Origin of the sequence: Ancylobacter sp. WKF20 (assembly GCF_029760895.1) — a bacterium.
GTDB lineage: Bacteria > Pseudomonadota > Alphaproteobacteria > Rhizobiales > Xanthobacteraceae > Ancylobacter.
The window spans coordinates 2,514,250-2,568,783 of sequence record NZ_CP121679.1; the positions used below are offsets into that span (position 1 = coordinate 2,514,250).

The 54,534-nt window shown below is 69.3% G+C and carries 54 protein-coding genes (1 of these 54 only partly in view); 23 read left to right on the forward strand and 31 right to left on the reverse strand.

Annotation, left to right across the window (positions count from 1 at the left end):
• The 5 genes from AncyloWKF20_RS11650 to AncyloWKF20_RS11670 form a co-directional block, all read right to left on the reverse strand.
• Window positions 1–202, reverse strand: partial view of a cytochrome b gene (locus AncyloWKF20_RS11650; protein WP_279314232.1) — the 5' portion only. Its footprint begins 359 nt before the window's first position; 202 of the gene's 561 nt are visible here — the first part of the coding sequence; its start codon is at window positions 200–202; the stop codon falls past the left edge of the window.
• 62 nt (window positions 203–264) lie between these two features.
• On the reverse strand, window positions 265–708 hold the full coding sequence (locus AncyloWKF20_RS11655; RefSeq protein ID WP_279314233.1) for a metallopeptidase family protein: 444 nt from the start codon (window positions 706–708) through the stop codon (window positions 265–267).
• Between the two features lie 4 nt (window positions 709–712).
• The gene (locus tag AncyloWKF20_RS11660; RefSeq protein WP_267585266.1) at window positions 713–847 is read right to left on the reverse strand and encodes a hypothetical protein; all 135 of its coding nucleotides are present in this window, start codon (window positions 845–847) and stop codon (window positions 713–715) included.
• 12 nt (window positions 848–859) lie between these two features.
• On the reverse strand, window positions 860–2,281 hold the full coding sequence (leuC, locus tag AncyloWKF20_RS11665; protein ID WP_279314234.1) for a 3-isopropylmalate dehydratase large subunit: 1,422 nt from the start codon (window positions 2,279–2,281) through the stop codon (window positions 860–862).
• Window positions 2,282–2,358: 77 nt separating this feature from the next.
• On the reverse strand, window positions 2,359–2,568 hold the full coding sequence (locus AncyloWKF20_RS11670) for a hypothetical protein (RefSeq protein WP_279314235.1): 210 nt from the start codon (window positions 2,566–2,568) through the stop codon (window positions 2,359–2,361).
• A 252-nt stretch (window positions 2,569–2,820) separates the two neighbouring features.
• Here AncyloWKF20_RS11670 and AncyloWKF20_RS11675 point away from each other — a divergent pair, with 252 nt between their 5' ends.
• Entirely contained in the window at window positions 2,821–3,072 is a 252-nt protein-coding gene (locus tag AncyloWKF20_RS11675) for a hypothetical protein (RefSeq protein ID WP_279314236.1), read from the forward strand.
• Between the two features lie 12 nt (window positions 3,073–3,084).
• On the opposite strand, the gene AncyloWKF20_RS11680 is transcribed toward AncyloWKF20_RS11675, so the two are convergent.
• Window positions 3,085–3,987, reverse strand: a complete 903-nt coding sequence (locus AncyloWKF20_RS11680) for an AraC family transcriptional regulator (RefSeq protein WP_279314237.1) — start codon at window positions 3,985–3,987, stop codon at window positions 3,085–3,087.
• A gap of 132 nt (window positions 3,988–4,119) precedes the next feature.
• Here AncyloWKF20_RS11680 and AncyloWKF20_RS11685 point away from each other — a divergent pair, with 132 nt between their 5' ends.
• Window positions 4,120–4,875: an SDR family oxidoreductase gene (locus tag AncyloWKF20_RS11685; RefSeq protein ID WP_279314238.1), complete on the forward strand. Its 756-nt coding sequence runs from the start codon at window positions 4,120–4,122 to the stop codon at window positions 4,873–4,875.
• An 87-nt stretch (window positions 4,876–4,962) separates the two neighbouring features.
• Here AncyloWKF20_RS11685 and rplS read toward each other — a convergent pair whose 3' ends face one another.
• The gene (rplS, locus tag AncyloWKF20_RS11690) at window positions 4,963–5,361 is read right to left on the reverse strand and encodes a 50S ribosomal protein L19 (RefSeq protein WP_279314239.1); all 399 of its coding nucleotides are present in this window, start codon (window positions 5,359–5,361) and stop codon (window positions 4,963–4,965) included.
• A gap of 181 nt (window positions 5,362–5,542) precedes the next feature.
• Between rplS and AncyloWKF20_RS11695 the strand changes: the two genes are divergently transcribed.
• Window positions 5,543–5,986 carry a DUF1036 domain-containing protein gene (locus AncyloWKF20_RS11695; RefSeq protein WP_279314240.1) on the forward strand — a complete coding sequence of 148 codons (444 nt, stop codon included), beginning with the start codon at window positions 5,543–5,545 and terminating at the stop codon, window positions 5,984–5,986.
• A 19-nt stretch (window positions 5,987–6,005) separates the two neighbouring features.
• On the opposite strand, the gene trmD is transcribed toward AncyloWKF20_RS11695, so the two are convergent.
• From trmD to ffh, 4 genes are all read right to left on the reverse strand, one after another.
• Window positions 6,006–6,707, reverse strand: a complete 702-nt coding sequence (gene trmD, locus AncyloWKF20_RS11700; RefSeq protein WP_279314241.1) for a tRNA (guanosine(37)-N1)-methyltransferase TrmD — start codon at window positions 6,705–6,707, stop codon at window positions 6,006–6,008.
• Between the two features lie 142 nt (window positions 6,708–6,849).
• Entirely contained in the window at window positions 6,850–7,392 is a 543-nt protein-coding gene (rimM, locus tag AncyloWKF20_RS11705; protein WP_279314242.1) for a ribosome maturation factor RimM, read from the reverse strand.
• 161 nt (window positions 7,393–7,553) lie between these two features.
• Window positions 7,554–7,922 carry a 30S ribosomal protein S16 gene (rpsP, locus tag AncyloWKF20_RS11710; RefSeq protein WP_279314243.1) on the reverse strand — a complete coding sequence of 123 codons (369 nt, stop codon included), beginning with the start codon at window positions 7,920–7,922 and terminating at the stop codon, window positions 7,554–7,556.
• Between the two features lie 176 nt (window positions 7,923–8,098).
• Window positions 8,099–9,658, reverse strand: a complete 1,560-nt coding sequence (gene ffh / locus AncyloWKF20_RS11715; RefSeq protein ID WP_279314244.1) for a signal recognition particle protein — start codon at window positions 9,656–9,658, stop codon at window positions 8,099–8,101.
• Window positions 9,659–9,938: 280 nt separating this feature from the next.
• Between ffh and AncyloWKF20_RS11720 the strand changes: the two genes are divergently transcribed.
• Window positions 9,939–11,450: a pyruvate kinase gene (locus AncyloWKF20_RS11720; RefSeq protein WP_279314245.1), complete on the forward strand. Its 1,512-nt coding sequence runs from the start codon at window positions 9,939–9,941 to the stop codon at window positions 11,448–11,450.
• A gap of 12 nt (window positions 11,451–11,462) precedes the next feature.
• Here the strand turns inward: AncyloWKF20_RS11720 and AncyloWKF20_RS11725 are convergent, their stop codons facing one another.
• Complete coding sequence (locus AncyloWKF20_RS11725; protein WP_267585254.1) at window positions 11,463–11,792, reverse strand: DUF930 domain-containing protein; 330 nt, start codon at window positions 11,790–11,792, stop codon at window positions 11,463–11,465.
• Between the two features lie 219 nt (window positions 11,793–12,011).
• On the opposite strand from AncyloWKF20_RS11725, the gene AncyloWKF20_RS11730 reads away from it, so the two are divergent.
• Genes AncyloWKF20_RS11730 through AncyloWKF20_RS11740 form a run of 3 tightly spaced genes read left to right on the forward strand, consistent with a single transcriptional unit; the run spans window position 12,012 to window position 13,552 of the window.
• A complete protein-coding gene (locus tag AncyloWKF20_RS11730; protein WP_279314246.1) occupies window positions 12,012–12,746 on the forward strand; it encodes a heme ABC transporter permease in 735 nt (244 codons plus the stop codon).
• A gap of 9 nt (window positions 12,747–12,755) precedes the next feature.
• A complete protein-coding gene (gene ccmD / locus AncyloWKF20_RS11735; RefSeq protein ID WP_279314247.1) occupies window positions 12,756–12,923 on the forward strand; it encodes a heme exporter protein CcmD in 168 nt (55 codons plus the stop codon).
• Window positions 12,920–13,552, forward strand: coding sequence for a DsbE family thiol:disulfide interchange protein (locus AncyloWKF20_RS11740; RefSeq protein WP_279314248.1), 633 nt, complete (start codon window positions 12,920–12,922; stop codon window positions 13,550–13,552). The genes ccmD and AncyloWKF20_RS11740 overlap by 4 nt, the downstream gene beginning before the upstream one ends.
• Window positions 13,553–13,657: 105 nt before the next feature.
• Here AncyloWKF20_RS11740 and AncyloWKF20_RS11745 read toward each other — a convergent pair whose 3' ends face one another.
• The 4 genes from AncyloWKF20_RS11745 to AncyloWKF20_RS11760 are packed head-to-tail and all read right to left on the reverse strand — an operon-like array spanning window position 13,658 to window position 16,257.
• Entirely contained in the window at window positions 13,658–14,152 is a 495-nt protein-coding gene (locus AncyloWKF20_RS11745) for a DUF1178 family protein (protein ID WP_279314249.1), read from the reverse strand.
• Window positions 14,149–15,090, reverse strand: a complete 942-nt coding sequence (locus tag AncyloWKF20_RS11750) for a carbon-nitrogen hydrolase family protein (protein ID WP_279314250.1) — start codon at window positions 15,088–15,090, stop codon at window positions 14,149–14,151. Before AncyloWKF20_RS11750 ends, AncyloWKF20_RS11745 begins: the two co-directional genes overlap by 4 nt.
• Before the next feature lie 21 nt (window positions 15,091–15,111).
• Window positions 15,112–15,372 carry a glutaredoxin 3 gene (gene grxC, locus AncyloWKF20_RS11755; protein ID WP_279314251.1) on the reverse strand — a complete coding sequence of 87 codons (261 nt, stop codon included), beginning with the start codon at window positions 15,370–15,372 and terminating at the stop codon, window positions 15,112–15,114.
• Window positions 15,373–15,411: 39 nt separating this feature from the next.
• Complete coding sequence (locus AncyloWKF20_RS11760) at window positions 15,412–16,257, reverse strand: ComF family protein (RefSeq protein WP_279314252.1); 846 nt, start codon at window positions 16,255–16,257, stop codon at window positions 15,412–15,414.
• 116 nt (window positions 16,258–16,373) lie between these two features.
• On the opposite strand from AncyloWKF20_RS11760, the gene AncyloWKF20_RS11765 reads away from it, so the two are divergent.
• Window positions 16,374–17,255 carry a methyltransferase domain-containing protein gene (locus tag AncyloWKF20_RS11765; protein WP_279314254.1) on the forward strand — a complete coding sequence of 294 codons (882 nt, stop codon included), beginning with the start codon at window positions 16,374–16,376 and terminating at the stop codon, window positions 17,253–17,255.
• Between the two features lie 11 nt (window positions 17,256–17,266).
• Here AncyloWKF20_RS11765 and AncyloWKF20_RS11770 read toward each other — a convergent pair whose 3' ends face one another.
• The 5 genes from AncyloWKF20_RS11770 to AncyloWKF20_RS11790 form a co-directional block, all read right to left on the reverse strand.
• Complete coding sequence (locus AncyloWKF20_RS11770; RefSeq protein ID WP_267585245.1) at window positions 17,267–17,506, reverse strand: hypothetical protein; 240 nt, start codon at window positions 17,504–17,506, stop codon at window positions 17,267–17,269.
• A 72-nt stretch (window positions 17,507–17,578) separates the two neighbouring features.
• Entirely contained in the window at window positions 17,579–18,166 is a 588-nt protein-coding gene (locus tag AncyloWKF20_RS11775; RefSeq protein WP_279314255.1) for a sugar O-acetyltransferase, read from the reverse strand.
• A gap of 135 nt (window positions 18,167–18,301) precedes the next feature.
• Window positions 18,302–18,712 carry an 8-oxo-dGTP diphosphatase MutT gene (mutT, locus tag AncyloWKF20_RS11780; protein ID WP_279314256.1) on the reverse strand — a complete coding sequence of 137 codons (411 nt, stop codon included), beginning with the start codon at window positions 18,710–18,712 and terminating at the stop codon, window positions 18,302–18,304.
• Between the two features lie 18 nt (window positions 18,713–18,730).
• On the reverse strand, window positions 18,731–19,978 hold the full coding sequence (gene argJ / locus AncyloWKF20_RS11785) for a bifunctional glutamate N-acetyltransferase/amino-acid acetyltransferase ArgJ (protein ID WP_279314257.1): 1,248 nt from the start codon (window positions 19,976–19,978) through the stop codon (window positions 18,731–18,733).
• A gap of 160 nt (window positions 19,979–20,138) precedes the next feature.
• The gene (locus tag AncyloWKF20_RS11790) at window positions 20,139–21,152 is read right to left on the reverse strand and encodes a peptidylprolyl isomerase (RefSeq protein ID WP_279314258.1); all 1,014 of its coding nucleotides are present in this window, start codon (window positions 21,150–21,152) and stop codon (window positions 20,139–20,141) included.
• 438 nt (window positions 21,153–21,590) lie between these two features.
• On the opposite strand from AncyloWKF20_RS11790, the gene secA reads away from it, so the two are divergent.
• Together secA and AncyloWKF20_RS11800 are read left to right on the forward strand one after the other, a co-directional pair.
• Window positions 21,591–24,386 carry a preprotein translocase subunit SecA gene (secA, locus tag AncyloWKF20_RS11795; RefSeq protein WP_279314259.1) on the forward strand — a complete coding sequence of 932 codons (2,796 nt, stop codon included), beginning with the start codon at window positions 21,591–21,593 and terminating at the stop codon, window positions 24,384–24,386.
• Window positions 24,386–24,784 (forward strand): nuclear transport factor 2 family protein, encoded by a 399-nt coding sequence (locus AncyloWKF20_RS11800; protein ID WP_279314260.1) that lies wholly within the window; start codon window positions 24,386–24,388, stop codon window positions 24,782–24,784. Before secA ends, AncyloWKF20_RS11800 begins: the two co-directional genes overlap by 1 nt.
• A gap of 168 nt (window positions 24,785–24,952) precedes the next feature.
• On the opposite strand, the gene AncyloWKF20_RS11805 is transcribed toward AncyloWKF20_RS11800, so the two are convergent.
• From AncyloWKF20_RS11805 to AncyloWKF20_RS11820, 4 genes are all read right to left on the reverse strand, one after another.
• Window positions 24,953–26,722 (reverse strand): murein L,D-transpeptidase, encoded by a 1,770-nt coding sequence (locus AncyloWKF20_RS11805; RefSeq protein ID WP_279314261.1) that lies wholly within the window; start codon window positions 26,720–26,722, stop codon window positions 24,953–24,955.
• Between the two features lie 171 nt (window positions 26,723–26,893).
• A complete protein-coding gene (locus AncyloWKF20_RS11810; protein ID WP_279314262.1) occupies window positions 26,894–27,847 on the reverse strand; it encodes an acetyl-CoA carboxylase carboxyltransferase subunit alpha in 954 nt (317 codons plus the stop codon).
• A 127-nt stretch (window positions 27,848–27,974) separates the two neighbouring features.
• Window positions 27,975–28,958, reverse strand: coding sequence for a site-specific tyrosine recombinase XerD (locus tag AncyloWKF20_RS11815; RefSeq protein WP_279314263.1), 984 nt, complete (start codon window positions 28,956–28,958; stop codon window positions 27,975–27,977).
• The gene (locus AncyloWKF20_RS11820; protein ID WP_279314264.1) at window positions 28,955–29,098 is read right to left on the reverse strand and encodes a hypothetical protein; all 144 of its coding nucleotides are present in this window, start codon (window positions 29,096–29,098) and stop codon (window positions 28,955–28,957) included. Before AncyloWKF20_RS11820 ends, AncyloWKF20_RS11815 begins: the two co-directional genes overlap by 4 nt.
• 187 nt (window positions 29,099–29,285) lie before the next feature.
• On the opposite strand from AncyloWKF20_RS11820, the gene AncyloWKF20_RS11825 reads away from it, so the two are divergent.
• Genes AncyloWKF20_RS11825 through AncyloWKF20_RS11835 form a run of 3 tightly spaced genes read left to right on the forward strand, consistent with a single transcriptional unit; the run spans window position 29,286 to window position 32,293 of the window.
• Window positions 29,286–29,876, forward strand: a complete 591-nt coding sequence (locus tag AncyloWKF20_RS11825; protein WP_267585233.1) for a shikimate kinase — start codon at window positions 29,286–29,288, stop codon at window positions 29,874–29,876.
• Complete coding sequence (gene aroB / locus AncyloWKF20_RS11830) at window positions 29,873–31,009, forward strand: 3-dehydroquinate synthase (protein WP_279314265.1); 1,137 nt, start codon at window positions 29,873–29,875, stop codon at window positions 31,007–31,009. The genes AncyloWKF20_RS11825 and aroB overlap by 4 nt, the downstream gene beginning before the upstream one ends.
• A gap of 9 nt (window positions 31,010–31,018) precedes the next feature.
• Window positions 31,019–32,293, forward strand: coding sequence for an HlyC/CorC family transporter (locus AncyloWKF20_RS11835; protein ID WP_279314266.1), 1,275 nt, complete (start codon window positions 31,019–31,021; stop codon window positions 32,291–32,293).
• 81 nt (window positions 32,294–32,374) lie between these two features.
• On the opposite strand, the gene AncyloWKF20_RS11840 is transcribed toward AncyloWKF20_RS11835, so the two are convergent.
• The gene (locus AncyloWKF20_RS11840; protein ID WP_279314267.1) at window positions 32,375–32,683 is read right to left on the reverse strand and encodes a BolA family transcriptional regulator; all 309 of its coding nucleotides are present in this window, start codon (window positions 32,681–32,683) and stop codon (window positions 32,375–32,377) included.
• A 110-nt stretch (window positions 32,684–32,793) separates the two neighbouring features.
• Here AncyloWKF20_RS11840 and AncyloWKF20_RS11845 point away from each other — a divergent pair, with 110 nt between their 5' ends.
• From AncyloWKF20_RS11845 to cobT, 3 genes are all read left to right on the forward strand, one after another.
• Window positions 32,794–33,411, forward strand: coding sequence for a J domain-containing protein (locus tag AncyloWKF20_RS11845; RefSeq protein ID WP_267585229.1), 618 nt, complete (start codon window positions 32,794–32,796; stop codon window positions 33,409–33,411).
• A gap of 55 nt (window positions 33,412–33,466) precedes the next feature.
• The gene (cobS, locus tag AncyloWKF20_RS11850; protein ID WP_267585228.1) at window positions 33,467–34,453 is read left to right on the forward strand and encodes a cobaltochelatase subunit CobS; all 987 of its coding nucleotides are present in this window, start codon (window positions 33,467–33,469) and stop codon (window positions 34,451–34,453) included.
• Window positions 34,454–34,580: 127 nt separating this feature from the next.
• Window positions 34,581–36,644: a cobaltochelatase subunit CobT gene (cobT, locus tag AncyloWKF20_RS11855; RefSeq protein WP_279314268.1), complete on the forward strand. Its 2,064-nt coding sequence runs from the start codon at window positions 34,581–34,583 to the stop codon at window positions 36,642–36,644.
• An 896-nt stretch (window positions 36,645–37,540) separates the two neighbouring features.
• Here cobT and AncyloWKF20_RS11860 read toward each other — a convergent pair.
• The 4 genes from AncyloWKF20_RS11860 to hemC all read right to left on the reverse strand — a co-directional run bounded on the left by AncyloWKF20_RS11860 (window position 37,541) and on the right by hemC (window position 42,473).
• Window positions 37,541–39,232 carry a heme biosynthesis HemY N-terminal domain-containing protein gene (locus AncyloWKF20_RS11860; protein WP_279314269.1) on the reverse strand — a complete coding sequence of 564 codons (1,692 nt, stop codon included), beginning with the start codon at window positions 39,230–39,232 and terminating at the stop codon, window positions 37,541–37,543.
• Window positions 39,229–40,686, reverse strand: a complete 1,458-nt coding sequence (locus AncyloWKF20_RS11865) for a hypothetical protein (protein WP_279314270.1) — start codon at window positions 40,684–40,686, stop codon at window positions 39,229–39,231. The genes AncyloWKF20_RS11860 and AncyloWKF20_RS11865 overlap by 4 nt, the downstream gene beginning before the upstream one ends.
• Window positions 40,687–40,783: 97 nt before the next feature.
• Window positions 40,784–41,524 carry a uroporphyrinogen-III synthase gene (locus tag AncyloWKF20_RS11870; protein ID WP_279314271.1) on the reverse strand — a complete coding sequence of 247 codons (741 nt, stop codon included), beginning with the start codon at window positions 41,522–41,524 and terminating at the stop codon, window positions 40,784–40,786.
• 10 nt (window positions 41,525–41,534) lie between these two features.
• Window positions 41,535–42,473, reverse strand: a complete 939-nt coding sequence (hemC, locus tag AncyloWKF20_RS11875) for a hydroxymethylbilane synthase (protein WP_279314272.1) — start codon at window positions 42,471–42,473, stop codon at window positions 41,535–41,537.
• Window positions 42,474–42,536: 63 nt separating this feature from the next.
• Between hemC and tsaD the strand changes: the two genes are divergently transcribed.
• The 6 genes from tsaD to AncyloWKF20_RS11905 all read left to right on the forward strand — a co-directional run bounded on the left by tsaD (window position 42,537) and on the right by AncyloWKF20_RS11905 (window position 48,696).
• Window positions 42,537–43,598 carry a tRNA (adenosine(37)-N6)-threonylcarbamoyltransferase complex transferase subunit TsaD gene (gene tsaD / locus AncyloWKF20_RS11880; RefSeq protein WP_279314273.1) on the forward strand — a complete coding sequence of 354 codons (1,062 nt, stop codon included), beginning with the start codon at window positions 42,537–42,539 and terminating at the stop codon, window positions 43,596–43,598.
• Window positions 43,598–44,587 carry an NAD(P)-dependent glycerol-3-phosphate dehydrogenase gene (locus AncyloWKF20_RS11885; protein ID WP_279314274.1) on the forward strand — a complete coding sequence of 330 codons (990 nt, stop codon included), beginning with the start codon at window positions 43,598–43,600 and terminating at the stop codon, window positions 44,585–44,587. Before tsaD ends, AncyloWKF20_RS11885 begins: the two co-directional genes overlap by 1 nt.
• 12 nt (window positions 44,588–44,599) lie before the next feature.
• The gene (locus AncyloWKF20_RS11890; protein ID WP_267585220.1) at window positions 44,600–45,019 is read left to right on the forward strand and encodes an EVE domain-containing protein; all 420 of its coding nucleotides are present in this window, start codon (window positions 44,600–44,602) and stop codon (window positions 45,017–45,019) included.
• On the forward strand, window positions 45,016–45,687 hold the full coding sequence (locus AncyloWKF20_RS11895; protein ID WP_279314275.1) for a methyltransferase: 672 nt from the start codon (window positions 45,016–45,018) through the stop codon (window positions 45,685–45,687). The genes AncyloWKF20_RS11890 and AncyloWKF20_RS11895 overlap by 4 nt, the downstream gene beginning before the upstream one ends.
• 153 nt (window positions 45,688–45,840) lie before the next feature.
• On the forward strand, window positions 45,841–47,799 hold the full coding sequence (acs, locus tag AncyloWKF20_RS11900; RefSeq protein ID WP_279314276.1) for an acetate--CoA ligase: 1,959 nt from the start codon (window positions 45,841–45,843) through the stop codon (window positions 47,797–47,799).
• A 207-nt stretch (window positions 47,800–48,006) separates the two neighbouring features.
• Complete coding sequence (locus AncyloWKF20_RS11905; protein WP_279317949.1) at window positions 48,007–48,696, forward strand: EAL domain-containing protein; 690 nt, start codon at window positions 48,007–48,009, stop codon at window positions 48,694–48,696.
• A gap of 32 nt (window positions 48,697–48,728) precedes the next feature.
• Here the strand turns inward: AncyloWKF20_RS11905 and AncyloWKF20_RS11910 are convergent, their stop codons facing one another.
• Window positions 48,729–53,585: an NAD-glutamate dehydrogenase gene (locus tag AncyloWKF20_RS11910; protein WP_279317950.1), complete on the reverse strand. Its 4,857-nt coding sequence runs from the start codon at window positions 53,583–53,585 to the stop codon at window positions 48,729–48,731.
• Between the two features lie 233 nt (window positions 53,586–53,818).
• Here AncyloWKF20_RS11910 and AncyloWKF20_RS11915 point away from each other — a divergent pair, with 233 nt between their 5' ends.
• A complete protein-coding gene (locus tag AncyloWKF20_RS11915; protein ID WP_279314277.1) occupies window positions 53,819–54,529 on the forward strand; it encodes an OmpW family protein in 711 nt (236 codons plus the stop codon).
• Window positions 54,530–54,534: the final 5 nt, after the last annotated feature.

Consider the following 54,534-nt stretch of genomic DNA (forward strand, 5'->3'; position numbering starts at 1 on the left):
CAACGAGGCCGAGAATCGTCAGACCCACCGAGATATGGGTCCACCACACATAGGCCCGCCCGGCGGAACCCCGCTCGAACAGGTCTTCCAGATAGGTCACCCCATAGACCACGATGATGGCGATCACCGTCAGCCAATGGAGAGACCGCAGCGGCACGCTGTAACGGTGCACGGCGGACATGGATACGACCGGCTGGCTCATGGAACCCCCTCCAAAATTAGATTTACTCTAATCTTGTAATGGAGGTGCCCGAATGAGTTTACCTACGTATCCGCGGCCGCCTCGATCGCCTCCATGTCCTCGTCCGACAGGCCGAAATGGTGGCCGATCTCGTGCACCAGCACATGGGTGACAACGGCGCCCAGCGTCTCCTCATGCTCGGCCCAGTAGTCGAGAATGGGCCGGCGATAGAGGAAGATCATATTGGGCAGCACGCCCGTCACGGTCTCATAGCCCTGCGCAAGGCCAATGCCCTGGAACAGGCCGAGGAGATCGAACGGGCTTTCCGCCTCCATCTCCTCCTGCACCTCGTCCGTCGGGAAATCCTCGACCCGGATGACGAGATTGCCGCACAGCGCGCGGAAGCTTTCGGGCAGGCGCCCATAGGCTTCCTCGGCCATCACCTCCATCAGCGCCAGTGAGGGGGCGCTGGCGGCCGCCCAGGCGGTGGCGTCTTCGGGGGCAAGGGGGCTCACAAGCGTGCTCATGCGGTCATCTCAGATAGGTGGCGATGAGCCACAGGCCGAGGCCGAGCGCAGCGACCACCGCCAGCCCGCGCCCGATCCGCCGGCCCCACACTTCCATGGGGTCGTTGTCCGGCGGATCGGTGAAGGGCGAATGCGCCACGTCGCTTCCGCCTCAGCCCTTCACGGGCCACTGGCGGATGTCGACGAAATGGCCGGCAATCGCCGCCGCTGCCGCCATGGCCGGGGAGACGAGGTGCGTGCGCGCCTTGTAACCCTGCCGGCCCTCGAAATTGCGGTTCGAGGTCGAGGCGCAGCGCTCCTCGGGCTTCAGCTTGTCGGCGTTCATGCCGAGGCACATGGAGCAGCCCGGCTCGCGCCAGTCGAAGCCGGCAGCCTTGAAGATCGCGTCCAGCCCCTCGGCCTCGGCCTGAAGCTTCACCAGCCCCGAACCCGGCACCACCATGCCGGAGACGCCCTCACGGATCTTGTGACCGTCGAGAATACGCGCGGCGGCGCGCAGATCCTCGATGCGGGCATTGGTGCAGGAGCCGATGAACACCTTGTCGATGGCGATGTCGGTGATCTTCGTGCCGGCGACGAGGCCCATATAGGCCAGCGCGCGCTTCTTCGCCTCGCGCTTGCCCTCGTCCTCGATCAGCTCCGGATCGGGAACACGGCCGTCGACCGAGATCACGTCCTCGGGGCTCGTGCCCCAGGAGACGATGGGCGGCAGGGAAGCGCCGTCGAGGCGGATTTCCTTGTCGAAGAACGCGCCCTCATCGGTGCGCAGCGTGTCCCAGTAGCGACGCGCGGCGTCCCAGGCGGCGCCCTTGGGCGCGCGCGGGCGGTCCTTCACATAGGCATAGGTGGTCTCGTCCGGCGCCACCATGCCGGCGCGGGCCCCGCCCTCGATGGACATGTTGCAGACCGTCATGCGGCCTTCCATGGAGAGGTTGCGGAACACCTCGCCGGAATATTCGATGACGTAGCCGGTGCCGCCGGCCGTGCCGGTGACGCCGATGATGGCCAGCGTCACGTCCTTGGCGGTCACGCCCTCCGGCAGCTTGCCGTCGACGCTGACGCGCATGTTCTTGCTCTTCTTCTGGATCAGCGTCTGGGTGGCGAGCACGTGCTCGACCTCCGAGGTGCCGATGCCATGGGCGAGCGCGCCAAAGGCGCCATGCGTCGAGGTGTGGCTGTCGCCGCACACGATGGTCGTGCCCGGCAAGGTGAAACCCTGCTCCGGGCCGATGACGTGGACGATGCCCTGGCGCTTGTCGAGCTCATTGAAATACTCGACGCCGAAGTCTCTAGCGTTCTCGGCCAGCGTCTCGACCTGGGTGCGGCTCTCGGGATCGTCGATGCCGAAGCGGCGGTCGCTGGTCGGCACGTTATGGTCGACCACCGCCAGCGTCTTGGAGGGCGCATGGACCTTGCGGCCGGCGAGGCGCAGGCCCTCGAAGGCCTGCGGGCTGGTCACCTCATGCACCAGATGGCGGTCGATATAGAGGAGGCAGGTGCCGTCCTCCTGACGGTCCACCACATGGTCGTCGAAGATCTTGTCGTACAGGGTACGCGGCGCGGACGTGCTCATTTCGGCGTCTCAACTGAGAAGAATGGGGCAGGATGGCTCGCAGCGCGGCCGGGAGCGCGACAGGCTCCGGGCGGCGCTCAGCTAAGCCCGGCGACCGCGCAGGCGGTGAAGCGGCCGAAGAATCGCGCCGGCAGGCGGACATGGTCGGGCACGGCAGCGAAGCCGATCGTCGTCGGCAGGCGCCGGCGGGCCTCGGGACGGGCGACATCCGGGCGCGCCGCATCGCTGGCGTCGGAGATATCCGCGCCCCGGTGCACACCCTCGATGATGCCGGTCCTGCTGTTCATGGAACTCTTCTAGCAAGTCTCGCCGGCCGGAACAATCGCCGCGCGCAGCGCCCTCCGCCGGCGCGTCGCACGAGCGCGTGAGGCCTTCTCCCGGCCCGCCGAACCTTTCAAGTGCCCGCAGTGCTCTGGGATAAATTATTCCAGAATATTCGCTGCCGAAGCGGATATATTCCTATCTTACCCTACGTAAATGATCTTGGAAAAAGCGGAGACGTTACGTTACCTTGATACGGAAGAAGCGGGAGAACCCCCATGCGCATCACGGACATTGCCCTCATTGTTGCGGCGGTGGGCGCGCTTGTCGCGGCGGTAGAGGCGCGCAATCGTGTCGAGGTCACGTCCCCGCCGCCGGTGATCGAACCGACCAAGAAGGCCGAGCTCATCACCTGCCCCATGCGCAAGCCGGATTTCACCACCATCATGCACGCCGCCGTGCTGGGTGACGGCACGCTCATCGTCGAGCAGCAGACCAACACCCGCGTCCGCCACATCAAGGATTGCTAGGGCAGGCCTTGCTTAGGCGGCCCGCGCACCGTCCCGCGCCGCCCTCATGTCGCGCCCCGGCGGGAGGCCAAACAGGCGCGCATAGTCGCGGGTGAATTGCGGCACGCTTTCATAGCCGACGGCGAAGGCCGCGCGGCCCGCCGCCAACCCCTCCGCCGCCATCAGCCGGCGCGCCTCGATCAGCCGAAGCTGCTTGTGGAACTGCAGCGGCGTCAGCGAGGTCACCGCGCGGAAATGCTGGTGAAAGGAAGAGACGCTCATTCTCGCCTCCGCCGCCAGCCGCTCCACGCCGATGGGGCGGGTGAACTCCGCCCGCAACAGCGCCACCGCCCGCCCGATCCGCCGCGCATGGCTGTCCGGCCATCCAAGACGCCGGATCGCCGGGCCGTGGCGGCCCATCAGCAGCCAGTAGTGCATCTCGCGAATAAGGGGCGCCTGCAGCACCGGCAGGGCCGCCGGACGATCGAGCAAGCGCATCAGCCGCAGCGCGGCATCCGCGACTTCCGTGTCGGTCGTGTCGACCCGCACCGGCATCCCGTCGGACATCTCGGCCGGCTTCGTCTCGCCAGCCAGTTCCGCGATCACAGCCGGATCGAGTTCCAGCACCAGCGAGAGATAAGGTTCAGCGTGGCTCGCTTTGGTGATCTGGCTGACAATGGGCACATCCGCCGAGATGAGCAGCGTTTCGCCCGCGCCGAACTCATGGCTGCCCGCGCCCTGCGTCACCTGCTTGCCGCCCTGCACCACCAGACACACCAGCGGGCGGGCAATGGCGTGGGTCACGCCCTCCGGCGCCGGCACGCGGAAAATCTTCAAAGCGGGAATGGGCGTCGGCGCCAACCCGTCCGCATCCGCGTAAAGCCGGCCATGGCGCGCGACGGCATCGAGAAGCGAGGTGTCGATCGGATGGGTCATGCGATCACTCTAGCGTAGCCGGGCCCCGCCGCCAGTCACTTTGGAGAATCAGGCAAGAAGTCTCGGTCATCCGGCAAAACCTGCCGTGTCGCGCGTTCCATATCTGGACCATCCCACCGACAGGAGACGGATATGACCACGATCACCCTCATCACCGGCGGCAGCCGTGGCCTCGGCCGCAACACCGCCCTTGCCGTCGCCCGGCAGGGCGGCGATGTCGTGCTGACCTATCAGAGCCGCGCCGAGGACGCCCAGGCCGTCGTCGCCGAGATCGCGGCACTGGGACGCAAGGCGGTGGCCTTGCAGCTCGACACCGGCAAGGTCGCCGGGTTCCCCGATTTCGCCGCCCGCCTGCGCGCGGCCCTCGCCGAGACCTTCGGCCGCGAGACCGTCGACCACCTCGTGAACAATGCCGGCCATGGCGACTACGCCGCCATTACCGACACGACCGAGGCGCAGTTCGACCGGCTGGTGGACGTTCACCTCAAGGGCGTGTTCTTCCTCACCCAGACGCTGCTGCCGCTCATCGCCGATGGCGGGCGCATTGTGAACTTCTCCTCCGGCCTCACCCGCTTCGCCTATCCCGGCTATGCCGCCTATGCGGCGATGAAGGGTGCGGTGGAGGTGCTGACGCGCTACCTCGCCAAGGAGCTGGGCGCGCGCGGCATTGCGGTCAATACGGTGGCGCCCGGCGCGATCGAGACCGATTTCGGCGGCGGCGCGGTGCGCGACAATGCCGAGATCAACCGCCACATCGCCAGCATCACAGCGCTCGGCCGCGTCGGCGTCGCCGATGATATCGGGCCGATGGTGGCGAGCCTGCTCACCCCGGCTAACCGCTGGGTCAATGCCCAGCGCATCGAGGTCTCCGGCGGTCAGGCGATCTGAACCCGATCCCGTTCAGCCAACAAAAAAGCCGGGGCATGCCCCGGCTTTTCCATGTGCGGACCAGAGAGCCCGCCCTGAAGCTGCCGATCACTCGGCGGCGACGGGGGCCTTCTTGCCCTTGTTCTTGTCCTGGCGCTCGGCGATACGGGCCGACTTGCCGCGACGGTCGCGCAGGTAATACAGCTTGGCGCGACGCACCTTGCCGCGACGGACAACCTTCAGGCTGTCGATGTTCGGCGAGTAGATCGGGAAGACGCGCTCGACGCCTTCGCCATAGGAAATCTTGCGGACGGTGAAGCTCTCATTGATGCCGCCACCATTGCGGGCGATCACGACACCTTCATAGGCCTGCACGCGGGTGCGCTCGCCTTCCTTCACCTTGACGTTCACGATCACCGTGTCGCCGGGCTGGAAGTCGGGAATGGCGCGGACGGCGGCCAGCTTGGCGGCCTGCTCGTCATCGAGCTCTTTAATGATATCGACCATGTTATCACCTCAGGCGAGGTCGGCTGCGGGACGTCAAACCCTGCCGCTCGCATCTTGCTGTTGTCAGTTCGGTAGTGACGGCGGGCCGTATACGCGAGACGGATGGGTTTGTCATGCAATTTTCATTGCACCCGCTACCCGGATAAGGTCGACTGACCGTTTGAGAGAGCGGGGGCTTCTAATGCGTCAGTTTTGCGTCCTGTCGGCTGTGGCCGTCACGGGACTCCTGTGCCATGTGTCCGAGGGCAAGGCCGATTTCAAAATCTGCAACAGGGCAAAGGAAACGGTGAATTTGTCGATCGGCTATGACAACTCCGACTATGGCTGGACGTCGGAGGGGTGGTGGAAGCTGGAAGAGGATGAGTGCACCGTGATGATCCGCGGCAATCTCGCCAACCGCTATTACTACATCTATGCGGCGGGAGAAGAGGGTGGCACGTGGTCAGGCTCCGATAAGCAGAAAGGCGGCAATTTCTGCGTCGCACCTCAGAAATACACCCTGCATAATCGCGAATATGAGACCGACAACACGCTCGATTGTGAATCCGGCGGCTTCACGGGCGTGAAATTCGACGAAGTCGACACAAAGAACAATAAGAACTTCACCTATGAGCTGACCGAATGAACGCGCGGAAACAGCGCGCTCACTTCCCGCCGGTTTCGCGATAGGCCGCCCACAAATCTGGCCGGCGCGCGCGGGTAACGGCTTCCGCCTGCTCGCGCCGCCAGCGCGCCACCTTGGCGTGGTCGCCGCTGGTGAGGATGGCGGGAATCTCCAGCCCCTCGAAGCTCGGCGGGCGGGTATATTGCGGGTACTCCAGCAGCCCGGCGGAGAAGCTCTCCTCGGTGCCGGATTCCGGGTGGCCCATCACACCCGGCAGCAGCCGCACGCAGGCATCGAGCAGCACCAGCGCGCCAATCTCCCCGCCCGACAGCACGACATCGCCGACGGAGACTTCCTCCAGTCCGCGCGCGGCGACGAGGCGATCATCCACCCCCTCGAACCGCCCGCAGACGATGACGACGCCCTCCCCGGCGCTGAGTTCGCGCACGCGCTTCTGCGTCAGCGGCGCGCCGCGCGGCGTCATGAGCAGGCGCGGGCGGGTGTCGCCCTCAGGCGCGGCGGCGTCAATGGCACGGGCGAGCACATCCACCCGCATCACCATGCCCGGCCCGCCACCGGCCGGCGTGTCGTCCACGGAGCGGTGACGGTCCGTGGCGTGATCGCGCGGGTCGACCGTCTCCAGCCCCCACGCCCCCTGCCCCAGCGCCCGCCCGGCCAGCGACAGGCCCAGCGGGCCGGGGAACATGTCGGGGAAGATGGTGACGAGGGAGGCGCGCCACATGGCAGGTTTTCCGATCCGGTGGCCAACGTCGTCCGGCCGTCAACCCGGAATGGCCGCAGGCCATATCCGGGATCGCATGAGAGATGGTCTTTACGGCGCGCGATCCCGACTCTGCGATTCGCTTGGCCGGGATGACGACAGACTATCCCCGGTCCGCTTCCGGTGGCGGAGCTTCCTCGATCGCCCAGTCGCCCGGCTCGACGGTGAGGCGCCCGGCCTTGATGTCGACGCTCGGCACCACGGCGCGGGTGAAGGGCAGCATGATCGTCTTGCCGCCACCTTCGGGCGAAATTTCCAGAATGTCGCCGGCGCCGAAATCATGCACCGCGACCACCTTGCCGAAGGCTTCGCCCCCGGTGGTGACAGCTTTGAGCCCGATCAGGTCGGCCTGGTAGAAATCGTCCTCGTCCTCCGGCGGGGGCAGGAGGTCGCGGGCGACATAGATCCCGGTATTGGTCAGCGCCTCGGCCGCTTCGCGGGTCGAAACCCCGTCGAGACGGGCGACGAAGTGTTCCTTGCCCGGCCGCATCGACGCGATGCGGAAGACGCGCGTGCCGGCCTCGTCGGTCAGCGGCGCGTAATCGGTGAGGGCGTCGGGATCATCCGCGAAGATGAACAGCCGCACCTCGCCCTTCACCCCATGCGGGGCGCCGATGCGGGCAAGCATGATGCGGTCGGTCGGCATGGGCACCATCCAGCGTGCGGTACGAACCCTCTCCCCGTCGGGGAGAGGGTCTGGGTGAGGGGCGGCCGCCTGGCGACTTCCCCCTCACCCGGCCCTTCAGGTCGACCTCTCCCCTTGAGGAAAGGTGAAGCCGGCGCGAACGCCAGCTCAGGTCAGTCGCCTCACTCCGCCGAAGCGGCGGCAGCGGCGGCGGCGGCTTCAGCCTTGGCGGCTTCGGCGGCGCGCTCCTGCGCCTTCTTGCCGGGGACGGCCTTGTTCGGGTTGTTGCGGGCTTCGCGCTTCACCAGCTCGAGGCTGTCGAGGAAGCGGGCGACGCGGTCGGTCGGCTGGGCGCCCTTGGCGAGCCAGGCCTTGGCCTTCTCGACGTCGAGGGTGAAGCGGTCGGCGGCGTCCTTGGGCTTCAGCGGATCGAAGGTGCCGATCTTCTCGATGAAGCGGCCATCGCGCGGCGAGCGCGAGTCGGCAACGACGATGCGGTAATAGGGACGCTTCTTGGCGCCGCCACGGGCGAGACGGATCTTGAGGGACATGGGGTCTTCCTTTCAGTAAGTCGGGTTCGTGTGTCGGTTTCAGCCATCATCCCGGACGCAGAGAGCGCAGCGAACGCAGATCCGGGATCGCTTTCCGCCAGGGCGGGGGAACGATCCCGGATCGGCGCTTGAGGCGCCGTCCGGGATGACGGCAAAGGGGTCAAATCATCGGGCCGTCACTTCTTCTTCGGCGGGAAACCCGGCAGGCCGGGAAGGCTGCCCGGCTTGCCAAGACCGGGAAAGCCGCCGGGGAAATTCGGCGGCAGGTTGGGCAGGCCGCCCCCCGGTCCGCCCATTCCCTTGCCGCCGCCGGGCATCTTCTCGGCGAGCTGCTTGAGCTGTTCGGGGCTCGGCATGCCCCCGCCCATGCCGCCACCGCCGCCAAGGCCGAACATGGAGGCCAGGCCCGCCATCGGCCCGCCGCGCTTGCCGGCGGCGTTGGCGCCCATCGCCTTCATCATGTCCGCCATCTGGCGGTGCATCTTCATCAGGCGGTTGACGTCCTCGACCTTGGTGCCGGAGCCGCTGGCGATGCGCTTGCGGCGGGAGGCGTCGAGCAGCTTCGGGTTGCGCCGCTCCTTCTTGGTCATCGAATCGATGATCGCCTTCTGCCGCTTCAGCACGCCGTCATTCATGCCGGAGGCGGCGAGCTGGTTCTTCATCTTGCCGACGCCGGGGAGCATGCCCATCAGCCCGCCAAGGCCGCCGAGCTTCTCCATCTGGTCGAGCTGCATGCGCAGATCGTCGAGATCGAACTGCCCCTTGCGCATCCGCTCGGCGGCGGCCATCGCCTTTTCGGCGTCGATGTTCTCGACCGCCTTCTCAACGAGCGACACCACGTCGCCCATGCCGAGAATGCGCCCGGCGACGCGGCGGGGATCGAAATCCTCCAGCGCGTCCATCTTTTCGCCCGTGCCGAGCAGCTTGATCGGCTTGCCGGTGACGGCGCGCATGGAAAGGGCGGCACCGCCGCGCCCGTCACCATCGGCGCGGGTCAGCACGATGCCGGTGAGGCCGACACGCTCGTCGAACGCCTTGGCGGTGTTCACCGCGTCCTGGCCGGTGAGGCTGTCGGCGACCAGCAGCACTTCATGCGGGTTGGTCGCCGCCTTGACCTCGGCGACCTCGGCCATCAGCGCTTCGTCGAGCGTGACGCGGCCGGCGGTGTCCAGCATGACCACGTCATAGCCACCGAGGCGGGCCGCCTCCATGGCGCGGCGGGCGATCTGCACGGCCGACTGGCCGGCGACGATCGGCAGGGTGGCGACGTTCACCTGCGTGCCGAGCGTGGCCAGCTGTTCCATCGCCGCCGGGCGGCGCGTGTCGAGCGAGGCCATCAGCACCTTGCGGTTGCCCCGCTCGGACAGGCGCTTGGCGATCTTGGCGGTAGAGGTGGTCTTGCCCGAGCCCTGAAGGCCGACCATCAGCACCGGCACCGGCGGGGCGGCTTCGAGGTCGATCGGCTTGGCGTCGGAGCCGAGCATGGCGATGAGTTCGTCATGGACGATCTTCACCACCATCTGGCCGGGCGTGACCGACTTGATGACTTCGGCACCCACCGCGCGCGTGCGCACCCGGTCGGTGAAGGAGCGGACGGTGTCGAGCGCGACGTCCGCCTCGATCAGCGCCCGGCGCACCTCGCGCATGGCCTCGTTCACGTCGGCCTCGGTGAGGGCGCCGCGTCGTTTCAGCCGGTCGAGTATGCCGCCAAGGCGGTCGCTCAATGAATCGAACATGCGTTCGCTCAGCTCCGTTCTCGCATCGGTGTACCCAAAGCCAAATGGCGCCCGAGGGCGCATCGCGCTGTCGGGCGTTGACCTCCGGGCTCAAGGCCCAGGCGGCGGATCGGCTCGCGGGTTATGCGAGGATGCCGGTCTGTTAGGCGCGGACGGCCGCAAAGTCAAGTTTCGCGCCCGTTTCGCCCCTCCAGCCCCCGCATTGCCGGCTCATGATCAAGGTCACGGCGGCGTAACAGCCGCAGCCTAGCCTGCGCCCAGGCTCGCAGGAAAAGCACCGATGACCAAGCACCTCGCCTTGACCGCCGACCAGCTCGACACGCTCGACGACAGCGGGCTAATGGACGCCGTCCTCGCCCTTCGCGCCGCCGTGCTGGCGGAATCGGAACCGCGCCTCTCTGCCTTCGCCGACGCGGCCGGGCGGCCGGATGCCGCCCTCGCCAATCTCGCCCATTACCTCGCCGTGCGCCGGCATGATCTGCGCCCGCTCCAGCGCCAGCTCATGCGCCGGGGCCTGTCCTCGCTCGGCCGGCTGGAAAGCCGCGTCATCCCGACGCTCGACGCGGTGATCGTGGCGCTGGCCGCGCTCGCCGGCCGCGAGTCGCCCCTGCCCCGGCCAGACGCGCCCGACTTCTTCGCCGGCGCCGCCCGGCTCGATGCCGCGGCACAGGCCGCGCTCGGGCCTGAGCCGCAGGGCCGCGCCACCCGCATCATGGTCACGCTGCCCAGCGAGGCGGCGGGCGAGCCGGACTTCCTGCTCGCCCTCGCCCGGCGCGGCATGGACATCGCCCGCATCAACTGCGCCCATGACGATGCCGCCGCCTGGCGCGCCATGGCGGCCCATGCGCGCGCCGCCGGCGAGACGCTCGGCCGGCGCATCACCGTGCTGATGGACATTGCCGGGCCGAAGATCCGCACCGGCGCCGTGCTGCCGATGAAGAAGGGCAAGCCCACCGGCCGCCTGATGACCGGCGACGTCTTCCGGCTGGTTGCCGGAGGCGAGCCGCGCATCGACGAGGCCGTGCCCTACAGCGCCGCCGTCTCGCTGCCGGAGATCGTCACCCGCCTGAGCGTCGGCGACCGCGTGCGCTACGACGACGGCAAGATCGAGGGCGTGGTGGAAAGCGTCAGCGACGGCGAGGCGGTGATCCGCGTGCGCCATGCCCGCGCCGCCGGCACCAAGCTGAAGCCGGAAAAGGGCCTCAACCTGCCGGACACCGCCCTCGGCCTCGCCCCGCTCACCGACAAGGATGACGCCGACCTCGCCACCGTCATCGACTGCGCCGACATGGTCGGCTATTCCTTCGTCAGCCGGCCGGAAGACATCGACCTGCTCGATGAGGCCATCGCCCGCCATGGGGCGGAACGTGCCCACCCGCTGGGTCTCATGGCGAAGATCGAGCGGCCGGAGGCGGTGACCAACCTGCCGGCGCTCATCGCACGCGCCGCCCGTCGCGGCGGCTTCAGCGTGATGATCGCGCGCGGCGACCTCGCCGCCGAGATCGGCTTCGAGCGCCTCGCCGAGATGCAGGAAGAGCTGCTGTGGATCTGCGAGGCGGCAGCGGTGCCGACCATCTGGGCGACGCAGGTGCTGGAAGACCTCGTGCGCGACGGCGTGCCCTCGCGCGGCGAGATGACGGACGCCGCCATGGCCGCCCGCGCCGAATGCGTGATGCTCAACAAGGGGCCGGCGGTGGGCGAGGCGGTCGAACTGCTCGACCGGCTGCTCGCCCGCATGTCGGATCATCTCGACAAGAAGACCCCGCAGCTGCGCGCCCTCACCTCCTGGTGAGCGGCACGCCGGTCAGGGCGCGACGAGATAGTGCGCGCCCCATTCGCTGGTCGGGATGGCCGCGCCGAGGGTGAAGGTGAAGCTCTTCACGTCCAGCCCGTCATGCTCGGTCTCGCAATCATAGGCGAGGTGATACCAGGTGCTGCCGCTGCGCACGGCGGCACCCGGCGCCTTGATGCGCCAGCCCTTCACCTGCGGATCGCGATAGGCATAGGCCACCATCTCGTCCGGGTGCAGGCCCTTGCTGCGCTGGACCTCGCCCATCGCCTTGGTGTTGCAGACCTGCTCGATGCGCTCGGAAGGCTCCAGCAGCATCATTTCGTCGCGGGTCGACCGGGCCATGCCCGGCGTGGCGGCGACGGTGACGGCCGCAACACAGCACAGACACCCCATGCGGATAATGAGTGATCCGCCTGCCCTCGAAGATGCCATGGAAACGATTCCCTGCTCGCGCGATCTCCCGCTTTAATCGTCGAGTTGTGACCATCCTGTGGCCCCATCCGCAATGTGACGCATGGCCGGCGAGTTGCCGCTGCGCCCGCGCCGGATTAGAACCGCCCCATGGCGCTGATGGACCTTGCCAACCCCACCCGTTTCCTCGCCCTCTCCGGGCGGGTGCTGCCATGGCTGACGGGCGCCGCCCTCGTCACCCTCGCCATCGGCTTTTATCTCGCCTGGCTCGCGCCCGCCGATTACCAGCAGGGCGAGACGGTGAAGATCATGTACATCCATGTGCCCTTCGCCTGGCTCGCCATGTTCGGCTACTCGCTGCTGGCGCTGTCCGCGCTCGGCATCCTGGTCTGGCGCCACCCGCTGGCCGATGTCGCGCACAAGGCGATGGCGCCCATCGGCGCGGTGTTCGCCTTCCTCTGCCTCGTCACCGGCTCGCTCTGGGGCCGGCCCATGTGGGGTACCTATTGGGTGTGGGACGCGCGCCTCACCTCGATGCTCGTCCTGCTGCTGCTCTATCTCGGCCTGCTGGCGCTGCGCTCGGCGATCGAGGACCCCAACCAGGCCGGCCGCGCCGCCGCCGTGCTGTCGCTGGTCGGTTTCGTCAATGTGCCCATCGTGAAGTTCTCAGTGGACTGGTGGAACACGCTGCACCAGCCGGCCTCGGTGTTCCGCATGGACGGGCCGACCATCCATCCCAGCCTGCTCTGGCCGCTGCTCATCTGCGCCACCGGCTTCACCCTGCTCATGCTCGCGCTGCACATGGCGGCGATGCGCACCGAGATCCTGCGCCGGCGCCTGCGCGCGCTGGAAGCCCGCGCCGCGGCCGAGGCCGCCTATGCCTGAGGTCGCGTAATGCTCGGTGAGCATGGGTTCTTCATCCTCGCCTCCTATGGGGTGAGCGCGCTGGCGCTGGGCGCGCTCGCGCTCTCGACCGTGCTTCAGGGGCGCTCGGTGCGCCGGCGACTGGCCGAGATGGATGCGCGCGGCGTGCGCCGCCGCTCGGCGGGACGCGACCGGTGAGCGCGCCCGAGCCGTCGCCCGAACCCGCCGCGCCGCGCCGCCGGCTGCTGGTGCTGCTGCCCCTCGTGCTCTTTCTCGCGCTGGCCGGCTTGTTCTATGGCCGGCTGTTCTCCGGCGATCCCTCGCGCGTGCCCTCCGCCCTGATCGGCCGCGCCGCGCCCGCGCTCGACCTCGCCCCGCTTGAGGGCCTGTCGCGTGACGGCGCGCCGGTGCCCGGCCTCACCTCCGCGGACCTTAAGGGCGAGGTGACGGTGCTGAACGTCTTCGCCTCCTGGTGCGTGCCCTGCCGCGACGAGCACCCCTTCCTCGTCCAGCTGTCGCAGATGAAGGGTTTCCGTCTCGTCGGCCTCAACTACAAGGACGACGCGGAGAACGCCCGCCGCTTCCTCGGCCGCTTCGGCAACCCCTATGCGGCGGTGGGCGTCGACCCGAACGGGCGCACGGCGATCGACTGGGGCGTCTATGGCGTGCCGGAGACCTTCGTCGTCAGCCGCGACGGGCGGATCGTCTACAAATATATCGGCCCGATCGACGCCGAGGGCCTCAAGGCCCGGCTGATCCCGGAAATCGACAAGGCGATGGCGGCGAACCTTCCCGCCGGGACGACGCCGACGCCCGGCGGTTCCTGAACGCCGTCATCCCGGCCGAAGCGAAGCGTAGAGCCGGGATCGCTCTCCATTCGGCCCGCGATCCCGGATCGGCCTTCGGCCGTCCGGGATGACGACTCTCCGCCCTCAGTTCCGCTCGTCGGGCAGCACCGGCAGCGGCAGCACCTCGATCTCGTCCTCGATCAGCGCGCGCACCTCGTCGGGGCTGGCCTCGCCATAGATCGGGCGCGGCTCCTCCTCGCCCTCATGCATGCGCCGGGCATGGTTGGCGAAGTCGGGGCCGACATAGTCGGAATGGGCGACCACATGCTCGCGCACCGCGCGCAGCATGGCGCGCAGCTTCTGCTCCGCCTCGCCCATCAGCGCCATCGGCGCGGCGGCGGCGGGGATGGCCGGCACCGACGCCGCTGGCGTCCCGGCCACCGGCTCGGCCGGTTCCGCGGCGAATTTCCGCGTGCCCCGCCCGAGTGCCGGCGCCATGATCGCCTTCTCCACCTTGGCCGAACCGCAGGCCGGGCAGCTCACGAGCCCGCGCGCCTTCTGGTCGTCATAGGCGGAGGAATCGCGGAACCAGCTCTCGAAGTCGTGGTCCCGCTCGCAGCGCAGGCGGTAGAGGATCATGCCGCGTCCCCAGACACGTCCCCCGCGGCGTCCTCGGCCGCGACGACATGCAGCCGCCCCGTCTCCGTCGGCGTCACCAGCTCGAAGCGCCGGCCATGCTGCAGCGAGGGAATACGCGCGCGCACCGCCGCGACCTTGGCCGGGTCGATCTCGGCGATGATGTAGCCCGGCTCCGCGCCGGCCTCGGCCAGCACCGTACCCCAGGGGTCGATGATGAGGCTGTGGCCGAAGGTCTTGCGGCCATTCTCATGCGTGCCGCCCTGCGCCGAGGCGAGCACGAAGCAGCCGGTCTCGATGGCGCGGGCGCGCAGCAGCACATGCCAATGCGCCTCGCCGGTGATCTGGGTGAAGGCGGCGGGCGCCGCGATCATGCCGGCACCGGCCTCGGCCAGCGCGCGGAACAGCGCCGGGAAGCGCAGATCGTAGCAGATGGTGAAGCCGAGCCGGATCTCCGGCAGGTCCGCCACCACGGCGAGCTCGCCCGGCCGGTAGGCGGCCGATTCGCGGTAGACGTCGCCATTGGGCAGATCGACGTCGAACATGTGGATCTTGTCGTAGCGCGCGGCGATCGCACCATCCGGCCCGATGAGGAAGGAGCGGTTGGCGGCGCGGTGCTCGCTCGCGCGGATCGCCAGCGAGCCGATATGCAGGTGAACCTTCAGCTCCGCCGCCAGCGCGCGGAAGGCCGCGAGCGCGGTATCGGTCTCCTCCGGGTGCAGGCCGGCGAACAGCGTCTCGCGATTCTCCTCCATCGTGCCGGTCATTTCCGGCGTCTGGATATAGGTCGCGCCCTCCCCCGCCGCCGCGCGGATCAGCGCGGAGGCCGCCTCCACATTGGCGGCGATGCTCTTGCCCGTGCGCATCTGCACCAGCGCGGCCTTGAACGGGGCGCCGAGATGCAGCGGGCGGGGGGCGGAGGCCGGGGATAGGTCAGTCATGTCAGCACCTGAACAGGAGGATCAGCGCGCCGCGAGCAGCGCGTCGAGTTCGCCGGCTTCTTCCAGCGCGTAGAGGTCGTCGCACCCGCCGACATGGCGGCCGTCAATGAAGATCTGCGGCACGCTGGTGCGCCCGTTCGCCCGCGCCGACATGGCCGAGCGCGCCTGCGCGTCGCCGGTCACGTTGATCTCGGAATAGGCGGCACCCTTGCGCTGCAGGAGATCCTTCGCGGCGTGGCAATAGGGGCAGGTATAGGTGGTGTAGATCTCGATCTGCGACATGGGAGCCTCCCGGCGACCGGCCCGAAGCGGGTGATTTTCCTATGATATGGGCGCGGGCACGCCGTCAACAACCCGGGCAAACACCAGCACATCGACACGGGCGGCGCCCGCCCGCAGCAGGGCCTTGGCGCAGGCATCGAGCGTCGCGCCGGTGGTGAGCACGTCATCCACCAGAATGAGCGCCCGGCCCGTCACCTCGCCACGTGCCGCTTCCGGCACGCGGAAGGCGCCGGCGACATTGCGCAGGCGCGCCGCCCGGTCGAGACCGACTTGCGGCGTGGTGCGGCGCGCCCTCTCCAGCAGCTCATGGCGCACCGGCACGCCCGAGACCTTCGCCACCCCCTGCGCCAACGCCGCCGACTGGTTGAAGCGCCGGCGGAAGAGGCGCAGCCCATGGAGCGGGACGGGCACAAGCGCCTGCGCGCCCTCCAGCAGCTCCGCCCCCGCCCGGCCCATCATCGCACCCAGCGGAGCGGCGAGGTCCAGCCGGTCGGCATATTTCAGGCCATGGATCAGATCGCGCGCCACATCGCCATAGGCGGCGACGGCGCGGGCGCGGCCATAGGCCGGCGGATCGGACAGCGCCAGCGCCGAGAGCGGCGCCCGCCGCGCGCCGTCGAAACCGGCGTCAGTGGCATAGGCCAGCGGAATGCCCAGCCGGTCGCAGAGCGGGGCGGTGATGAAGTCCATCCGGCTCCAGCAAGCCGCGCACAGGCAGCCCGGGGCATCCACCGCGCCCCGGCAGGCCATGCAGACCGGCGGCAGCGCCACGTCGATGAGCCGCCGCCCGAGCGCGCGGGCAAGCCCCCCGCCGCGCCGCGCGAGGCGGGCGAACGAAGCCGGCGTGCCTTCGGGCACCAGATCGTGCGCGGGCGGGTTGTCCATGGGCGGGCAGCCTACCATGTGCAGGCCCTGGGTAGCAGAGCGTTGACGCAGCCATGGCTGTACCGCTTTGACCCGGCGCCGGCCGGGCTCTATGGCTGGCCGCGAGGAGCACGTCCATGTCCGGTCCCATCGCCGTCTTCGATCCGTCCACGCTCGCCGCCCGCCGCCGCCGGGCGCTCGCCCTCGGGCCGGAAACCTTCCTGCTCGACCGGGTGACGGAGGATCTGGTGGACCGGCTCGGCGCGGTAAAGCGCCACTTCGCGGTCGCCGCCGATCTCGGCACGCCCGGCCCGGCTCTGGCGCGCCAGCTCGCCGGCTCCGGCATGGTCGGCCGGCTGCACAGTTTCGGCCCGGCCGAGCGCGTGGATGTCGACGCGGTGATCGACCCGGAAATGCTGCCCTTCGCCCCGGCCTCGCTCGATCTCGTGGTCTCCGCCCTCGCCCTGCAGACGGTGAACGATCTGCCCGGTGTGCTCGCGCAGATCCGCCGGGCGCTGCGCCCGGACGGGCTGCTGCTCGCCTGCCTGTTCGGCGCGGGCACGCTGATGGAGCTGCGCGAGGCCTTCGCCATCGCCGAGAGCGACACGCTGGGCGGCATCTCGCCGCGCGTCGCCCCCTTCGCCGATCTGCGCGACATTGGCGGCCTGATCCAGCGCGCGGGCCTCGCCCTGCCGGTGACCGATGTCGACCGGGTGGTGGTGCGCTATGGCAACCCGCTGGCGCTGCTCTACGATCTGCGCCGCATGGGCGCCGCCAACCCGCTGACCGATCGTCGCCGCACCCCGCTCACCCGCAAGACGCTGACGCGGCTGTTCGAGGTCTATGCCGAACGATTCGCGGACCCCGACGGTCGGCTACGCGCCACCTTCGAGATTGCCTGGGTGTCCGGCTGGGCCCCGCATGAGAGCCAGCAGAAACCATTGCGCCCCGGCTCCGCCAAGATGCGGCTCGCCGAGGCGCTGAAAGTACCCGAAGGCAAGCTGCCGGGCGCGCAATAGGCGCCCGCCCCTCACATCCGCGTCGGCGGATCGCCGATGGGCGGCAGGTCCGGGGCGATTTCCGGCGGGGTATCGCCGGGGGCGATCTCCGGCACGTCGGGGCCGGGCGGAGGAATATCCGGCCCGGTGTCGGGCATGTCGGGCGCTTCCACCGGCGTCGGCGGACGCTCCGGGCTGCCGGGCGGCGGGGGAATGTCCGGCCCGTTGGGGTCGGGCGTGACGGGCGGGTCGATGCCGTTCGGGTCGATCATTCTCGCGTCCTCCCTGATGATGTCAGGAGCAACGGATGGGATCGGCGCGAGTTCCGCCCGAAGGCGCGACCCTCAGCGTGCCCGCGCGGGATTGCCGAGCACGGTGGCGCCCGCCGGCACGTCACGCGTCACCACCGCGCCGGCGCCGATCAGCGCGTCGTCGCCCACCGTGACGCCCGGCAGCAGGATGGCGCCCGCGCCGATCCACACATTGGCGCCAATGCTGACCGGGCGGCCGAATTCGAGGCCCGTCGCGCGGGTCGCCGGGTCGCGCGGATGGTCGGCGGTGAGAATCTGCACGGCCGGCCCGATCTGCGTCTTCGCGCCGATGGTGACGCGCACCACGTCGAGGATCACGCAGTTGAAATTAAGGAACACCCCCTCACCGAGGAAGATGTTGAAGCCGTAATCGCAATGGAAAGGCGGGCGGATGACCGCGCCGGCGCCGACCGCGCCGAGCCGCTCGGCCAACAGCGCGTCGCGCGCGGCCTGCGGGGCGCCGAGCGCGCCATTATAGCGCGCCATCCAGCGGAAGCTGGCCTCCTGCGCCGCCTGAATCTCCGGGTCCGCCGCGTGGTAGAGATCACCCGCCAGCATTCTCTGCATGTGGGTACGGGTATCGGTGGCGTCGGGTATGGGCGTCGTGATCGGCGTGGTCATGGGCACTCTCCGGCTATCGCGGGGCACCCTCCATCTGCGAGATCGCGCGGCCCGGCAAAACAACTTGGGTTTCGCCGGTGAAAGGTGGCGCGGGTCGCGGGCGGCGGCGAAGCCTCCCGGCGCTCCCCGCTCGGCCTAGCGCCCCGGCCCGAGCAGGTCGAGCAGCACCGGGATCAGCGGCTCGTCGGCGGGCGGCATGGGGTAGTCGCGCAGCTTGCCCGGCTTCACCCAGGCGAGGCGCTGGCCCTCGCGGCCTTCAGGCGTGCCCTCCCAGCGCCGGCAGACCCAGAGCGGCATGAGGAGCTGGAAGCTCTCATAGGTATGGCTGGCGAAAGTCAGCGGGGCGAGGCACGGCTCCTTCACCGTGATGCCCAGTTCCTCGGCAAGTTCGCGGATCAGGCATTCCTCCGGCCGCTCGCCGGGCTCCACCTTGCCACCGGGAAACTCCCACAGGCCGGCGAGCTGCTTGCCCGCGGGGCGCTCGCTCAGAAGCACCCGGCCATCTTCATCGACCAGCGCGACAGCGGCGACCAGAACGAGCTTCATGACCGGGTTCCTTCCCGCTCAGGAGCGGTAATCGCCGTTGATGGCGACATATTCCTTGGTGAGATCGCAGGTCATCACCCGGTCCGTGCCACGCCCGAGGCCGATATCGACGCCGATGTCGATCACGTCGTTCTTCATGTAGGCGGAGACCTCGGCCTCGTCATAGGCCGGGTCGCGCGCGCCCTCATGGGCGACACGGATGCCGCCGAAGGAGATGGAGAGGCGGTCGCGCTCGGCCGGCTCGCCCGCCTTGCCGACCGCCATGACGATGCGGCCCCAATTGGCGTCCTCGCCGGCCACGGCGGTCTTCACCAGCGGGGAATTGGCGATCGACATGGCGATGCGCCGCGCCGACTTCTTCGAGGTCGCGCCGGAGACGGTGATGCGCACCAGCTTGCGCGCGCCCTCGCCATCGCGCGCCACCTGCTCGGCAAGATCGGCGAGCACGCCCTGCAGCGCGCGGCGGAAGCGGGAGAGGCGCGGATCCTTCGCGTCGGTGATGGTGGGCGCACCGTTCTTGCCCGCCGCGCCGGTGGCGAACAGGAGCAGCGTGTCGGAGGTCGAGGTGTCGCCGTCGATGGTCACGGCGTTGAAGCTGTCGGTCACGCCCTTGGAGAGCAGCGCCTGCAGGGCCGGCGCGGCGATCGGCGCGTCGGTGAAGACGAAGGACAGCATGGTCGCCATGTCCGGCGCGATCATGCCGGCGCCCTTGGCAATGCCGGCGATGGTCACCGGAACGCCGTCGATCTTCACCGTCGCGGTGGCGAGCTTCGGGAACGTGTCGGTGGTCATGATCGCCTTGGCCGGGTCGATCCAGGGCAGCGGCGCGAGGCGCGTGGCGGTCTCGTCCAGCACGCCCTCATATTTGGTGGCATCCAGCGGCTCGCCAATCACGCCGGTCGAGGCGAGGTAAATCTCGTCCTCGGCGCAGCCCAGCGCCTTGGCGGCGATCTTCGCCGTCAGCGCCGTCGCCTCGCGGCCCTTCTGGCCGGTGAAGGCATTGGCGTTGCCGGAATTCACCACCAGCGCGCGCGCCGTGCCCTTGGGCAGATTCGCCCGGCACCATTCCACCGGGGCCGAAGGGCATTTCGACTTGGTGAACACGCCGGCCACCGTCGTCCCCTCGTCCAACGCCAGCAGCAGCACATCGGTGCGGCCCTTGTAGCGGATGCCCGCGGCGGCGGTGGCAAAGCGCACGCCGGCGACCGGGCCGACTTTCGGCGTGGTCTTCGGGGCAAGCGGCGAGACGGGGGCGTCGTGGGCCATGGCGGGGACTCGGCAAGAAGCGCTAACGGGGCGGGAAACAGGCAAGACCCTGTGCCCGAGAAGCGCGACATCCGCAAGACGGGAGCGCATCGGGGCGGGCCACAAAGCAAGGCCCCGGTCCTTGCGGGCCGGGGCCTTGGTCGTTGTCAGGACCGAAGGGTCACTGCGCCGGGGCGGCGGGCGCGGCCGGGGCGGCGCCGCCGGCGGGCGGGGTGACGAGATCGGCGGGCTTCGGCGCGGCGGCGGTCTTTTCCACCTTGGCGGCCTCGCGGATCTTCTGCACGGTCTCGGCCTGCGCCTTCTGGGCGAGGAACTGCTCGATCTGCGGCTTCACCTCGGCGAGGGTCGGCACCGGCTTGGTGCGCTTCTCGTCGACCTTGATGACGTGCCAGCCGAACTGGGTCTTCACCGGCTGGGACACTTCGCCCGGCTTCAGGCTGAACGCCACTTCGGCGAATTCCGGTACCATCTGCTCCTTGGTGAAGAAGCCGAGATCGCCGCCATCTTCCTTGCCCGAGGGATCCTCGGTCAGTTCGCTCGCCAGTTTGGCGAAGTCGGCACCCTTCTTGAGCTGGGCCTCGACGTCCTTGGCCTTCTTCTCGGCCTCGGCCTGCGCCTTGGGGTCGTTCGGGTCGGCGCGGAACAGGATATGGCGGGCGTGCACTTCCTCTTCCGGCTTCTGCTGCTTCACCGCGTCCTCATAGGTCTGCTGGAAAGCGGCGTCGGTCAGCGCGGCCTTGGTGGCCTTCTCCAGCAGGGCCTGCATGAGCAGGCGCTTGCGGATGAACTCGTACTGCTGCTTGAAAGCCGGGGTGTCGGCGAGCTTGTCGGCCTCAGCGGCCTGCGCCATGGCGGTCAGGTCGATGAGGAAGCCGAGCACATATTCATCGCGTGCCGCGCCCTGGATCTGCTGCGGCAGATTCGGGCCCAGTTCCTCGGCGGCGGCGGTCAGGTCGCTGCGACGGATTTCCGTGCCGTTGACGATGGCGAGCACCGGGTTGTCGCCCGTGGTGGCCGCCGCGGTGGCCGGAGCGGCGGGGGCCGTCTGCGCCAGGGCCGGGAGCGCCGGAAGCGCGGCAACGCCGACGAGCGCGGCGAGAAGTCCGGCGCGCACGAGACCGGCGGCGGGACGGAAGGTCGCCTGGAGCACGGCGTGCGGGCGATGGCGAGTCATGGAGCGTTCCTCAAATGGCGGTTGTCCGCATGGGCGGCGAAAGCTGGCCCAGTCGGCGCCGGGTTGCAAGCCGGTAGGATGGTCACGGCCGGACGGACCCGGCACGCAGCCGGGCGGCGGCACAGCCCGCGACGTGCCTCACGCAAGGTGAACAGCGTCGCAGGACAAGAGCTGTCGTCCGGCACGCGATTGACAACCCCCAAACCCGTTCATAAGTGTGGCAGGCGTCGCGGGGCCTCCCCGGCGCTCGCATTTATGTGACGGGACGCCCCGCATGGGTGTCGCAGCGGCCAGAACCTCCGGACCCATTTCAGCCGCAAATGGGGTCTCGATGAGATCCGGCCCTTGCGCTCGCGCGGGACGTGCGCACAGGATCCGGTGGCCCGTCACCGCCGCGATCCGGTATCGGCCCCTGGCGGGACACGGATTGGATGCCTCATGTTCGGCGCTCTCGCGCGAAAGCTCTTCGGATCGGCCAATGACCGCCGCGTGCGCGGCTACCGGCCGAAGGTCGCCGCCATCAATGCGCTCGAACCGGAGCTGATCGCGCTCACGGATGACGAGCTGCGCGCGCGCACCGTTACCTTCCGCGAACAGCTCGCCAATGGCGCGAGCCTCGACGATCTGCTCATCCCCGCCTTCGCCACGGTGCGCGAGGCGGCCAAGCGCGCTCTCGGGCAGCGGCATTTCGACGTACAGCTCATCGGCGGCATGGTGCTGCATGAGCGCGGCATCGCCGAGATGCGCACCGGCGAAGGCAAGACGCTGGTGGCGACCGGGCCGGTCTATCTCAACGCGCTGACCGGCAAGGGCGTCCACGTCGTCACCGTGAACGACTACCTCGCCAAGCGCGACGCGGAGTGGATGGGCCGCGTCTACCGCTTCCTCGGGCTCACCGTCGGAATCATCCATCACGGCATGGACGATAATGAGCGCCGCGCGGCCTATGCCTGCGACGTGACCTACGCGACCAATAACGAGCTCGGCTTCGACTATCTGCGCGACAACATGAAGTACGAGCTGAACCAGATGGTGCAGCGCCCGCACTTCTTCGCCGTGGTCGACGAGGTCGACTCCATCCTGATCGACGAGGCGCGTACCCCGCTCATCATCTCCGGCCCGCTCGACGACCGCTCGGATTTCTACAACACCATCGACACCTACATTCCCAAGCTGTCGAAGGAGGATTACGAGGTCGACGAGAAGCAGCGCTCCGTCGCCATGACCGAAGCCGGCATGGAGAAGATGGAGACCCTGCTGCGCGAGGCCGGCCTGCTCAAGGGCGAGAGCCTCTACGACATCGAGAACGTCTCGGTCGTCCATCACGTCAATCAGGCGCTGCGGGCCCACACGCTGTTCCAGCGGGACAAGGACTACATCGTCCGCAACAATGAAGTCGTCATCATCGACGAGTTCACCGGCCGCATGATGCCGGGCCGCCGCTATTCGGAAGGCCTCCATCAGGCGCTGGAAGCCAAGGAGCGCGTTCAGGTTCAGCCCGAGAACCAGACGCTCGCCTCCATCACGTTCCAGAACTATTTCCGCATGTATGAGAAGCTGGCCGGCATGACCGGTACGGCGAACACCGAAGCGGCCGAGTTCCAGGACATCTACAATCTCGAAGTGGTCGAGATCCCGACCAACCTGCCGGTGCAGCGCGTCGACGATGACGACGAGGTCTACCGGACCGCCACCGAGAAATACAACGCCATCATCGACCTCATCACCGAGTGCAAGACGCGCGGCCAGCCGGTGCTGGTCGGCACGACCTCGATCGAGAAGTCGGAACTGCTGGCCGAGCTGCTGAAGAAGCGCGGCTTCAAGCAGAAGGACTTCTCCGACCCCGACGCCTTCCGCCCGCTCTATGACGGCGACCAGGGCACGGCGGACGACAAGGTGTTCGCGGTGCTGAACGCCCGCCACCACGAGCAGGAATCCTACATCGTCGCGCAGGCCGGCGTGCCCGGTGCCATCACCATCGCCACCAACATGGCCGGCCGCGGCACCGACATCCAGCTCGGCGGCAACGCCGAGATGCGCATCCAGCACGAGCTGCCGCATCTGCCCGAGGGCGAGGAGCGCGTGGCGGCCGAGCAGCGCATCCGCGACGAGATCGCCCGGCTGAAGAAGAAGGCGCTGGAGGCCGGCGGCCTCTACGTCATCGGCACCGAGCGCCATGAGAGCCGGCGCATCGACAACCAGCTGCGCGGCCGCTCCGGCCGCCAGGGCGACCCCGGCCATTCGCATTTCTTCCTGTCGCTGGAAGACGACCTGATGCGCATCTTCGGGTCGGACCGGCTCGACGGCATGCTGCAGAAGCTCGGCCTCAAGGAGGGCGAGGCGATCGTCCATCCCTGGATCAACCGCGCGCTGGAAAAGGCGCAGCAGAAGGTCGAGGCGCGCAACTACGACATCCGCAAGAACCTGCTGAAATACGACGACGTGATGAACGACCAGCGCAAGGTCGTCTTCGAGCAGCGCATCGAGCTGATGCATGACGAGGACGTGGCCGAGACGGTCGCGGAGATGCGCCACGGCGTCATCGACGATCTCGTCACCAAATTCGTGCCGCCGAACGCCTATCCCGAGCAGTGGAACACCGACGGGCTCGCCGAGGCGCTGCGCGGCGTGCTTGGCCTCGAGCTGCCGGTCAAGGAATGGGCCGCCGAGGAAGGCATCGCTGATGAGGAGATGCGCGAGCGCATCCAGCGCCGCGCCGACGAGGCCATCGCCGCCAAGGCCGCCAAATATGGCCCGGAGATCATGCGCTATGTCGAGAAGTCGATCCTTCTCCAGACGCTCGATCACCTCTGGCGCGAGCACCTCGTCACGCTCGACCATCTGCGTCAGGTGGTCGGCCTGCGCGGCTACGCCCAGCGCGACCCGCTGAACGAGTACAAGTCCGAAGCGTTCCAGCTCTTCGAGGCCATGCTCGCCAATCTGCGCGAGGCCGTCACCGCCCAGATGATGCGGGTGGAGATCATGACCCAGCCGCCGGCGGACGACCTGCCGCCGATGGCCGCGCACCACATCGACGCCGCCACCGGCGAGGACGAGTTCGCCATCGCCGACGCGGAGTTCGCCGCGCAGGCGACGCTCGCCCCCTCGGTCGACGAGAACGGCCAGCCGCGTGACCCGAACGACCCCGCCACCTGGGGCCGCGTCGGGCGCAACGAGCCCTGCCCCTGCGGCTCGGGCCTGAAGTACAAGCACTGCCACGGCAAGTTCATCTGATGCCGGTGGACGCGGCCTCGCTTCCCGACAGGGACAGAAGCGAGGTCGCGGCCGCCGAAGCGCGCCTGCGCGACGCCGCGCTCGCCGGCGACGTAGCCGCCCTCGACGCGCTGCTGGCCGACGACCTCGTCTTCATCGACAGCGCAGGCCGGCTCCTGACCAAGCAGCAGGATCTCGACCTGCACCGCACCGGCACGCTGAAGCTCACGCGGCTGGAATTCTCCGACTACCGCTTGTCGCCCCTCGGCCCGGACGCGGTGCTCGTCTGGCTGCGGGTCGAGGCCGAGGGCAGCGCCGCCGGCGCGCCCTTCGCCGCCGCTTTGCGCTTCACCCGCGTCTGGCGACGCGAGGGAGGCCACTGGCGCATCGCCAGCATCCACGCCACCGCGATCGCATAAACCGCTGAAGCGGGCCCCGACGCACGCCGTCATCCCGGCCGAAGCGTAGCGCAGAGCCGGGATCGCGCCCCGCACGCCCTCGCCCGCACGCCCTGACCGGCACGCGATCCCGGATCGGCCTGCGGCCGTCCGGGATGACGTTTCACGGCGTTCGCCGATGAAAAACCGCTACTGGGCGCTCGAGGAGAAGCTGCCGGGGGTGAGGATGGTCGCGCCGGGCAGCGCCGCGCCCGTGCTGTCCGAGGCGGCGACGGAGGGGCGCAGCACCGGGGTTTCCGAAGCCGCGGCCGGCGTCGGCACGGTGGCGTAGCTTGGGGCAGCGGGAGCGGCGGTCGCAGCGGCGGGAGCGGCCACCGGCGTCGCGGCCGGACGGGCGGCATTATGCGCCGCCGGGGCCGCGGCAGGCCGCGCGCTCGCCTGCGGCACGGGTGGCCGGACGGGCGGCATCGGCACATCGGCCGGGGCCTCCGTCGCCGCCGGCGCCGGTTCGGGCTTCGAGAGCGAGAGGCCGCTGAACAGGCTGGTGAGCGAGAAGCCGGACGACGCCGGCGCCGACGTCGCCGCAGCAGCCGGCACCGTGGCAGCGGCAGCGGCCGGAGCCACGGGAGCCGGGGTGGCGGGCGCGGGAGCCGTCGCGCTCGGTGCCGGTGCGGCGCTGGAGGCAGGAGCGGATGGCGCGGCCGGCGCGGCGGCGGAACCGCCGAACAGGCTCTTCACGCTGTCGAGGAAGCCACCGCCGCCGTCGAGCGCGGCGACCTGGGTGCCCGGCGCGGTCGCGGCCGGGGTGCGGGCACCGAAAAGGCTCGGCGCCTCGCTGGCGGCCACGGCGGTGGCGGCGGGCGCGTCGGCCGGGCGCGGCGCGGGGAGCGGCACATTGGCGAGCGTCGGAACCACATCGGCCTGCGCAAGCGCGACCGTCTCCTCCGGCGCGGGCTCATTGGTGGCGACGCCTTCGGTGCTGCCCGGCGGCTTCACCACGGGCGGCAGCGAACCGGGCGCCTTCAGCTCCGGATTCTGCAGCTTGGCGAGGAACACCTTGTGCATCCCGCCATCCTTGCCGGTCTTGACCGGGGCGACGGGAACGGAGGCGTCGGCGCTGGCGATCTTGGTGGCGACTTCCTGCTGGCGGGCGGCGATCTCCTCGCCCAGCCCTTCCGGCAGCGTGTAGTCCGGGCAGGGCAGCGCCGCCTGGAACTTCTGCGTCGGGTCGGTGGGCGTGGCGTTGAAGACGTATTTCTTGCCGCAATAATCGACCTTGGGCGGCGCCTTGGTCAGCTCGAACGTGTCGCTGCCTTCCTTCAGCATCTTCCAGAAGGCGAGGTTCGGGTTGTTGCGGTGACGGACCATGTTGTCCGCCGTCATGCGGAACGGATAGGCCTGCACCTGGAAAGAACGCTGCCCGCCCTTGAAGCTCTCGCGCCCGAGGACGAACAGTTCCTGGATCTGCTCATCGGTCATGGCGTAGCAGCCGCGCGACGAGCAGTCGCCATGCACCATCAGGTTCGAGCCGTAGCGGCCGAGCGCCTTGTCATAGGCGTTGGGAAAGCCGAGGTCGAAGGCGAGATAGTATTGCGAGTTCGGGTTCATCTGGCCGGGGGTGATCGTGTAGAACCCCTCCGGCGCCTGGCGGTCGCCCTCCTTGACCTTCGGCCCCAATTCGCCGGACCAGCGGCAGATCGGGTAGGTCTTGAGCAGCGCGTACTCGCCGCTGGTGGTCTCCTTCCAGACCTCCAGCTCGGATTCTTCCTTGTAGATGCGCACGACGACGGGGCTCGTCGGCGCCATCTGCTTTTCCTGCATCAGGGCCAGCGTCTTCGGCGACAGCGTCATCGACTTGGAGAGCGGGCCGGGGCCGTCATCGCCCGTGCAGGCGGCAAGCGCGAGGGCGGCGCAGCCCGCCATGAGCGTGAGGCGCAGGCGCGCCGGCCACGCACGCAATGGCCCTGTCTGCGACGACGTGCGACGCGCGCCCGCCATCGTCTGCCGAGAAAACGCCGAAAGGCTCAATCCCGATACTCCCCGGTCCCACGCGGAACCGATGCAAAGCGTTAGCCCCGACGCGAGTTTACCGCAAGCCCGCCCCCGCCACCAAGCGGCGCGGGGCGGCTCTCACAGCGTGCGGCCGATGGCGAGGAATTTTTCGCGCCGCGCCTTGCGCAGCGCCGGGGCGTCGAGCCCGTCGAGCCCGGTCAGCGCCGATTCGATGGCATCGCCCGTGGCGTTCATCGCCGCCAGCGGGTCGCGATGCGCGCCGCCCGGCGGCTCGGGAATGATGCCGTCGATGATGTGGAAGCGCGCGAGATCCTGCGCGGTGATCTTCATGTTCATCGCCGCTTCCTGCGCCTTGGCGGTGTCGCGCCACAGGATCGAGGCCGCGCCCTCCGGCGAGATGACGGAGTAGATCGAATGCTCGAGCATCAGCACGCGGTTGGCGGTGGCGATGGCGATGGCCCCGCCCGAGCCGCCCTCGCCGATGATGACGGCGACATTCGGTACGCCGAGCGACAGGCACGCATCGGTCGAGCGGGCGATCGCCTCGGCCTGGCCGCGCTCCTCGGCGTCGAGGCCGGGGAAGGCGCCGGCGGTGTCGACCAGCGAGACCACGGGCAGCGAGAAACGGTCGGCCAGCTCCATCAGCCGCGCCGCCTTGCGGTAGCCCTCGGGCCGCGCCATGCCGAAATTGTGCTTGATGCGGGTCTCGGTGGTCGAGCCCTTTTCCTGCCCGATCAGGCAGACCGGCCGGCCGCGAAAGCGCGCGAAGCCGCCGATGATCGCCTGGTCGTCGCCGAATTTGCGGTCGCCGGCCAGCGGGTCGAATTCCTCGAACAGCGTGGTGGCGTAGTCGCTGAAATGCGGGCGCATCGGGTGGCGCGCCACCTGCGCCTTCTGCCAGGGCGTGAGGTTGGCATAGAGCTGCACCAGCGCGTCCTGCGCCTTGCCCTGCAACCGGCTGATGTCGTCGCCAATGGCGACCGCGTCACCCTGCGCGGCGACCGCCCGCAGTTCTTCGAGCTTGGCCTCGAGCTCGGCCACGGGCTTCTCAAAATCGAGGTAGCTGCGCATTGCTTGTCGGTGAATCCGGCTTCAGGAGAACAGCCCCGCGGACGTGGGGCCCTTTAAGGTGGCGCGGAAGCTGCCCCGAGAGGGTGGCGACGTCAAGGCAAGCCTCGCTTTGCGGTGAATTGAGCGCTCAGTCGCCGCCGGTATCCCCAAACGGATGGAGGTCGCGCACCAGGCTCTTGAGCCGCTCGTCGAGCACATGGGTGTAGATCTGCGTGGTCGAGATGTCGGTATGGCCGAGCAGCGTCTGCACGATGCGCAGCTCCGCGCCATGGGCCAGAAGATGGCTGGCGAAGGCGTGGCGCAGCACATGCGGGGACAGGGTGGCCGGGTCGAGCCCCGCCGCCACGGCGAGATCCTTCAGATCGAGCGCCACTTGCTGGCGGGTGATGTGGCCGCTTGCCGCAGCGGACGGAAACAGCCAGCGCCCGCCCTCCCCGGCCTTGCCGGTGCGGGGGGCCTTCTCGGCCGGCTTGGCGCTCATGGCCCGCGCCTGCGCCTCGCGATAGGCGCGCATCGCCACCTTGGCCGCCTCGCCGAGCGGGACCAGCCGCTCCTTGTTGCCCTTGCCGCGTACGATGATGGCGTCACCCTTGGCGCTGGCGGCGGAGGCCGGGAGCGCGGCGAGTTCGGAGACGCGCAGGCCCGTGGCGTAGAGCAGCTCGACGAAACAGGCGACCCGCGCCCGCCGCGCCGCCTCGCCCACGCTCAGCCCGGCCTCGCCGGCGCGGGCATGGGCGGTGTCGATGAGCGCCGTGACATCCTCCTGGCTCAGCACCTTGGGCAGCGGCCTTGTGCGGCGCGGACCCTCCAGCACGGCGGAGGGGTCGTCGCCGCGGTGATTCTCCACATAGAGGAAGCGGTGATACTGGCGCAGCGCCGAGAGCCGGCGGGCGATGCTCGCCGCCGCGAGGCCGCGGGCCGAGAGTTCGGCGAGATAGGCGCGGATGGCGGGTGTGTCGGCCTCCAGCGGCCCCACGCCCTCGGTGGCGAGAAATTCCTCGTAATCCTCGATGTCGCGGCCATAGGCGGCGAGCGTGTTGGCGCTGGCGCCGCGCTCGGCGGCGATCATGTCGAGAAACAGCGCCGCCGGACGGCGAGCGCCCGCGCTCACGGCGTCTTCCGGTCGAGCGGCACGTTGACGCTCATCTCGCGCGGCGTCGGCTCGACGAGATTGGCCAGCGCCCACATCGCGCCATAGCCGATGCCCGCGATGACACCGAGGATGACGAGAAGGCGGATAAGGCTCGGCATGTCAGCTTCCGTGCGGCGGGCGGGCCGGTGATTCGGTCGGGATTTTCCGTAATCTCGATCCTAAGGTGTTTCCGGGCCTTTAAGGAACGGCGGGAAGGCGAGCGGCAGAGGCGGTGCATCAAGGCGGTGCATCTCATTGCGTCCCGTGCCGCCCGATGATAGGTCGCGCTTGGGAAATGGCACGGCGATGACGGTCGAAACGGACGAGAGCAAGGCAATAGAGCTGCGGGACCGGCTGGGGACGCGCTCCATCGTTCTGGTCGGCATGATGGGGGCCGGCAAGTCCTCCGTCGGCAAGCGCCTGGCGCGCCGGCTGTCGCTGCCTTTCGCCGATGCCGATACCGAGATCGAGCAGGCGGCCGGCAAGACGATCCCGGAAATCTTCGCCCATCACGGCGAGCCCGCCTTTCGCGACGGCGAGAAGAAGGTCATCGCGCGGCTGCTGGAGACCGGGCCCATGGTGCTCGCCACCGGCGGCGGCGCCTTCATGAATGCGGAAACCCGCGAGGCCATCGCCCGGCTGGGCGTCTCGGTCTGGCTCAAGGCGGAACTCGACCTGCTGCTGCGCCGCGTGCGCCGGCGCGACGACCGCCCGCTGCTCAAGACCGAGGATCCCGCCGGCACGCTCGCCCGGCTCATCGACCTGCGCTACCCGGTCTATGCCGAGGCGGCGGTCACGGTGGTGTCGCAGGACGTGCCGCAGGACGTCATGGTCGAGGAAGTCATCGACGCGCTGCTGGGCCATCTGCCCGCGCCATCCACAGGAGAGCCGACTTGACCGAGGCCGCGACGCTGACCTCCGACATCACCCGGCTCGGCGTCGGGCTTGGCGAGCGCAGCTATGACATCGTCATCGGCCCCGGCCTGCTGGCTCAGGCGGGCGCGCGCATCGCCGCGCTGCGTCCCGGCGCCCGAATCGGCATCGTCACCGACCGCAACGTCGCCGAACGGCATCTGCCGGCGGTCGAGGCCTCGCTCATCGCCGCCGGCCTCACCCCCACGCCCATCGTCATCGAGCCGGGCGAGAAGTCGAAATGCTACGCCGTGTTCGAAGAGGTGGTGGACGCCCTGCTCGCCGCCCGCATCGAGCGGCGTGATCTGGTTCTTGCGCTGGGCGGCGGCGTGGTCGGCGATCTCGCCGGCTTTGCGGCGGCGGCGCTGCGGCGCGGCGTCGATTTCGTGCAGGTGCCGACCAGCCTGCTGGCGCAGGTCGATTCCTCCGTCGGCGGCAAGACCGGCATCAATTCGCGCCACGGCAAGAACCTCGTCGGCGCCTTCCACCAGCCCATCCTCGTGCTGGCCGATGCGGATGTGCTGGACACGCTGCCCCTGCGCGAATTCCGCTCGGGCTATGCGGAAGTGGCGAAATACGGCCTCATCGACAACGCGCCCTTCTTCGCCTGGCTGGAGCGCAAATGGCAGGACGTGTTCCGGGGCGGGGCCGCGCGCATCGAGGCCATCGCCACGAGCTGCGCCTCCAAGGCTGCCGTCGTCGCCCGCGACGAGAAGGAGACCGGGGATCGCGCCCTCCTCAATCTCGGCCACACCTTCGGCCATGCGCTGGAAGCCGGCGCCGGTTTCTCGCAGCGCCTGCTGCACGGCGAAGCCGTTGCCATCGGCATGGCGCAGGCCTTCCGCTTTTCCGCCCGGCAGGGGCTGTGCGCGCCGGCCGATGCCCAGCGCGTGGAAGCCCATCTCAAGACCGTCGGCCTGCCGACGCGCATCAAGGACATTCCCGGCGAGCTGCCGGACACCGACGGCCTGCTGACCCTCATCGGCCAGGACAAGAAGGTCTCGCGCGGCGCGCTCACCTTCATCCTCGCCCGCGGCATCGGCCAGAGCTTCATCGCCCGCGACGTGGACGGGGCGGATGTGCGGGCCTTCCTTGAGGATGAGCGCCGGGCCGGGTAAACATCGGCCATGACCGCTTATGACTGGATCGCCCTCGGCGCCGTCGTCGCCTGCCTGCTCTTGTCCTTCTTCTTTTCCGGCAGCGAAACGGCGCTGACCGCCTCCTCCAAGGCGCGCATGCACGCGCTGGAGAAGAACGGCGATACACGCGCCGCGCTGGTCAACCGCATGATGAGCCAACGCGAGCGGCTCATCGGCGGCATCCTGCTCGGCAACAACCTCGTCAATATCGGCGCCTCCTCGCTGGCCACCGGCATCCTGCTCGCCTGGTTCGGCACCGCCGGCATCGCCTATGCGACGATCGGCATGACGGTGGTGGTGGTCATCTTTTCCGAGGTGCTGCCCAAGACCATCGCCATCAACCACCCCGATCAGGTGTCGCTGCGGGTGGCGCGGCCGATCCAGATCATCGTCGGCCTGTTCGGCCCGCTCACCCTCGCCATCGAGGCCTTCGTGCGGGCGCTGCTGCGCGCCGTCGGCGTGTCCCTCGGGGCCACCACCAGCGTGCTTTCCGCCTCCGAGGAACTGCGCGGCGCGGTCGATCTCTTGCACCGCGAGGGCAGCGTGGTGAAGGACGAGCGCGACATGCTCGGCGGCCTGCTCGACCTCAGCGAGCTGGAAGTCTCCGACATCATGGTCCACCGCACCAAGATGGCGAGCCTCAACGCCGACGAGCCGCCGGAGAAGATCGTGCGCGAGGCCCTCGCCTCGCCCTTCACCCGCCTGCCGCTATGGCGCGAGCGGCCGGACAACATCGTCGGCGTGCTGCACGCGAAGGATCTGCTGCGCGAGCTTCAGGCGCTCGGCAACGATGTCACCCGCCTCTCGGTGGAGAAGATCGCCCGCGAGCCCTGGTTCGTGCCGGATGTCACCTCGCTCGCCGACCAGCTCAAGGCCTTCCGCCGGCGCAAGCAGCACTTTGCCCTCGTCGTCGACGAGTATGGCGAGGTGATGGGGCTGGTGACGCTGGAGGACATTCTCGAGGAGATCGTCGGCGACATCACCGACGAGCATGACCGCGCCTTCACCGGCGCCCGCCGCAACCCGGACGGCTCGGTCAGCGTCGAGGGTTCGGTGCCGATCCGCGACGTCAACCGCGCCATGGGCTGGGATCTGCCGGACGAGGAAGCCACCACCATCGCCGGGCTCGTCATCCACGAGGCGCGCATCATCCCCGAGCCGGGCCAGACCTTCCTGTTCCACGGCTTCCGCTTCCAGGTGATGCGCAAGCAGCGCAACCGCATCACCCTGTTGCGCGTCACCCCGCTGCCGCGGGCGGCCTGAGCGGCCACCGGCTCTTCAATTTCACGCCCGCGCGCCCATATAGGCGAGGAACTTCCGGGCGAGGAACCAAGAGCGCGTCCGCTACTCGCCCGGCGCCTTCGCCTCGATGGCGAGGGCGTGCAGGCCGCGCGACAGCTCATCCGCCAGCAAGCCGTTCACGATCCGGTGACGGGCGAGCCTGTTCTGTCCGGAAAACGCCTCCGCGACGATCCGCACACGTAGATGCGTGAGCTGGCCGGGACGGTGGCCGCCATGGCCCTCATGGCGGTGGCTTTCATCCTCGAGCTCCAGCACGCTCGGGGAGAGCTCGGCGAGGGCGGCGCGCACGCGGGCCAGCGCCGCGGCGACGGCATCGACGGTGGGAAGGCTTGGGGAGGCAGGGGTTGTCATGGACGTTGCGCTAGCTCCGGACACACGGGGCGTCAATATCGCCACCGAGGACGGTGACGAACAGGTGGTTTCTTGTATACCTGGCCAGCCAGCCGCATAATCGACGGATCATGAAGCTCGACTCTCCCTTCTTCGACCGCATCCGCGTGAAGCCCGACCGGGACCGCCGTCTCAAGGCGGAGTGCCCGCAATGCGAGTGGGCGGGCTGCGACAAGCCTGCGACGCACCGCGCGCCAAAGGGGCGGCACAGCGAGGGGCAGTTCTGGAACTACTGCTTCGACCATGTGCGGGCGTACAACCAGTCCTACAATTATTTCGCCGGCATGCCGGACGATGCCGTCACCGCCTACCAGAAGGACGCGCTGACCGGCCATCGTCCGACCTGGAAGATGGGCATGCGCGGCGCCGGCAAGACCGCCGAGACCGCCCGCCGCCACGCGCCCGAGGGCTTCGCCGACCCGTTCGGCGTGTTCGGCGAGATGGGCGGCACCGAGCGGCCCGACCCCGCCCCGGCGCGCGAGAGCCGCATGGTGCGCAATGTCGAGCGCCGCGCCTTCGAGTCGCTGGGGATGGAGATTTCCGCCACGCCGGAGGAGATCAAGGCGCGCTTCAAGGTTCTGGTGAAAAAATACCACCCGGACGCCAATGGCGGCGATATTTCGACCGAAGACCGCCTGCGCGACGTGATCCAGGCCTATAATCATCTGAAGAACGCGGGCTTCGCGTAAGCGCCGCACCTGCCAGACAAGCCCGCGTGCATTTCGGCGCGGCAACGGAGGAAGAATGACCGCCTCGCCCACGCAAACCGCCCCGCTGCCGGACATGAAGGTTTCGGTCCGACAGGTGTTCGGGCTCGATGTCGATCTCGACGTGCCGGCCTATGCCGAACCCGACGCCTATGTGCCGGAAGTCGATCCCGACTATCTGTTCGACCGCCCGACCACGCTCGCCATCCTCGCAGGCTTCGCGCATAACCGCCGCGTCATGGTCACCGGCTATCACGGCACCGGCAAGTCGAGCCACATCGAGCAGGTGGCGGCGCGGCTGAACTGGCCCTGCGTGCGCGTCAACCTCGACAGCCACATCTCGCGCATCGACCTGATCGGCAAGGACGCCATCGTGGTCCGCGACGGTCTGCAGGTCACCGAGTTCCGCGACGGCATCCTGCCCTGGGCCTACCAGAACAATGTCGCGCTGGTGTTCGACGAGTATGACGCCGGCCGCCCGGACGTGATGTTCGTGATCCAGCGCGTGCTGGAGAGCGCCGGCCGCCTGACGCTGCTCGACCAGAACCGCGTCATCCGCCCGCACGGCGCCTTCCGCCTGTTCTCGACCGCCAACACGATCGGCCTCGGCGACACGACCGGCCTCTATCACGGCACGCAGCAGATCAACCAGGCGCAGATGGACCGCTGGTCCATCGTCACCACGCTGAACTATCTGGCGCATGACAAGGAAGTCGACATCGTCCTGTCCAAGGCGAAGTACTTCCAGACCGAGGGCGGCCGCGACACCGTGGCGCGCATGGTGCGCCTGGCCGATCTCACCCGGCAGGCCTTCATCAATGGCGACCTGTCGACCGTGATGAGCCCCCGCACGGTCATCACCTGGGCCGAGAATGCCGAGATCTTCCAGGATCTCGCCTTCTCCTTCCGCGTGACCTTCCTCAACAAGTGCGACGAGCTCGAGCGCACGCTGGTGGCCGAGTTCTACCAGCGCTGCTTCGGCAAGGAACTGGCCGAGTCCGCCGTCAACGTCGTCATGTCCTGACGCCGCCTCCCTGCGCGGGGAGGACATCCAGCACCCAAGGTGCGACCCGACACAGGGCCGCACCCTGCGGTCCCGTTACCGGGCCGCCACTCCTGCGGGAGATCATGCCAGCAACAAGGCCCGCGCCATGAGCACCTCGAACCGCCCCAACCGCCCGGCCCCCAAGGAAGCCCCGACCGAGCCGCTGAAGCGCGCGGTGACGGGCTGCCTGCGCGCCATTGCCGGCGACCGCGAGATCGAGGTGAGCTTCGGCGCCGACAAGCCGGGCTTCGCCGATGGCCGCGCGCGCCTGCCCGAGCCCTCGCGCCGGCTCTCCAAGCAGGAGGCCGCCATCATGCGCGGCCACGCCGATTCCATGGCGCTGCGCATGGCCTGCCACGACCCGAAGGTGCACAAGCGCCTCGTGCCCATGGGCCAGCAGGCCCGCGCCGCCTTCGAGGCCGCCGAGCAGACCCGCTGCGAATCGCTCGGCGCCATCCGCATGGACGGCGTGGCGCTGAACCTCTCGGCCATGCTGGAAGACCGCTACCAGAAGGCCAATTTCGCCAACCTCTCCGACCGCTCCGACGCCCCGCTGGAACACGCGCTCTCGCTCATCCTGCGCGAGCGCATGACCGGCATGGCCCCGCCGGCGGCGGCGCGCGAGATGGTCAATCTCTGGCGCGGCTTCATCGAGGAGCATGGCGCGCGCGCGCTCGACGAGCTCGCCACCTCCGCCGACAATCAGGGCCGCTTCGCCGAGGCGATGCGCGACCTGCTCTCCTCGCTCGGCATGGGCGAGGACATCGCCCCGTTCGACGAGAATAACGACCCCTCCACCGACGCCGACGACCGGCGCGACGAGGATAATGGCAAGGGCAGCGAGGCCGAGCCGGACGAGAACTCCGAGGGCACGACGGAGGTCGACAGCGACCTGTCCTCCGACCAGAACCCGGAGGAATCCGAGGAGCAGCAGGAGCAGCCGACCTCCGAGCTCTCCGACGATGCCGAGCTCGGCGAGGCGGACGAGGCCTCCGAGCCCTGGCAGCCGCAGCAGGCCGTGCCGAGCGAGCCCCGCGCGCCGGAATATCACCCCTTCACCCCGCGCTTCGACGAGACGGTGAACGCGGACGAGCTGTGCGACCCCGAGGAGCTGGCGCGGCTGCGCGCCTATCTCGACAAGCAGCTCACCCATTTGCAGGGCGTCGTCGCCCGCCTCGCCAACCGCCTCCAGCGCCGGCTGATGGCGCAGCAGAATCGCGGCTGGGAGTTCGATCTCGAAGAAGGCATGCTCGACCCCGCGCGCCTGCACCGCATCATCACCGACCCGATGCAGCCGCTCTCCTTCAAGCGCGAGCGCGACACGGATTTCCGCGACACCGTCGTCACGTTGCTGCTCGACAATTCCGGCTCGATGCGCGGGCGCCCGATCACCGTTGCCGCCGCCTGCGCCGACATTCTCGCGCGCACGCTGGAGCGCTGCGGCGTGAAGGTGGAAATCCTCGGCTTCACCACCAAGGCGTGGAAGGGCGGGCAGGCGCGCGAGGCGTGGCTCTCCGCCGGCAAGCCGGGTGCGCCCGGCCGCCTCAACGATCTCCGGCACATCATCTACAAGGCGGCGGATGCCCCGTGGCGCCGCGCCCGGCGCAATCTCGGCCTGATGATGCGCGAAGGGCTGCTCAAGGAGAACATCGACGGCGAGGCGCTCGATTGGGCGCATAACCGCCTGCTCGCCCGCAGCGAGCAGCGCCGCATCCTGATGATGATCTCCGACGGTGCGCCGGTGGACGATTCCACCCTCTCGGTGAACCCCGGCAATTATCTGGAACGCCATCTGCGCTGGGTGATCCAGCAGATCGAGGACAAGTCCCCGGTCGAGCTGATCGCCATCGGCATCGGCCACGATGTGACGCGCTACTACAAGCGTGCCGTCACCATCGTCGATGCCGAGGAGCTGGGCGGCGCAATGACGGAAAAGCTTGCCGAGCTGTTCGACGAGAAGCCGCGCGGCGACGCCCGCAAGTCGCGCTCCACCGCCCCGATCAACCTCGCCAAGCCCGGCGGCGCGCCGGCGGGCGGTCCCGGCCGCGGCCCCGCCGGTGGTTTGGGCGGTGGTGGTGGCGGCAAGGGCATCGGCACCGCCCCCGGCCGCCCGGTCTCCGGCAAGGCCAGCCCCTCCCCCGCCCACATCCCCACCCGCCGCGTGCAGTAGCGGGCGGGGCGGGAGCCGCCCCCCCAAACGCCGTCATCCCGGCGAAGACGCGGAGCGTCCCTCCCCGCCCCCAAAACGCCGTCATCCCGGCCCCTCGGGTCTTGCCTACGACAAGCCCAAGGGCAGGCTCCGCGAAGCGAAGAGCCGGGATCGTCCACCATGTCCGTCGCGCGGTTTCGGCACGCGATCCCGGATCGGCCTCCGGCCGTCCGGGATGACGACAGGCGCGGCAAACGAGACAAACGCGACAGCCCAGCCAATACACCGTCATGCCCGGGCTTGGCCCGGGCATCCACGTCTTCCCAAACGGCGCGCCCGGCAGACGTCATGGATCCCCGGGTCAAGCCCGGGGATGACGGTTGCTGGACGGCGCCACGTGGCGCGGCGATTGGCCGGGTATAGAGCGCGCAGCATCGGCACGCGATCCCGGATCGGCCTCCGGCCGTCCGGGATGACGACAGGCGCGGCAAACGAGACAAACGCGACAGCCCAGCCAATACACCGTCATGCCCGGGCTTGACCCGGGCATCCACGTCTTCCCGCGCCACCCCTTGAATTCCCCGAACGGCACCCCATTTCCTGATCACCCAGCCAGGAAAGGGCTGTCGGCATGGTGGCGCCTCGTCAGCGTCTCGTCGGCAGGAAAGCGGTCAGGACGGATGTACTCCGACCGCCTTTCGTCCCTCCGGTCGCCTTGACCAGCGACCGGGTCTTGGACGGGAGACGCTCCGCAGGGAGCGGCAAGCGCGCCGAGAGGCGCGCTTTTTCTTTGCGTCAAAGGTTGCGCGCCGAGAGGCGCGCTTTTTCTTTGCGCTGAAGGTTCCGCGCCGAGAGACGCGCTGGGCCGCCGCCTGAACGAAAAAGGCGCGCCACCGGGGCGCGCCTTCATCGGGAAATCACACGCCGTAAGGTGGGCGCGTGGTGCCGGCGGGCTCGTCGGGGAACGGACCGGGGCCGGGATCATCCGGCAGATGCGGCATGGCGACCACCGGCGCGCCGGCCGGGCGCTTCGCCGCCTCGACCGGGGCCGCATCCAGCTTGATGTCCGGCTTAGGCGTGGCTTTGGCGGCTTCCGCCTTCACACCCTCGGCCTTGCTGCCCTCCACCTTGGCGCTCTCCACCTTGGCGGGCGCGGGCGTGAGGTCGATCACCTCAGGGCGCGGCTCGACCTCGGGGGCGAGCGGCGTGGGATCCTCGCCAGCGAGATCGACCACCGGCGCCTCGGGCGCGGCCACCGGGCGGGCGGCGATGGCGGCGGCGATCGCCGCCTTCACCCGCTCGGCCTCGTTCTCCAGCATCGGCGTCGTGGCAAGGCCGGGCGGCAGTTTCCACTCGAAAGCGTCAAGCCGGCCGGTGACCGGCGAGACCGGCCCCCAGGCTTCCGCCACCACGCCATCGGCCACCCAGGCCGGGTCCTGCTGCGCACGCACGGCGCGGGCTGTCCATTCGCGGGCCTTGCCGACATCGCCATGCTCGGCGGCTTCCAGCTCCGCCATCAAGAGGCAGACACGCTGCGTCGGGTTGCCGAGCAGCGGCAGCAGCGCGGTGCGGGCGACGTCGAACTCCAGCGCGTCGAGGGCGGCGCGGGCGAGCACCATGGCGCTCTCCGGGTGCGCCGGCGCGCGGGCAGTCAGCGTGCGGATGCGCTTCAGCCGCTCGCGCGAGGCATCGCCCGGGCGAAGATGCAGATAGGTCTCGGCGAGATCGGGATGCGGGGTCGCCGCATAGGCGTTCTCGACGATCTTGGAGGCCTTGCGCGTATCGCCGGCGGCGCCGAGCAGGCGGCCGGCAATGTCAGCGGCGGGCACCAGGGTCGGGGCGAGGCGTGCGGCCTCGACGGCTTTCTCACGGGCGATGGCGGGGTCGGAGAGCTCGATCGCCTGCGCCTGCGCGGCGAGCAGCACCGCCCGGCGGCGGCGATGGGCGGCGCGGTCAAGCCCACCATGGGCGGCTTCCCGCTCGAGCATGGCCAGCGCGCCGGTGAAGTCGCCCTTCAAGCAGCGCGCCTCGATCACCGCATCCGCCGCCCAGGCAAGGCCCGGCTCGTGCCGGGCGGCTTCTTCCGCCGCCATCAGCGCGGCATTGGCGTCGCCACGCCGGCGGGCTTCCACATGCAGCCCGCGCAGGCCGAGCAGGCGGGTGCCGGGCGCGTCCGCCATGGTGCGGAACGCCGCCTCGGCGCCGGCCGCGTCGCCGGAAAGTTGCGCCGCCTGCGCCGCGAGCAGGCGGGCGAGCGGCTCATGGCCCATCAGCCGCTCGGCGTCATTGGCGGCGCGGCGCGCGCCCATCACGTCGCCCGAGCCGACGGCGACCAGGCCGCGCGAGATCGCCGCCCAGCCCTTGTTGCGCCGGCGGGTGCGCCAGGAACCGGCGATCATGTCCGGCGAGCGCAGGATGAGGCGCAACAGCGTCCAGATCAGGATCGCGGCGGCGATCACCGCCAAGAGCGCGCTGGCGGCGACCAGCACGCTGGTCTCGATGTGCCAGCCCTGCCAGTCGAGAGCGATCTGGCCGGGGCGGTCGGCGAGCCAGGCGACGCCGAAGGCGATGGCGGCGAGGATCAGCAGATAGACGACGATGCGGATCACTGGGTTCCTCCCGCAAGGCTGGCGAGCACATGATGGCTCAGCCCGCCAATGGTGGCGAGCGCCGCCTGCCGCTGCTCAAGGCTCTCGATCACCGGGGCGACGGCGGATTTGCCCTCGGCCGGCAGGCCGTTCAGCGTCGCCAGCGCGCCGGCATAGTCGTTCCGCTGGAGCTGGGCGCGGGCGGTCGCGACCGCCTCGGCATCGGCGCCCACCGGGGCGTCGTCGCTGCGGCGGACGGTGACAAGCCCCTTGGCGCTCTCCACCAGCCGGTCGAGAACGCCGGCATCGGCCGGCGCCGCCACGGCGGACGGCGCGGGGGTGGTCGCGGCCTTGAGCTGGTCGGCCAGCGCCGGGCCGGTGCCATAGCCGCTCGCGGCCTTCGGCTCCAGCGCGGCAAGCCCCTCTCCGCCGGCGCCGAGCAGAGCGCGCGTCGCCTTCAGTTCGGTGGTGAAGGGCTGGCCGCCGCTCACCGCCACTTGCAGCGCGCTGAGTGCGACAAGCTGCGCCGCGCCCTGCCCGCTCGCCTGCTGCTGCTGGGCGACGGTGGCGAGGCGCTGTTCCAGCGCGCTGATGCGGGCGGTGGCGGTGGCGAGATCCTGCGGCGAGGCGGCCGGTGGCGGGGCCGGAATGGCCGCGACCTGCTGCTGCAGCGCATCGACCTTGCCGGACAGCGCCGTCAGCTGCTCGGGCGCGACCGATGGCGCCGGCGCGGGCAGGCCATCCACCTTCTGCTGGAGCGCGTCGAGACGGCCGCCGAGCGCGGCAAACTCCTCGGGCGATGTGGCAGGCGCCGGCGCGGCGTTGTCGGCAATTCCGTTCACCCGCTCGCCGACATCGGCGAGGCCGGATTCCAGCGCGTCGAGCCGGGTCGCCAGATCCTGCGGCAGGTTGATATTCGCGGCCGGCGCGGTGCCGCCCGCCGCGCTTTCCATGGCATCCACGCGCTGGCGCAGATCGAGCGCGCGCGCTTCAAGCTGGGTGATGGCGTCGGCATTCTGCTCGGCGCTGTAGAAGGTATTGACCACGGCGAGCGCCACGGCGGCGCCGATCACGCCGGAGACCAGCGCGGCAATGAGGCCGGTCACCAGACCCATCTGCCGCTTCGGCACGGGCGCCTCGGCTGGCGTGCCCGGCAGTTCGGCGGCGTGGACGGGCTCGGGCGGCGGGGTCTCGGAAGACGGCGCTTCGGCGTCAGCCTTGTCCGGGTTGTTCACGGTGTCGGTATCCTTCAGCGGGCCGCCATCGGCATCGAGCACCGGCACCTCGGCGGGTGCGGCATCCTCGCTCGGCGGCGTGTCTTTGGCGCCGGTCGGCGGCGGCACTTCGGTCGCCGCGAGATCGAGCGTCGGTGGCGGACGGCGGCGCGATTTGCCGCGCGCACCTGCCTCAAGCGCCTCATGATCGGTCTCGGTCGCCGATCCGGTGGGTTCGTGTTTGGAGTCTTTCGTCGCCACGTGCGTACCTCCCCGAGATCATAAAGCGCCGACCCGCCCTCGGTTCCCGGGATAGACCGCACCTGCCCTCCCCGCAACCTCGGGAGAGCCCCATGGTTTACCGGTCGAGCAGCGCGAACAAGCCCTCTTCCGTCGGGGAATCGGCGATGCGCGTCGGCCAGCCCGCACCCGCCAGAGGCGCCGCGACATTGGCGGAAAAGCACAGATGCTGGACCCGCGCCAGCGCCGCGCAGAGGCCCGCCGCAAGCCCCCCGGCCCTGTCCGCCGCTTGGGCGCAGGCCACCAGCGTCGCCGCCGTGCGCGGGGAGAAATGAATGGCCGCGTCGATCTGCCCCGCCACCAGCGCCGCGCAGGTTTCCGGTGCCAGAGCGGGAGCCGGCACGGCGCGGTAGATGACGAAAAGTTCAACGCCGATCCCGTCGCCCGCCAGCGCCGCGCCGAGATCGACCGCCCGGTCCTCGCCCGCCACATGCAGCACCCGCGCCCCGCGCGGCAGGCTCGTGCGGATCAGCGCCACCAGCGCCGCGCCATCCCCGCCGGCGATATGGAGGTCGGCGAAACCCTCGGGAGCGACGGCGGCGGTGCGCCGGCCCACCGCATAGAGCGGCAGCCGCGTCAGGGCCGAAAGCTCGGGCCGGGCCGCCAGCGCCCGCGCCCCGTTCACGCTGGTCAGCGCCACCGCGTCGAACGGGCCGGCGGGAAGTGCCGCCGCACGGATCGGCTCGACGATCAGCAGCGGATCGACCAGCGCGGAGAGCCCCGCCGCCCCCAGCCGCGCGGCGGTGGCCTCAGCATCCGGCTGCGGCCGCGTGACCAGGATCCGCGTGAGCGCGCCCACCGGCCCGGCCTTAATGCGCCACGTGCGGCAGCAGGTCGGGCGGCACCATGGCGCGCATTTCGTGCCCGGCGGCGATGCCGAGTTCCAGCGCACGGTTGAGCGGCCCGTGGCGGACGATCTCGTAATATTGCGTGCCGTCGGGCGAGAGCACCGCGCCGCGGAAGCGGATCTCGTCTCCCACCACCTGCGCATGGCCGGCAATGGGCGTGCGGCAGGAACCGTCGAGCTCGCCGAGATAGGCCCGCTCCACCCGCAAAGCGAGGCCGGTCGCCGGGCAGATGACCGGCACGATGAGCGAATCGACCGCGAGGTCGCGCTGGCGCGTTTCGATCGCCACCGCCCCCTGCCCGACGGCCGGCAGGAAATCGCCGGTCTCCAGCACGCTGCTCACCCGGTCCGCCATGCCGAGGCGGGTGAGGCCGGCGAGCGCCAGAAGCGTCGCGTCGAATTCGCCGCTCTCCACCTTGTTCAGCCGCGTCTGCACATTGCCGCGCAGCAGCGAGACCTGAAGGTCCGGCCGCAGCCGGCGCAGCTGCGCCTCGCGCCGCAGCGAGGCGGTGCCCACCTTCGCGCCTTCCGGCAGGTCGCGCAGCGCCACTCCCTCGCGCAGGATCAGCGCGTCGCGCACATCCGCGCGCGGCAGGTAGCCGACAAGGTGCAGCCCGTCCGGCAGGCGCGTCGGCATGTCCTTGGCCGAATGCACGGCGAGGTCGATGCGCCGCTCCAGCAGCGCCTCCTCGATTTCCTTGGTGAAAAGCCCCTTGCCACCGGCCTGCGACAACGCCCGGTCGGTGATGGCATCCCCGGTGGTGCGGATCACCACCACCTCGACCGCTTCCGGCGCCCATTTGTGATGGCGCACCAGCACATCGCGCACGGCATGGGCCTGCCAGAGCGCCAGCGGGCTGCCACGGGTGCCGAGCCGGAGGCGGGGAAGCGATTGCGTCATGGCGTCCTGCGGTGCTAGCGGTTCGGGAACGGGTTCAGAACACCGTCCAACCCCGGAAAGTCAATGCGCGATCTTCTCCTCCTCGGCATCGAGACCACCTGCGACGAGACCGCCGCGGCCGTGGTGCGCCGCCGCGCGGACGGTTCCGGCACCATCCTGTCCAACATCGTGCTGTCGCAGACCGCCGAGCACGCGGCCTATGGCGGCGTGGTGCCGGAGATCGCCGCCCGCGCTCACGTGGAAGTGCTCGACCGCATCATCGAGCGGGCGCTGCGCTCCTCGGGCGTGAAGCTGGTGGAGCTGGACGGCATCGCCGCCGCCGCCGGGCCGGGGCTGATCGGCGGCGTCATTGTCGGGCTCACCACCGCCAAGGCCATCGCCCTCGCCGCGAAGAAGCCGCTGGTGGCGGTCAATCATCTGGAAGCCCACGCGCTGACCGCGCGGCTGACCGATGCCGTGCCCTTCCCCTTCCTGCTGCTGCTGGTCTCGGGCGGGCACACCCAGCTCGTCGCCGTCACCGGTGTGGGCGAGTATCACAAGCTCGGCGGCACCATGGACGATGCCATCGGCGAGGCCTTCGACAAGACGGCGAAGATGCTCGGCCTGCCCTATCCCGGCGGCCCGGCGGTGGAGCGCGCGGCGCTGCGCGGGGATGCCTCGCGCTTCCCCCTGCCGCGCCCGCTGCATGGCAAGCCGGTGCCGGACTTCTCGCTGTCGGGCCTCAAGACCGCGGTGCGACTGGAAGCGCTCAAGGTCGCTCCGCTCGGCGACCAGGACGTGAACGACCTGTGCGCCTCCTTCCAGGCCGCCATCGTCGACATTCTCGCCGACCGGGTGCGCTGCGCGCTCCGGGTCATGCGCGAGCGCGGGCTGAAGCCGAGCGCGCTGGTGCTGGCGGGCGGCGTCGGCGCCAATCAGGCGGTGCGCCGCGTGCTGCACAAGGTCGCCGCCGATGGCGGCACCCGCCTCGCCGTTCCTCCGCCCGAGCTGTGCACCGACAATGGCGCGATGATCGCCTGGGCCGGCGCCGAGCGCCTCGCTCTGGGCCTCACCGACGAGCTCGGCGTCGCCCCCCGCGCCCGCTGGCCGCTGGAGGAGGTGACGGGCGTGGAGATGGCCGACTGATGCCCGCGCGTTTCGCCCGCATCGGCGTGGTCGGGGCCGGCGCCTGGGGCACCGCGCTCGCCAATGCCGCCGCCCGCGCCGGGCGCGCCGTGGTGCTCTGGGGGCGCGACGCGCAGGCCATCGCCGCGATGGAGGAGAGCCGCCGCAACAACGCCCATCTGCCGGGCGTCGAGCTGGACACATCGGTCTCACTGTCCACCTCACTGCACTCACTGGCCATTTGCGACGCTGTACTTCTGGTTGTACCGGCGCAGGCGAGCCGGGAGGTCGCCCACGCCCTCGCCCCGCATCTCAGGGAGGGCACGCCGCTCGTTACCTGCGCCAAGGGCATCGAGCGCGGCACCGGGCTGTTCATGACGCAGGTTCTGGCCGAGGCCTGCCCGCATTGCCTCCCCGCCATCCTTTCCGGCCCGAGCTTCGCCAGCGATGTCGCGGCCGGCCTGCCGACGGCGGTAACACTGGCCGCTCAAGAGGTTAGCGTCGCCGAGGCGCTCGCCACCGCGCTCGGCTCGCCCTCCTTCCGGCTCTATCACAGCGAGGATGTGCGCGGCGTGGAGATCGGCGGGGCGGCGAAAAACGTGCTCGCCATCGCCGCCGGCATCGTCGGCGGTCGCGAACTCGGCGCCAGCGCCGCCGCCGCCCTCATCGCTCGCGGCTTCGCCGAACTCACCCGCTTTGGCCGCGCCTATGGCGCGCGCGGCGAGACGCTGACGGGCCTTTCCGGCCTCGGCGACCTCATCCTCACCTGCTCCACCGCCCAGTCGCGCAATTACGCGCTGGGTCTAAGCCTCGGGAAAAGCGGGGGTTTTCATCCGACGGGCAAGCTTGCCGAGGGCGCGCTGACCGCCAGCGTGCTGGTCGCCATGGCCGATGAGCGGGGCATCGACATGCCCATCGCGCGCGCGGTCGAAGCGGTGCTGGCCGGGCGTGTCGGCGTCGATGATGCCATCGGGTCGCTGCTGGCGCGGCCCCAGAAAGCGGAAGCGTAACGGAACCTGACCATGGCGCACTGGCTCTACAAATCCGAACCCTTCAAATGGTCCTGGGACCAGCAGATTGCCGCCGGGGCGACCGGCACGCATTGGGACGGCGTGCGTAACCATCTGGCCAAGCAGCAGCTTCTGGCGATGAAGCTGGGCGATCGTGGCTTCTTCTACCACTCCAATGAAGGCAAGGAGATCGTCGGCATCGTCGAGGTCATCAAGGAGGCGTATCCCGACCCCTCCGACCCCACCGGCAAATTCGTCATGGTCGACATCAAGGCCATTGAACCGTTGAAGAATCCGGTGCCCCTCGCCGCCATCAAGTCCGAGCCGCGCCTCGCCGAGATGGCGCTGATGCGCTTCTCCCGCCTCTCCGTGCAGCCCGTCACCGACCGCGAATGGGAGATCGTGCTGGAGATGGCCGACCACGGCCGGTGAGCGGCGGGGGCATCGCCGACGCCAGCGCCTTCATCCGCGCGGAAACGCGCCTGCTGCCGGTGCCGCTGGTGCCGGAAATCTCGCTCCACCTCGCCGCCGAGTCGCTGCCGATCTGGCAGCGCACGGAGGAGGAACTTGGCGCCATCGGCCTGCCCCCGCCCTTCTGGGCCTTCGCTTGGGCCGGCGGGCAGGCGCTGGCGCGCCATGTCCTTGATAATCCAGGGATTGTTCAGGGCCGCCGGGTGCTGGATTTCGCCGCTGGCTCCGGCCTTGTCGGCATCGCCGCGCTGAAGGCCGGCGCCGCTCATGTGGAAGCCGTCGACATTGACGGCTTCGCGCAGGCCGCCATCGCGCTGAACGCACAGGCCAATGGCGCCGGCCCGCTCACCGTGCGCGGCGACGACCTGATCGGCCAGAGCGGCGGCTGGGACGTGGTACTGGCCGGCGACATCGCCTATGAGCGCGACCTCGCCGCCCGCGTCTTCGCCTGGCTGGAAGCCCTCGCGGCGGGGGGCACAAAGGTGTGGATCGGCGATCCCGGCCGCTCCTACCTGCCGCGCGAACGGCTTGAAAAGCTTGCGGAATATGGCGTGGCTGTGTCGCGCGACCTGGAGGATTCCGACATCAAGCACACCAGCATCTGGCGCCCGCGCGCGGGGGATGGCTGAGCCCTTTCAGGACAATTACATACCGACCAAAGTCGCGCGGCCGCTGGCTTGTCCCACCGGGGGCGCGTCACCATAATCCGAGCGAAAGCAAAACGGCGCTCAGCGCCGGAGCAAGAGCGGCGCCCAGTGCCCGCCCAAGGGGGAGTAAACGCCATGTCCGAGAAGATCTACGACGTCCCCGCGCAATGGGCCTCCCGCGCCTTCGTGGACGAGCACGGCTACAAGGCCAAATACGAGGCCTCGGTGCGCGACCCGGAGAGCTTCTGGGCCGAGGAAGGCAAGCGCATCGACTGGTTCACGCCCTACACCAAGGTCAAGAACACCTCCTATGCGCCGGGCGCGGTGTCGATCAAATGGTTCGAGGATGGCGTCACCAACATCGCCTATAACTGCATCGACCGGCACCTCGCCACGCGCGGCGATCAGGTCGCGATCATCTGGGAGGGCGACGATCCCTCGCAGTCGCGCCACATCACCTATCGCGAGTTGCACGACGAGGTGTGTCGCTTCGCCAACGTCCTGCGCAACCGCAATGTAGAGAAGGGCGACCGCGTCACCATCTACATGCCGATGATCCCCGAAGCCGCCTTCGCCATGCTGGCCTGTGCGCGGCTCGGCGCGATCCACTCGGTCGTCTTCGGCGGCTTCTCGCCGGATAGCCTCGCCAGCCGCATCCGCGACTGCGATTCCAAAATGGTCATCACCGCCGATGAGGGCCTGCGCGGCGGGCGCAAGGTGCCGCTGAAGGCCAATGTCGACGCCGCCATCGCCAAGCTCGGCCCCGACGCGGTCGATCACGTTGTGGTTGTACGCCGCACCGGCGGCACCGTGCACATGGAGGCCGGCCGCGACGTCTGGTATCACGAGGCGGCCGATCTCGTGACCAGCGAATGCCCGGCGGCGCATGTGAACGCGGAAGACCCGCTGTTCATCCTCTACACCTCCGGCTCGACCGGCAGCCCGAAGGGCGTGCTGCACACCACCGGCGGCTATCTCGTCTACGCCTCGATGACCCACCAGTATGTCTTCGATTATCACGAGGGCGACATTTACTGGTGCACCGCCGATATCGGCTGGGTCACCGGCCACAGCTACATCGTCTATGGCCCGCTGGCCAATGGCGCGACCACGCTGATGTTCGAGGGCGTGCCGAATTACCCGACCAATTCCCGCTTCTGGGAAGTGATCGACAAGCACAAGGTCAACATCTTCTACACCGCCCCGACCGCCATCCGCGCGCTGATGCAGGCGGGCGACGCGCCGGTGACGAAGACCTCCCGCGCGAGCCTGCGCCTGCTTGGCTCGGTCGGCGAGCCGATCAACCCGGAAGCCTGGGAGTGGTATCACCGCGTGGTTGGCGAGGAACGTTGCCCGGTGGTCGATACCTGGTGGCAGACCGAGACCGGCGGCATCCTCATCACCCCGCTGCCCGGCGCCACGCGCCTCAAGCCCGGCTCGGCCACCCGCCCCTTCTTCGGCGTGGTGCCGCAGATCGTCGATGCCGAGGGCAAGGTGCTGGAAGGAGCCTGCGAGGGCAATCTGGTGATCGCCGACAGCTGGCCGGGCCAGATGCGCACGGTCTATGGCGACCATGAGCGCTTCGAGCAGACCTATTTCTCCACCTACCCGAACAAGTACTTCACCGGCGACGGCTGCCGGCGCGACGCCGATGGCTATTACTGGATCACCGGCCGCGTCGACGACGTCATCAACGTCTCCGGCCACCGCATGGGCACGGCCGAGGTGGAAAGCGCCCTCGTCGCCCATCCGAAGGTGTCGGAGGCGGCCGTCGTCGGCTACCCGCACGACATCAAGGGCCAGGGCATCTACGCCTATGTGACGCTCATGGCCGGCATCGAGCCGACCGAGGAACTGCGCAAGGAACTGGTCGGCTGGGTGCGCCAGGAGATCGGGCCGATCGCCTCGCCCGACCTCATCCAGTTCGCGCCGGGCCTGCCCAAGACCCGGTCCGGCAAGATCATGCGGCGCATTCTGCGCAAGATCGCCGAGGACGAGTTCGGCAATCTGGGCGACACCTCGACGCTGGCCGATCCGACCGTGGTGGATGATCTCATTTCCCACCGCCAGAACAAGAAGCACGCCGCCGCCTGACCCGGTAGCGCAGCGGCGGGGGGTAGCCTCCCGCCGCACGTGCCGAAATGTCACAAGACGGAAATCTGTCGCCGTCGCTGCGTTTCGGAAGCCTTGCGCAATCCTCGCTTGAGATAGGCTAGTCCACGTTGTCGTGGAGCGTGGATAGCCGTGCCCAATCGTCTTTGTGAAGGCTGCCAGGGAGAGCCGCTGGATTTCGGCTTCACCATGGCGTTCCAGCCCATCGTGGATATCGCCGCCCGGCGCGTATGGGCTCACGAGGCGCTGGTGCGCGGCCCCGCCGGCGAGCCCGCCGGGGATATTCTGGCGAAGGTGACCGACGCCAATCGCTACCGCTTCGATCAGGACTGCCGCGCCAAGGCGATCGAACTGGCCAGTCGGCTGTTCCCCGAAGATGGCTCGCTTCTCTCGGTCAATTTCCAGCCCAACGCCGTATACCGCGCGGAGACCTGCATCCGCGCGACGCTGCAGGCGTGCCGGCAGCACCGTTTCGACCCGAGCCGGCTGATGTTCGAGTTCACCGAGAATGAGCGGGTGATCGACGCGGCGCACCTCGAGGATATCGTCACCGCCTATCGCGGGCTCGGCTTCACCGTCGCCATTGATGATTTCGGCGCCGGCTTTGCCGGGCTGACCCTGCTCGCCGACCTCACCCCCGACGTGGTGAAGATCGACATGAAGCTGGTGCGCGGGGTCGAGGCCGCGCCGCGCCAGCAGGCGATCCTGCGGGCGCTGGTGGGGCTCGCCACCGAATTGGGCATCACGCTCATCGCCGAGGGTGTGGAAACCCCCGCCGAGCTCGCGGCATTGCGCGCCCTCGGCATCCCGCTGGCGCAGGGCTACCTCTTCGCCCGCCCGGCGCTGGAGGCGCTGCCGCCGGTGAACTGGCCGGCCTGAGGCCGACCAGTCGCGCGGACGGCGAGCCGGCCTCAGGCCCGCACGAGATCGCCGATCAGGCTCGCCGCCACGGAGAGCTTCGACACGGAGAGCCCCGAGCCAACGATCTCGTAGACGCCGTTGCGCGCGCGCTCCACCACAGCGCCACGCGCCGCCGCCCAGGCGGCGACACCCGCCGCGCCCGGCCCGTGCTCGGTGATGACCTCGGCGGTCAGACGCCGCACCGCGATCTCGAAAGCGGCCAGCGCCCGCTCCAGCGCGAGCCGGTCATAATAATCCGGCACGGAAAGCGCCTGCGCCGGGCCCAGAATCCGGTCGAGCCGGAAATGCAGGCCGACGGCGAAGAAGGTCGTCGCCACATCGCTGATCGCCGAATTGGTGCGGTCGGCGATCATCACGATATCGGTCGAGCTTTCGATGGCCGAGAGCCGGGCAATGCGCCGGGCCAGCGGCTCGGGCACGCCGGCCTGCGTCCACTCGGCGACATGGCCGTCATGGGTCGCTCGCGTCTCCTCCGGCACCAGTTCGCGCACCACGCCGCCCAGCACATCCTCCACCGGGCCGATGCCGGCGGAATAATGCGAGACGAGCTCGTCGAGGCTTTGGCGCAGATCGACATTGCGCAGGAACCACACCGTGCGGTCGAGCAGCATGTCCTTCACCGCCGTATAAAGGGCGAGCTGCACCGCGCCCGGCACGGTGCCGTCCAGCGCGTCGATCTCGCTCTCCAGAGCCCCGAGGCCGAAGCTGTCGCGCGTCGCCGCATAGGCCTTGGCGATGGAGCCGACATCCGCGCCGGTCTCGTCGGTCAGCCGGGCCACGAAGGCCGGCCCGCCATGGTTGATCATGGCGTTGCACAGGCGCGTGGCAATGATGTCGCGCCGCAGCCGGTGCCCCTCAATGCCGTCGGCGAAGCGGGCATTCAGCTCCGGCGGGAAATAGGCGGCGAGTTCACGCGCGAGATAGGGATCATCCGGCACATCGGTGTCGAGCAGGTCGGCATGGGCGGTGAGCTTGGCATAGGCCAGCAGCACGGCGAGCTCGGGCCGGCTCAGCCCCTCCCCGCGCCCGCGCCGCTCGTTCAGCTCGGCATCGCCCGGCAGATACTCGACCGCCCGGTCGAGCAGGCCGCGCGCCTCCAATTGCTGCATGAGACGCTGGTGGAAACCGAGCTCATCGAGGCCCCGCCGCTCGGCGAGCGAGAGGGCGAGCGTCTGCAGATAGTTGTTGCGCAGCACCAGCGCCGCCACCTCGTCGGTCATCGAGGCGAGCAGGGCCTTGCGGCTGTCGGCGTCGAGCCGGCCGTCGCGCGCGGCGGGCACCAGCGCAATCTTGATGTTCACCTCGACGTCCGAGGTGTTCACGCCGGCCGAATTGTCGATGGCGTCGGTGTTGAGGCGGATGCCGCGGCGCGCCGCCTCAATGCGCCCGCGCTGGGTGACCCCGAGATTGGCGCCCTCGCCGACCACCTTGGCGCGCACTTCCGCGCCGGTGATGCGGATCGCGTCATTGGCGCGGTCGCCGGCCTGCGCGTCGGTCTCCGTGGAGGCGCGGATATAAGTGCCGATGCCGCCGAACCAGAGCAGGTCCACCGGCGCGCGCAGGATCGCGCTCATCACCTCGGCGGGCGAGGCCGAGCTTTTGTCGATGCCGAGCGCCTCGCGCACCGCCGGGCTGAGCGGAATGCTCTTGGCGCTGCGCGAGAACACCCCGCCGCCCGACGAGATCAGCGACTTGTCATAGTCCTGCCAGGAGGAACGCGGCAGGGCGAAGAGACGCTGGCGCTCCTTGAGCGAGGCCACCGGATCGGGGCTGGGATCAAGGAAGATGTCGCGATGATCGAAGGCGGCGACCAGCTTGATGGTGCTCTCCAGCATCATGCCGTTGCCGAACACGTCACCCGACATGTCGCCGACGCCCGCCACCGTGAAAGGCGTGGTGCGGATATCGACATTCATCTCGCGGAAATGCCGGCGCACCGCTTCCCACGCACCACGCGCGGTGATGCCCATGGCCTTGTGGTCATAGCCGACCGAGCCGCCCGAGGCGAAGGCATCGCCCAGCCAGAAGCCGCGCGCCTGCGAGATGGCGTTGGCCGTGTCGGAGAAGGTCGCCGTCCCCTTGTCGGCGGCGACGACCAGATAGGGGTCGTCTTCGTCATGGCGCACCGTATGCGCCGGGTGGACGATCTCGGTGCCCTCGATATTGTCGGTCACCTCCAGCAGGCTGGTGACGAACAGCTTGTAGGCCTCCGTCCCCTCGGCCTGGATGGCGTCGCGCGGCCCGCTCGGCAGCTGCTTGGGCACGAAGCCGCCCTTGGCGCCGACCGGCACAATGACGGCGTTCTTCACCTGCTGCGCCTTGACGAGGCCCAGCACCTCGGTGCGGAAATCCTGCGGCCGGTCTGACCAGCGCAAGCCGCCGCGCGCCACCCGGCCGAAGCGCAGATGGATGCCTTCCACACGCGGGGAATGCACGAAGATCTCGAACAGCGGGCGCGGCAGCGGCAGCCCCTCGACCTCATGGCTGCGGAACTTGATGGCGATGGTCGGGCGTGGGCCGCCCTCCTCGGTGATCTGGAAGAAGTTGGTGCGCACCGCCGCGCCGATGAGATTGGCGAAGTGGCGCAGGATGCGGTCCTCGTCGAGGCTCTGCACATCGGCGAGCGCCGCTTCGATCTCCTCGCGGATCGCCGCTTCCCGCTCACCGCGCCCCTCATCGGCGCCCGGCTCGAAGCGGGCATGGAACAGCGCCACCAGCCGGTCGACAAGAGCCGCATGGCCGTTCAGCGTCGCCCAGAGATAGTCCTGGCTGAAGGGCAGGCCGATCTGGCGCAGATAGCGCGCCAGCGTGCGCAGCAGCGCGATGTCGCGCCAGCCGAGGCGAGCATTGAGCGCCAGCGCGTTGAAGCCATCGCTTTCCGCTTGCCCGCGCAGCACCGCCATCAGCGTGGCGTGCAGCCGGCTCTCCAGCGATTCGAGCTCGATACCCCCGCCGCCCCGACGCCCCAGCACCATGTCGTGCAGATAGACCGGCTCGCGGCCCTCCGGCGAGATGGTGAAGGTGCGCTCGTCGACGACGATGAAGCCCATCGCCTCCAGCATCGGCACCCGCTCGGAGAGCAGGCGCGGCACGCCATGGCTGAACACCTTGAGCGCGATGCGCTCGCGCCCCTGCACGGCGGCGGGCCGGTGGAACTCGACGGCGACCGGATTGGCTTCGCTCAGCCGCTCGACCAGCCGCAGATCCCCCAGCGCTTCCTCCGGCGTGTAGCCGCTCTGGTAGCCCGCCGGGAACGCCTCGCCATAGCGGCGCGCCAGCAGCGTGGCCTGGCCGGGTGAGAACACCAGCCCGAGAGCGGCCGCGAAGGCATCGTCCCAGGTGCGGATGATGCCGGCCACCGCCTCTTCGAGCTCGACGCGGCCGGGCTCGCGCGCGGTCTCGCCGGTCAGTTCGACGATGACATGCACCCGCGTCAGCGGCCCTTCGAGAAAGAGCGGGCGCGAGGCCGCGACCTGACCGCCGAACGAGGTCTCCAGCAGCGCGCCGATCTCCTCGCGCACCTCCGAGCCGTAGCGGTCGCGCGGCACGAAGACCAGCACCGACATGAAGCGGGCGAAACGGTCGCGCCAGGCGAGCACGCGCACGCGCGGGTGCTCGTCCAGTTGCAGCACCGCGATGGCGAACTGGTAGAGCGTCTCCGGGTCCATCTGGAACAGGTCGTCGCGCGGGAAGCTCTCCAGCACCTTCACCAGCGCCCGGCCGGAATGGCTGTCGGGCACGAAGCCGGCGCGCACCAGCACCGCCGCCGCCTTGCGCCGCAGGATGGGGATGGCCCGCACGGAGCCGGTATAGACGGTATTGGTGAACAGGCCGGCGAGCGCCAACCCGCCAATGATGCGCCCTTCCGCATCGTAGCGCTTGATGACGACCACATCGATCCAGGCGCGCCGGTGCACCACGGAGAGGGTCCGCGACTTGGTGATGATGAGCGGCGTCGCCTCGGCCAGCACGTCGGCAAGGTCCGTGCTCACCGCCCGCGCATCGCTGGCGCGGCGGAACAGGCGAAACTCCTCATCGGCCAGCACGCCGAGTGCGTCACTCATGCGGCGGTCGAAATTCGCCACCTTGACCGTGCCGTCGTCGCTCGGGCGCGCGTCATAATAGCGGCAGCCGAGAAAGGTGAAATTGCCGCTGAGCAGCCATTCAAGGAAGGCCCTCGCCTCCTCGATCTCCTCGAGCGGCACCGTCTCGGGCGCATGGGCGAGATCGGCCAGCGCCGTGCGGACCTGCTCGATCATCGGCTTCCAGTCGCGCACCGCCGCGCGCACACGGGCCAGAATCTGCGTCAGATCGGCAGCGATGGCGACGCGCTCGCCTTCATTTTCGATTCGCGGCACGTGGACATGAATGAGGCTCTCGCGTCGGGCGCGCTGGCCGGCCGGCGCGTCGGTGCCGGAGACGCCTTCGAGCACGCCCGCCGAATTACGCTCCACCGCCAGCAGCGGATGGACCACCAGCGACGCGGTAAGGCCGCGCGCATTCAGCGCCGCCATCACCGAATCGAGCAGGAACGGCATGTCGTCATTGACGATTTCGACGACGCTCACCTTGGCGAGGCGGTCGCCCTCCGCCTCGGGAACCTCGACGCGGACATCGGCGGTGCCGGGGGTGCGGCGGGCAAGATGGGCATAGGCGCGCTGTGCCAGCGCCGCCAGTTCATGCGGGGTGTAGAGCCGCACATCTTCGGCCACGGCTCGTCCGAACAGCCGGCTGGCAAAGAGCGGCGGAATGTCGCCGTCGCGCGCCTGCAGGATGAGATCGGCCTGCTCGACCAGCTGGCGCGCCGCGCGCTCGTCCTCGGTCGAGAGAAATCCTTCCACGCCCATCATTATCCTCCACATCTCCCGCGTGCCGCCGATGGTGCGGCCGCGATGCTTTTCTGCATCCTATACCTGTCGCGAAGGTGACGGCACCGCTTACCGTTGTTGCACTGCGGTCACAGTTTCGCGCGGCCCGCCACACGGTTGACATGAATCAACCGCTCCCGGCCCGTCCCGCTTCAGGAATAGCGCCGTGTACCGGACATGGGGCCGGGGCTGGGAATTCAAGGGGATCGCGCATGTCCACGCGCCACAACATCATCAACACGCTCGCCGCGCTCGGCGCGGTGCTCGCCACCACCACCTCTTTCGCCGCGCTTGATCTGGCCAGTGCCGCGGATCTCGGCGCCACGCCGGCCCCGGTGTTCAAGGCGCCGGCCCCGGTGGAAGAGTTCAACCCGTGGATGATCCGCGTGCGCGTGCTCGGCGTCATCCCGGAGAATGGCGGCTCGGTGAACGGGGTGTCGGGCTCGGATCTCAGCTATTCCGACTCGGTGGTGCCCGAACTCGACATCACCTACTTCTTCACCAAGAACTGGGCGGCCGAACTGATCCTCGGCGTCACGCCGCATGACATCAACGGCGCGGGCTCGCTGTCGAGCCTCGGCAAGATCGGCGAAGTGTGGCTGCTGCCGCCGACCCTGACGCTGCAGTACCACTTCACCGATTTCGGCGCGTTCAAACCCTATGTCGGCGCCGGCATCAACTACACCTTCTTCTTCGACCAGCAGGCCGATTCGGCCGACTCGCTGGACGTGCACAACACCTGGGGCTGGGCCCTGCAGGTCGGCTTCGACTACATGCTCGACGAGCACTGGGGCTTCAACGTCGACCTCAAGAAGCTCTTCCTCCAGCCCGATTTCGACGTGACCGTGGCCGGCACGCCGCTGACCGGCACCGCCGATCTCAACCCGTGGATCGTCGGCGTCGGCGTCACCTACAAGTTCTGAGCCGT

Bases quoted from the DNA above. Each gene is read 5' to 3' on its own strand.
- AncyloWKF20_RS11800 (WP_279314260.1), top strand. From the start codon at position 24,386: ATGCCGGTGGACGCGGCCTCGCTTCCCGACAGGGACAGAAGCGAGGTC.
- AncyloWKF20_RS11745 (WP_279314249.1), bottom strand. From the start codon at position 14,152: ATGATCCTCTACCGCCTGCGCTGCGAGCGGGACCACGACTTCGAGAGC.
- grxC (WP_279314251.1), bottom strand. From the start codon at position 15,372: ATGTCGCAGATCGAGATCTACACCACCTATACCTGCCCCTATTGCCAC.
- AncyloWKF20_RS11750 (WP_279314250.1), bottom strand. From the start codon at position 15,090: ATGACTGACCTATCCCCGGCCTCCGCCCCCCGCCCGCTGCATCTCGGC.
- AncyloWKF20_RS11760 (WP_279314252.1), bottom strand. From the start codon at position 16,257: ATGGACAACCCGCCCGCGCACGATCTGGTGCCCGAAGGCACGCCGGCT.
- ccmD (WP_279314247.1), top strand. From the start codon at position 12,756: ATGCTCGGTGAGCATGGGTTCTTCATCCTCGCCTCCTATGGGGTGAGC.
- cobS (WP_267585228.1), top strand. From the start codon at position 33,467: ATGACCGCCTCGCCCACGCAAACCGCCCCGCTGCCGGACATGAAGGTT.
- AncyloWKF20_RS11670 (WP_279314235.1), bottom strand. From the start codon at position 2,568: ATGAACAGCAGGACCGGCATCATCGAGGGTGTGCACCGGGGCGCGGAT.
- mutT (WP_279314256.1), bottom strand. From the start codon at position 18,712: ATGAAGCTCGTTCTGGTCGCCGCTGTCGCGCTGGTCGATGAAGATGGC.
- AncyloWKF20_RS11820 (WP_279314264.1), bottom strand. From the start codon at position 29,098: ATGCCGAGCCTTATCCGCCTTCTCGTCATCCTCGGTGTCATCGCGGGC.
- AncyloWKF20_RS11845 (WP_267585229.1), top strand. From the start codon at position 32,794: ATGAAGCTCGACTCTCCCTTCTTCGACCGCATCCGCGTGAAGCCCGAC.
- leuC (WP_279314234.1), bottom strand. From the start codon at position 2,281: ATGAGCACGTCCGCGCCGCGTACCCTGTACGACAAGATCTTCGACGAC.
- AncyloWKF20_RS11655 (WP_279314233.1), bottom strand. From the start codon at position 708: ATGAGCACGCTTGTGAGCCCCCTTGCCCCCGAAGACGCCACCGCCTGG.
- AncyloWKF20_RS11725 (WP_267585254.1), bottom strand. From the start codon at position 11,792: ATGGCCCGGTCGACCCGCGACGAAATGATGCTGCTGGAGCCTTCCGAG.
- AncyloWKF20_RS11840 (WP_279314267.1), bottom strand. From the start codon at position 32,683: ATGACAACCCCTGCCTCCCCAAGCCTTCCCACCGTCGATGCCGTCGCC.
- AncyloWKF20_RS11790 (WP_279314258.1), bottom strand. From the start codon at position 21,152: ATGACTCGCCATCGCCCGCACGCCGTGCTCCAGGCGACCTTCCGTCCC.
- AncyloWKF20_RS11675 (WP_279314236.1), top strand. From the start codon at position 2,821: ATGCGCATCACGGACATTGCCCTCATTGTTGCGGCGGTGGGCGCGCTT.
- AncyloWKF20_RS11885 (WP_279314274.1), top strand. From the start codon at position 43,598: ATGCCCGCGCGTTTCGCCCGCATCGGCGTGGTCGGGGCCGGCGCCTGG.
- AncyloWKF20_RS11730 (WP_279314246.1), top strand. From the start codon at position 12,012: ATGGCGCTGATGGACCTTGCCAACCCCACCCGTTTCCTCGCCCTCTCC.
- AncyloWKF20_RS11810 (WP_279314262.1), bottom strand. From the start codon at position 27,847: ATGCGCAGCTACCTCGATTTTGAGAAGCCCGTGGCCGAGCTCGAGGCC.
- acs (WP_279314276.1), top strand. From the start codon at position 45,841: ATGTCCGAGAAGATCTACGACGTCCCCGCGCAATGGGCCTCCCGCGCC.
- AncyloWKF20_RS11685 (WP_279314238.1), top strand. From the start codon at position 4,120: ATGACCACGATCACCCTCATCACCGGCGGCAGCCGTGGCCTCGGCCGC.
- AncyloWKF20_RS11825 (WP_267585233.1), top strand. From the start codon at position 29,286: ATGACGGTCGAAACGGACGAGAGCAAGGCAATAGAGCTGCGGGACCGG.
- AncyloWKF20_RS11770 (WP_267585245.1), bottom strand. From the start codon at position 17,506: ATGATCGACCCGAACGGCATCGACCCGCCCGTCACGCCCGACCCCAAC.
- AncyloWKF20_RS11775 (WP_279314255.1), bottom strand. From the start codon at position 18,166: ATGACCACGCCGATCACGACGCCCATACCCGACGCCACCGATACCCGT.
- AncyloWKF20_RS11695 (WP_279314240.1), top strand. From the start codon at position 5,543: ATGCGTCAGTTTTGCGTCCTGTCGGCTGTGGCCGTCACGGGACTCCTG.
- AncyloWKF20_RS11890 (WP_267585220.1), top strand. From the start codon at position 44,600: ATGGCGCACTGGCTCTACAAATCCGAACCCTTCAAATGGTCCTGGGAC.
- AncyloWKF20_RS11835 (WP_279314266.1), top strand. From the start codon at position 31,019: ATGACCGCTTATGACTGGATCGCCCTCGGCGCCGTCGTCGCCTGCCTG.
- argJ (WP_279314257.1), bottom strand. From the start codon at position 19,978: ATGGCCCACGACGCCCCCGTCTCGCCGCTTGCCCCGAAGACCACGCCG.
- rimM (WP_279314242.1), bottom strand. From the start codon at position 7,392: ATGCCGACCGACCGCATCATGCTTGCCCGCATCGGCGCCCCGCATGGG.
- secA (WP_279314259.1), top strand. From the start codon at position 21,591: ATGTTCGGCGCTCTCGCGCGAAAGCTCTTCGGATCGGCCAATGACCGC.
- AncyloWKF20_RS11915 (WP_279314277.1), top strand. From the start codon at position 53,819: ATGTCCACGCGCCACAACATCATCAACACGCTCGCCGCGCTCGGCGCG.
- AncyloWKF20_RS11905 (WP_279317949.1), top strand. From the start codon at position 48,007: ATGGCGTTCCAGCCCATCGTGGATATCGCCGCCCGGCGCGTATGGGCT.
- rpsP (WP_279314243.1), bottom strand. From the start codon at position 7,922: ATGTCCCTCAAGATCCGTCTCGCCCGTGGCGGCGCCAAGAAGCGTCCC.
- AncyloWKF20_RS11910 (WP_279317950.1), bottom strand. From the start codon at position 53,585: ATGGGCGTGGAAGGATTTCTCTCGACCGAGGACGAGCGCGCGGCGCGC.
- hemC (WP_279314272.1), bottom strand. From the start codon at position 42,473: ATGACGCAATCGCTTCCCCGCCTCCGGCTCGGCACCCGTGGCAGCCCG.
- AncyloWKF20_RS11720 (WP_279314245.1), top strand. From the start codon at position 9,939: ATGACCAAGCACCTCGCCTTGACCGCCGACCAGCTCGACACGCTCGAC.
- ffh (WP_279314244.1), bottom strand. From the start codon at position 9,658: ATGTTCGATTCATTGAGCGACCGCCTTGGCGGCATACTCGACCGGCTG.
- AncyloWKF20_RS11680 (WP_279314237.1), bottom strand. From the start codon at position 3,987: ATGACCCATCCGATCGACACCTCGCTTCTCGATGCCGTCGCGCGCCAT.
- AncyloWKF20_RS11765 (WP_279314254.1), top strand. From the start codon at position 16,374: ATGTCCGGTCCCATCGCCGTCTTCGATCCGTCCACGCTCGCCGCCCGC.
- cobT (WP_279314268.1), top strand. From the start codon at position 34,581: ATGAGCACCTCGAACCGCCCCAACCGCCCGGCCCCCAAGGAAGCCCCG.
- trmD (WP_279314241.1), bottom strand. From the start codon at position 6,707: ATGTGGCGCGCCTCCCTCGTCACCATCTTCCCCGACATGTTCCCCGGC.
- rplS (WP_279314239.1), bottom strand. From the start codon at position 5,361: ATGGTCGATATCATTAAAGAGCTCGATGACGAGCAGGCCGCCAAGCTG.
- tsaD (WP_279314273.1), top strand. From the start codon at position 42,537: ATGCGCGATCTTCTCCTCCTCGGCATCGAGACCACCTGCGACGAGACC.